Source organism: Undibacterium sp. GrIS 1.2 (assembly GCF_040544435.1).
In the GTDB taxonomy this organism is placed as follows: Bacteria; Pseudomonadota; Gammaproteobacteria; order Burkholderiales; family Burkholderiaceae_D; genus Undibacterium.
Genome location: NZ_JBEONP010000007.1, coordinates 1 through 57671, shown reverse-complemented (window position 1 = coordinate 57671; position 57671 = coordinate 1). Strand labels below are relative to the sequence as shown.

The following is a 57671-nucleotide window of genomic DNA, read 5'->3' as shown; positions in this document are numbered from 1 at the left end:
ACTTCGCTCGCCCATCATCCACAGATCGCGGTATTGAACAGGCAAACAGAGCTGGCCGAAGCCGATGCCAAACTGGCAGAGGCGAATAAAAAATCGGACTGGTCTGTCGAGGTCGCTTTTCAGCAGCGTGGTTCTGCCTATTCAAATATGGTATCGGTCGGCGTATCACTGCCGTTTCAGTGGGATCAAAAGAACCGCCAGGATCGCGAGCTCTCTTCCAAACTAGCAATGGTCGAAAAAGCCAAAGCCGAGCGTGACGAAATGCTGCGCGCCCACGTCGCCGAGACCAAAGCAATGATAGACGAATGGCAAACGGAGCTTGAGCGTATCGCCCGCTACGAGCACGAATTAATCCCGTTGGCAGCAGAGCGGACGCAAGCCACGATGGCGGCATACCGGGGCGGCAAATCCAGCCTATCTGAACTCTTGTCTGCACGCCGCAATGAGCTTGATATGCGCCTGCAAGCGCTGCAACTTCAATCCGACACTGCCCGTTTATGGGCACAACTGAATTTTCTATTTCCGGCCGAAGTGTCAGGCATACATTCGGCTCAGTCCATGAACAAGGATATCCAATGAAAAATAAAAACATCCTCCTCACCGCAGGACTCGTTGCTATCGGAATGTTGACAGGATTTGGTCTCTATCGTCTCGGCATCAGCCAAGGTATGAAAGCCTCCGCAACACCCCAAACAAATACAGCGACGCCAACAGCCGGAGCTAATGATAAAAAGGTACTGTATTGGCACGATCCTATGGTTCCCACCCAAAAGTTTGATCACCCGGGCAAGTCACCGTTTATGGACATGCAACTGGTACCGGTCTATGCCGATGGCGATAGTAATGGCGGCAACGACGGCAACGGTGATAACGAAAACTCAGTCAGCATCAGTTCCCGTGTGCAGCAGAATTTAGGAATACGCACCGCGCAAGTGGTCAAAGGCAATCTGAGCCTAGCATTAGCCGCGGTCGGTAGCGTTGCCTACAACGAGCGTGAAGTAGCGCTAGTGCAGGCACGCAGTAATGGCTTTATCGAAAAACTGTATGTCCGCGCGGCCTTGGATAGGGTCAAAAAAGGGCAAGCTCTAGCCGAATTATATGTGCCGGACTGGGTTGCAGCGCAGGAAGAATTTCTGACAGCAAAACGAATGCAGACGAGCGGCATAGATGGCTTGCTAGAGGCCGCTAAACAACGTATGCGTCTGGTCGGCATGAGCGATGAGCAAATCCATTTGGTAGAAACCAGTGGCAAGCTACATCCACGCATCACGATTACAGCGCCGGTCGGCGGCGTCATTACAGAATTGTCGGCACGTGAAGGGATGACCGTCATGACAGGCGCACCGATGTTCCGCATCAACGGCATGGCGACGATCTGGGTCAATGCCGATGTCCCAGAAAATAGTCTGGCGCAGATACGTCCGGGTAACACGGTGGAAGCCAGCACCCCCTCCTTACCCGGCACAACCTTCAAAGGGAAAGTCAGCGCGATCTTGCCACAAGTCGATATGACGACCCGCACGCTAAAAGCCCGTATTGAACTGAACAATCCTTCCGGTCAATTGGTAGCCGGTATGTTCGCTACTATTAAATTTAATTCTGACGCACACAACGATATTTTACTGATACCGACAGAAGCCATCATCCAGACCGGTACCCGCTCGGTCGTGATGATCGCTCAGGATAACGGCAAGTTTATGCCAGTGGATGTTGAGACCGGCATGGAAGCCAATGGTCAGACCGAAATCCGCAAGGGACTGCAAGTCGGGCAAAAGCTGGTTGTTTCAGGTCAGTTTTTAGTCGATTCAGAAGCAAGCCTGAAAGCGACAACGACCCGTATGAGCGACGCCTCTGCCAACGCTGCAATGACAACGACTGTGCCTGCACTTCCATCAGGAGCCAAAAAATGATGGCGAAAATAATCCGCTGGTCTATCGCAAATCGCTTTCTGGTATTGCTAGCAAGCTTGATGATGACCGCATGGGGTATCTGGTCACTATCACGCACACCGTTGGATGCAATTCCAGACTTGTCCGACGTGCAGGTCATCATCCGCACCAGCTACCCGGGTCAGGCACCGCAGATCGTTGAAAATCAGGTGACGTATCCCTTGACCACCACCATGCTCTCGGTACCGGGCGCCAAGACGGTACGCGGTTATTCTTTTTTTGGAGACTCCTTCGTCTACGTATTATTTGAAGACGGTACAGATATGTACTGGGCACGCTCACGTGTGCTGGAATACTTAAATCAGGTGCAGTCGCGTTTACCACCGCAAGCGAAAGCCTCGCTTGGCCCTGATGCTACCGGTGTAGGATGGGTGTATGAATACGCGCTGGTAGATCGCAGCGGCAAGATGGATTTGTCGCAATTACGCGCCTTCCAGGATTGGTTTTTGAAGTACGAATTAAAATCCGTTCCTAACGTATCCGAAGTCGCCAGTATTGGTGGCATGGTGCGCCAATATCAAGTGCAACTCGATCCTGACAAAATGCGTGCGTATAACATCCCCCACGGCAAAATCGTAGAGGCGATACAGAAAGCGAACCAAGAAACCGGTGGCTCGGTATTAGAGCTGGGTGAGGCCGAATACATGGTGCGCGCTTCCGGCTATCTCAAAAGCTTGGATGACTTTCGTAAGATTCCTCTGACCGCGACCGACGCTGGTGTATCGGTGCGGCTAGGCGATGTAGCGCGTGTCCAGATCGGACCAGAAATGCGGCGTGGCATTGCCGACCTGAATGGCGAAGGCGAAGTCGCAGGCGGCGTGATTGTGATGCGCTCCGGCAAAAACGCCCTAGAAACGATCAACGCCGTCAAAGCAAAATTAGAACAATTAAAAGCCAGCCTGCCGCCTGGGGTTGAGATCGTTACCACCTATGACCGCTCGCACCTGATCAAGCGTGCAGTCGATAATTTGCAAGAGAAATTGATAGAAGAATTTATCGTCGTCGCGCTGGTCTGCGCGATTTTCTTATTCCATTTGCGCTCAGCGCTAGTCGCTATCGTCACTTTGCCGGTGGGTATTTTGATTGCCTTTACGGTCATGTATTACCAGGGAGTGAACGCCAACATTATGTCACTGGGCGGGATCGCGATCGCTGTTGGCGCCATGGTAGATGCGGCAGTGGTGATGATAGAGAACGCACACAAACATATCGAGGCCTGGAACCATACTCACCCAGACAAAAAATTATCCGGCGAAGAACATTGGCGGGTCATCGGCGATGCAGCGACAGAAGTTGGTCCCGCACTTTTTTTCTCGCTCTTAATTATTGTGTTGTCGTTTATTCCGGTATTTACGCTAGAGGCGCAAGAGGGACGTTTATTTGCACCGCTCGCTTTTACTAAAACTTATGCCATGGCTGCTGCTGCCGTGCTGGCGGTGACACTGATTCCGGTATTAATGGGTTATCTGATCCGCGGCAAAATTCCGGATGAACAAAAAAATCCGCTGAATCGTTTCTTCATTGCGCTCTACCGTCCGTTGCTCGATGTGGTGCTGCATTCACCCAAAGCAACGCTGATCGTTGCCGCCTTAGTCGTCGTTGCAACTCTTTGGCCAATATCACGTTTGGGCGGTGAGTTTATGCCGCCGCTGGATGAAGGTGATCTGCTGTATATGCCCTCTGCGCTGCCTGGCATTGGTGCCGGTAAGGTATCCGAATTACTGCAACAAACCGACCGTCTGATCAAGACCGTGCCGGAAGTACAAACCGTCTTTGGCAAAGCGGGACGTGCCGAATCAGCAACTGACCCCGCGCCCTTGGAAATGTTTGAGACCACCATACAATTCAAACCACGTGATCAATGGCGTGCTGGCATGACCACCGACAAGTTGATTGAAGAACTGGACCGCATCGTCAAAGTACCCGGATTATCCAACATCTGGGTACCACCGATCAGAAACCGTATCGATATGCTGGCTACCGGCATCAAGAGTCCGGTCGGTATTAAAGTTGCCGGTGCCAGCTTAAAAGAAATCGACCGCATTACCGCCGACATTGAACATGTCGTCAAAAATGTAGCGGGCGTATCTTCGGCCTTAGCAGAGCGTTTAAACGGCGGTCGCTATATTGACGTGGACATCAACCGGGATGCAGCAGCTCGTTATGGATTAAATATTGCGGATGTGCAAAGCATCGTTTCAGCCGCCATCGGTGGTGACAATATTGGAGAAACCGTCGAGGGCTTACAACGCTTTCCGATCAATCTTCGCTACCCCCGTGAGCTACGTGACTCGGTAGAAAAATTACGTCAATTACCGGTGCTGACCGAACGTGGCGCGCAGATCCAATTAGGTGATGTAGCTCAGATCCGCATCAACGATGGGCCACCGATGTTGAAGAGTGAAAATGCACGCCTGTCGGGCTGGGTTTATGTCGATATCCGTGACCGTGATTTAAATTCGACGGTGCATGAGATGCAGCAAGCAGTTGCCAAGCAAGTGAAACTACCTGCAGGTTATTCTGTCACCTGGTCTGGTCAGTTTGAATATCTGGAACGCGCCACCGCCAAGCTAAAAATAGTGGTGCCAGCGACCTTATTGATTATTTTTGTGCTGCTGTATATGACATTTAAACGTGTCGATGAGGCGGCACTGATCATGGCGACCTTGCCGTTTGCACTAGCTGGCGGGATTTGGCTGCTTTGGTTACTTGATCATCACTTATCCGTTGCCAGCGGGGTAGGATTTATCGCTTTGGCAGGTGTCTCGGCAGAATTTGGCGTGATCATGTTGCTCTATCTAAAACAAGCCTGGGATGCTCGCATCCACATCGGAAAAGAAACCGAGCAAGATTTGTTAGATGCGATTCGTGACGGCGCGGTGTTGCGGGTAAGACCAAAAGCCATGACGGTAGCGGTGATTATTGCCGGGCTAGTACCTATCATGTTGGGGCAAGGCACAGGCTCAGAGGTCATGCAACGCATCGCCGCACCAATGGTAGGCGGCATGATCACTGCGCCTTTATTGTCGATGTTTGTGGTACCTGCGGTGTATCTGTTATTGCGTCGAAAACAAATCAGAAAATTGGCAGAAACATCGGCAAAAACATCAGCAGGAACATTAGCAGATACATTAGCAGATGCACCAGAGCGACAAGACTAAAGAGTCACCTAATTATAAGTTTGTAACACTTAGGTTTAGAAATCGCAGTTTAGCTATGTATGTGAATGTTAATATGATTTTCTAAGGTAACTCTCACCGGACAGGTTCTTATGACTTTATTAGCGAATATTCGAGTGCGCGATATGAGTGTAAAAACTCGTTTAACCTTGGCAGTCGCCTTATTTTTTACTCTGGCATTTGCCCTGCTCACCGTATTCTCTATATCCGTATTTGAAAGGACCTTAGAAAAAGTCATCGACGTTCGTCAGTCAAGTCTCATACAAAATACCGCAGATGAGATAGATCAAAAATTTGAATTGAGAAGAAGCACCTTAATCCGTCTGGCGGTTGACCTTGGCTCAGTACCGCGAGATAACGACAACTTACAAAGCTTTCTTGAACAGCAACATAGCCTCGACGGCTTGTTTGATAATTTTGCGATCTTCGACCTCAAAGGAGACCTAATCGCAAATATGGATAGGCCAGAAACCCGCGGAAAATTAAATATATCGACCAGAGACTATTTTCAGAAATCCATTGCAGAGGGCAAAGTCGTCATTTCATCACCATTAAAAAGTGGTGTCTCAGGACGACCAATTGTCGTGATCTGCGTTCCTATTTTTGATCCAAGGGGACAAATGATCTTGACCTTATTGGGTACCATAGAATTGACTGAAGACAGTTTTTTGGCCAACTTTGCTAATGAGAAAATTGGTGTTACGGGATATTTTTATATCGTGACTGCTAAAGGCTTTTTTGTAACTCACCCAGACCAGTCACGTATCTTAAAGAACACCAGTGATCTTCTTGGCAAAAGTAAATCGCTAGATATGGCTTTGAGTGGATTTGAGGGAACAACAATGTCCACTACGCGGCAGGGACAAGAGGCTATATTTTCTTTCAAACGCTTGAAATCTGTAGACTGGATTGTTACCGCCGTTTACCCGTCTGAGGAAGCTTTTAGTCCCATCATAGAAGTTAAGCGTAGCGCCATTTTTGTCAGCATAACTTTATTGGTGATTCTGTTGCCGCTTGCTTGGTGGTTTATGTATCGGCAACTAGCTCCGCTACAAAAATTACGTAATAAAGTCATTACCGCAGATACTGAGTTTGATATTAATTTACTTCCAAAAAGCTATCCCAAGGATGAGATTGGAGAACTCGCCAAATCTTTTGACGATGCGATGGCTAGACGGCTAGCGGCTGAATCCGCCTTAGTCACAAGCGAAAATAAATTACGATTAATCGCAGACAATATGTCAGCCTTTATCGGCTACATTGATTACAACGAAAAATATACTTTTGTAAATAAGCAGGTTGAAAAGCTGTTTGGACTCTCTGCTAAACAAGCTATTGGCAAGACCATCAAAGAAGTCACGGCGCCCGCTTTTTATCATCAAATCAAACCGTTTATCAACCAAGTCCTTAATGGGGAGTGGACACGGTATGAGCGTCAGGCACAAAGAAACGGCAATGTTGAATGGGACCGTGTGACCTACGTCCCGGACATTAATGCAGACGGAATGGTCGATGGATTTTTTGTACTTGTTGAGGACATTACAGAATTTAAACGCATCCAAACAGAATTAACTGCAAGTGAAAAACGCACCAGAACGATTACCGATAATGTGCCCGCACTGATAGGCTATATTGATGCGGATGAACGATATCAGTTCTGCAATCGGTTCTACAACATGATCCCTGGTTTGAACTCTGAGATGATGATAGGCCAGACGGTCAAAGACGTTTTTGGCGAAGCGCCCTATCTGGAATTGAAGGAAAATATCCGGCAAGCACTGAAAGGAAAAGCGGTCTCTTTTGAGCGCTTTACCACCGAGCGCGGTCTCGCCAGATATCTGCAATATGAATATGTGCCTGACGTTAATCTTGATGGTTCTACGGTCGGTTTTTATACCATGGTCATTGATGTAACCGGTCGTAAAGAAGCAGAACTAAAACAGCAGTCCAGCGAGGGATTGTTGCGTGCAATTGCAGACAATATCCCGGCATTCGTCAGCTTTATCGATAAAGAAGATCGCTTTCAATTTGTGAACCGGCCATACGAAGCTTGGTTTAATCTGCCACTTGCAGAGATACGCGGACGCTCTGTCTTGTCATTGCTAAGCGAACCAATTCAGCAACTACACACAGAACATTTTCAGATTGCGCTTGCAGGTGAAAAAACAGAGTTTGAATTGCAAATCAGTATCTCTGGGATCTTTAATCATTACAGAGCGACTTATGCACCGCAACGCGATGAGGCTGGAAACGTAATTGGCGTTAATTCATTAATTAACGATATTACCGATGCCAAAGCGATAGAAACACAACTACTCGCGCTAGCAAGATTTGATACCTTAACTGGCTTACCCAACCGTAACCAACTCAACGAAAGGCTAGCGGAAGCCACCGCCAGATCAACACGAAATCAGCGGTCTATCGCTGTCATGTTTCTTGATCTTGATCGTTTTAAATCCATCAACGATACCCTTGGACATCATGCAGGCGATCTGGTCCTCAAAGAATTTGCGTTCAGATTAAAGGGCTGTATCCGCCAGACCGACATGGTCGGGCGCTTGGGCGGTGATGAATTTGTGATTGTTCTTGAAGGTTTAAATAGCCAGGAAGAAAGTGAAATTGTAGGATCAAAAATCATCCAGGCAATGACGACTCCCTTCAATATTGATGGCAACTCTAGAATCATCACTACCAGTATCGGGATTGCGATTTCTAACACTAAAAATTCCAGTGGCGAAGACCTCTTGAACAAGGCTGACGAAGCCTTGTATCTGGCTAAAAAAGCGGGACGGAATATTTTTAGAAGTCTTGAACTTTAACGGATGAAAAGGTAGACGTCACCACTCGTTAGCGATGCTTGGCGAGGTTTGCGAGTTAAACCCAGATTTTCCATTAGACCGCTACCACTTCGCAAAAAATGCAGACGGCGTGCGGTCTTCAGAGGGATAGCACCACCGCGATTTGAGTGGAAACGCTACAGCGATAATTGCACCTTTGGCGAACTGCCTGGCGTTGTTCCAATGGAAAATCTGGGTTAAAGCAAAACTATCACTCTATAAGCAAACAAACAGGCAACTGATAGCAACAAACAAGCAAAGCTAGTTTGTATCATCGTCTCACTGAATAATCTGGCAGCACGTCTGCCCAGCAGCATGCCAAGTATCGTACTCAGTACAAAAAATGTTGTGAACTGCAAAGGGATTACCGCGCCATGTAGTACAGCGCTACCTACCCCGGCGCTGCCGACTAAAGCAATCACAAATAAGGAAGTCGCAATCGCGCCATGCATACTGAGGTTGGTGTAGTGCCGCAACATCGGGACGATAACAAAGCCGCCGCCAACACCCAATAAACCCGTGACTAAACCTGCGATACCGCCGATTGAGGCAATGACTAAGCTGGTAACCCACGTCCATTCAAAACGCCCGGTGCTACTGTTGATACAAACCCGGGTTGGTGATTGCTGACCGGAAGCGGGATTAATCCTTCGGCTGAATAATCGGATCGCCACAAAAAATAAAATCACAGCGAATAAACCCATCAACCAGACTTGTGGGAGGCGCTGTGCAGCTAGTACACCGACAGAGGTTAAGGGCATACCAATCAAGGCCATCAGTAATGCAGCACGGTAACGCACTAGATTTTTTCGAAAGCCCTCTACCGCACCCACCGCAGCGCCAACGGTGACGGCTAACAATGCCACGGGCATGGCTTGCTGCATTTGCCAGCCCATTGCCTCAACCAAAGCGGGTACCGCCAAAATGCCGCCACCCGCACCAGTCATGCCCATGACTGCGCCGACGGTTACACCAATAATCAAAGCAATAAGCTGGAGCATGTGAGTATAGTCAGGTGAGTAGAATCAAGTGAACAGCGTCATAGAGGTTGGATCAAATAGCCAAGTTCAAATAAGCAAAGCCGTTTTTATTGATCAGATTGTTTTGCTGTAGAAGCATAGAATTTTTCTAACCAATTAAACACCTGCATGCCGACCAGCATCGCCAGCACAAACAAGGCGCCTTTGCCAAAGCCGCCACCCAGCAAAACCAGCGCCGGGCCCGGACAAATTCCGGCGATTCCCCAACCCATACCAAACAGCAGACTACCGATGATGAGACGACGATCGATCTGCGTGCCAGTCGGCAAATGTATAGGCAAACCAAGCAGCGACTGTTGATGTTGGTGTTGATATTGACGCTGACGTCGACGCGCAAACCAAAATGCACCACTGGCTACCGCAATCGCACCCGCCATCACCAAGGCCAATGATGGATCCCAAGCGCCGCCCAGATCTAAAAAACCAAGCACTTTGACCGGATCAGCCATGCCCGCCAAAATCAATCCCAGACCAAAAATCAGTCCCGCCAATCCAGAGAAAAATAGGGGCATCATAGAACTCCGGTTAAATTGGTCAAACCATGCCGGAGGATAAAAACGGTGACAAAACCGGCTGCCATAAACGCGATGGTTGCCATTAAAGAACGCGGCGATAAACGCGACAAACCACAAACGCCGTGCCCGCTGGTACAGCCTGAACCATAGCGTGTACCGATGCCGACCAGCAAACCGGCAATGATGATGGACGGCCAACCAGTATCAATTTTTATTATAGGCAAAGTGGCAAATACGCCATATACCAAAGGCGCGCTCAGCAAACCCAGCACAAACGCTAGGCGCCACCACCAATCGCCGCTCACCGGTCGCAACAATCCGGCAACGATGCCGCTGATGCCAGCAACCCGACCATTCATCAAGATCAGCAGCGATGCGGCGAGACCGATTAAAGCGCCGCCAAGCAAAGCAGAAACCGGGGTAAAAACGGCCCATGCAATATTCATAAAAATAGTCTCATAAAATATACTCCCCAATATTTTTTTAAAATAATGCCGATTGTCCAAATAATACCCAGACGATTAAAATATACTAACCCTGAGTATATTCAGGACTTAGGACAATACAGATCATACAAAAGCTGCAACAAATGCAGTACTTTGGGGTCGGCGACAGAGTAATAAATGCGCTTTCCGTCACGCCGCGTATCGACTAAACCTTCGGTTCGCAACACGCCCAATTGCTGCGACAAGCTGGGTTGATGCAGATCTAGCAGCTCTTCCAGCTCGCTGACAGACTTCTCGCCTTGGCTAAGCTGGCACAGCAGCAGTAAGCGATCTTCATTGCCCAAAGCACGCAAGGTGCTGCTAGCGGCTTGTGCAGCGATGCGCATTTGTGCAATATCAAACGCATGTCCGGCTGGCTCTGTTGATTCTATTGATTCTGTTGTTTGGGTAGTCATAGCAGCTCGTTATAATTTACTTGATTACATTATATAATTTGATATTATGTAAGTCAAAAGAATATTTATCCCCAATCATTAGGAATGAGGAAATCATGTCCGTGCAATTTCAAAGCTTCTTTGATGCCACCACTTGCACCGCGACTTATGTGGTCTTTGATAAGGTAGCAGGCAAAACTGGCGGTCATGCTGCCGTGATCGACAGCGTCCTCAATTACGATCCCAAATCCGGGCGCACCAGTACCGCAGGTGCAGATCAGATTGTGGAATTTATTCGTAGCCAGCAATTACAACTTGATTGGATATTAGAAACCCACGCGCATGCCGATCACTTATCGGCTGCACATTATTTGCGCCAGCAGTTAGGCGGAAAAATTGCGATTGGCGCACATATCCGTCAGGTACAAACGGTATTTAAAAAGCTATTCCATCTGGAGCCGGACTTCGCGGTTGATGGTTCGCAATTTGATGTGCTGTTTGAGGAGAATGAAGAATTCCAGATCGGCAGTTTGACCGCCAAGGCCTTATATGTGCCTGGCCACACCCCAGCAGATATGGCATACCAGATCGGCGATATGGTTTTTGTCGGCGACACTTTATTTATGCCCGATGTCGGCACGGCGCGTTGCGACTTCCCTGATGGCGATGCGCACTTACTGTATCGCTCTATCCAAAAACTATTATCACTGCCGGAATCGACACGCCTCATGATGTGCCACGACTACCCACCGACCAACCGCGCAATCCGCTTAGAAACCAGTGTGGCCGAGCAAAGGATTAATAACATTCACGTACATGACGGCATCAGTGAGGCCGCGTTTGTAGCAATGCGCAACAAGCGCGATGCGGGTTTAGAGATGCCAATATTAATTTTGCCGTCGGTGCAAATCAATATCCGTGCTGGTGCTTTTCCGACAGCGGAAGAAAACGGGATTAGCTACTTAAAAATCCCGCTGAATGGCATATGAAGTTTTCTACATATATTTTTCTACATGGTTTTCTACATATAGTTTTCTACTGCAGCGTCGCCAGATTTATTCACCAGTTTTATGTGCTCTCTACGAGCTCTTTAGGATAAATCCTGACCAGCACTATCCGTGGGCCATTCATTTTTTTCACTACTGCATCAAATTGTGGGAAACCAATTTTTTGGCCTTCAATCGGTAAGTCGCCCAAGGTATGCATGATTAAACCGCCGATAGATTCAACCTCTTCGCTATCGATGTCGATACCGAGTGCAATGCCCAGAGTAAACAAAGGCAAACTGCCTTTGCCCATCATAGTACCGTCGTCCAACGTGACCCAATCGTTTTCATTCAAGCGGAATTCGTCACGGATTTGTCCAACCAAAGCGCCTAACAAATTATCCAAAGTCAAAAAGCCCAGCGGTTTATTGTCTTTGTAACCGACGATCGCAAAATGCGGCGCACCTTTACGAAAGCGCCGGAATAATTCCAATGCGGGCATGGTTGGCGGGACAAATTCTACATAGCGCAAATGGCTGCTTAATTCGTCTAGCGGTTTACCGCTTTGCTGCGCCAGAAATAAATCCTTCAGATGCAACATACCAAGGACTGTTTTGCCATCCGCCTCCAGATACGGATAACGGCTGAAGCGATTGCGATACGCAGTTTCCATATTCTGCGCCAAGGTTTTGTCCTTATGCATCGCTACTACTTCGCTAAATGGACGCATCAGGTCAGAAACTTCCAGATCACCAAAATCCAGCATCTGCGCCATGATGCTCCACTCATCTGGCGTCAGTTTTTTACTGCCATGGCTACCGCGCAAAATCAGCTTTAGTTCGTCCGGCGAGTAATGTGTATCGCCACCATGTGCGGCATCTAAGCCAACCCAGGTCAAGACTTTATTGGCGCTGGCATTGAGCGCCCAGATAACCGGGTACATCGTCCAATAAAATAAATACAGCGCCGGTGCAGTCCACAACGATACGGTCTCTGGCATACGGATCGCCATCGATTTTGGCGCCAGTTCACCAATCACAATATGTAAAAAGGAGATGACGAAGAAGGCAAAAATGAAGGAAATGCCATGAATCAATTCTACCGAGACGACGCCAACGGCAACCAGCAGAGGCTCCAGCAAGCGGGCAAACGCGGGTTCACCTATCCACCCCAGACCCAAAGACGCCAGCGTAATACCAAGCTGGCAGGCCGATAAATAAGAATCCAGATGTTGATGCACGGTACCAAGTAAGCGTCCACGCACGCCGCCGGTTTTGGCAATACTGCGCACTCTGGTTTGACGCAATTTGACCAACCCAAATTCGGCGGCCACAAAAAAACCATTCAACACCACCAAAAACAAGGCGGCGATTACGAGCAAAAGATTATCCAACACAAACTTTCTGTCAACGAACCAACCGCTAATGTAGACTAGATTGAGGGAACTTGCCTAGTAATTGAGGTGTCAATATGCGATTACTTAGCAAGTATCGCTTGAAAATTACTACGGTCGTCAATATATACTCGGATCAAGTATATTTAAGTTGTCCATAGAATTATTGGACAATAGGCATATTTTTCAATAAAAACTGGGGAGTATATTGAAAATACTAGAAAAAACCGGCTCGGTCAGATTAAATCAGATAGCATAAAAATACTGGCAGCAGCGAACATAGTCAGACGTCGCATTCCGTAGCTGCAAGCTTGGCGTACAGAAAAATTCGGACTATATCCTTAGGACTTTTACTGGTTTCGCGACCGCTCTCTACTCATCCCTGAGCTTAATTCCGCACATAATTAACGGCACTTAGTTACAAGCAATCGTGCCAAGATGACATAGAATCCGACAAAGCTCATCCGCAAGAAAGAAATGGAGAAAACATTGTCTATCGACAGCATCCTTATTCGCATCTCTCAAATCAGACAGCAAGACCCACTCTATCGAAATATAGATTGTTTGCGTGATCTGGTCGCAGCGCTACGCCCTCCTCGCGTCCACAATATTGGGCAAGCTACCGACAATATCCGTGCGCTGTGCTACCTGTTAAAGCAACATCCGGATTGGGCACGCAGCCTACGTGAATACATCGCGCAAGTGATCACGACCCGCAAACTGGTGCATCTGTTTACCGACACGGGCATTACCCAAAACAAGGGATTTTGGGGTGCCGTCTGGCATCAATTGGCAGAGAAGTTTTTGCCGCCGCTGGTCAATGACGACTACCTTAAAGATCTGTTCGGTCAACTATTTAATAACGCCAACGACTATCGCTGGGTATCGGGTGTCAGTGATGAAGTCTGGCTAGAGTTATTCATGAGTCTGGGTTTTAGAGTCTCCAACCCACGTCCGATCTATGCCGCAATGACGCAAGAAGTACTCAGCGCAGTACAAGTTTTGTCATACCGTATCACTACGATTGGCCTGGAGGCAGAACTGGTCAGAAATTATCCAGATATAGAACGTTTTGAATCGCCATTTTTACGCCAGAACGACGCCATCAACGATTACATTGTTGGCCATAGCGATTGGTTAATCGATAAAGAAATAAGCCGCGAAGACAGTTTGCATATCGAAGTGTTACTGACGCAGTGTGAAGAAGTCGTAATCAAAATCAGACGTACCGCAGCGATGCAAGGCGTATCCGTCAGCCTGACGCGTTTGCTATTACGCCTGACACAAAGTATCGAGCGCTTACGGATTTTATTAACACTGCTGGACACCCGCAGCGCCAAATCTGCGGCGATGATCGGGGTCGCGCTGTTAAAAGAACTGGTATTAGCCGATAACAAAAACGGCAGTATCCGGGACCTAATCCAGACCAACACCGAATTATTGTCATTGCAAGTCACCGAGCATGCTGGTAAAAGCGGTGAACATTACGTCACGACCAATCGCAAAGAATGGTACGAAATGATGCGCTCGGCAATGGGCGCGGGATTTATTGTCGGCTTTATGGCGATGATCAAAATCCTGTTTGGCAAATTGATCATGGCACCGTTTGGCTATGCCGTTTTATATAGCCTAAACTATTCATTCGGATTTATGTTTGTGCATGTCTTGCACTTTACGATTGCGACCAAACAGCCGGCGATGACCGCTGCACTGATCGCCAAATCAATTGATAAAGGCAAGCAAAAACTCGATGAACTGGTCGAGCTGATCGTACAAGTATTACGTTCACAATTTATTGCGATTCTCGGTAACGTCGGGATTGCGATCCCGACTGCCTTTGCGATTGCCTGGGCATGGTTTGCGATCTCTGGTCACCACATGGTGACGGTCGATAAAGCCCACCACTTGCTAGAGGATATTGACCCTATCCACAGTCTGGCACTTCCGCATGCGGCGATTGCCGGTGTGTGCTTGTTTTTGTCTGGATTGATTTCGGGCTATTACGATAATAAAGCAGCGTATTCGCGCATACCAGAACGCTTGCGCCAATTACGTTGGTTAAGAGCGATTTTGGGCGAATCACGCTTGCATAAAATGACCAACTATATCGGCAATAATCTGGGAGCATTAGCAGGTAATTTTTTCTTCGGTGTGATGCTGGGTACGATAGGTCAGTTGGGCGTGTTCTTTGGATTACCGATTGATATTCGCCATATCACTTTCTCCAGTGCTAACTTTGCCTTTGCACTAGCGGCGATGGACAACCATATGCCCTGGCAAGTTGTGGTCACTTCGCTGTCGGGTATTTTATTGGTAGGCCTGACCAATTTAGGCGTGAGTTTTTCGCTGGCGATGATGGTTGCCTTACGGTCTAAGCGCGTGAGTTTTGGCCAAGGCAGAGCTCTAAATAAAATGCTGTGGAAGCGGTTTTGGTCGGGTACCAGAGATTTCTTTTTACCACCAAAAGAAATCTCTGGCATAGATCCAGTGACTGCAGCGACACTGGATGAAGAGGCGAAAGAGGCGGAACAATCGGCACAATCCATTAATGCCGCGTCGGTACCAGATCAAAAACCGATTGAGCACAAGTCTCACTGACGATAAACTCATTGGCACTTGCTAAGTGCCAACCGATATATCTAAGCTCTCGCAGGTCTCTGAACAAAGCCTTGTTCAGAGACCTTAAATATTCTCGCTATCAAATCACCACCGGGACAGAAAAATGGAATTTTTGTACCAAATCGATGCCTGGAAAATCGCACTCAGTTTATTGATCTGTCTGTTCCTGATGATTGAGATCAGTTACCGCTTCGGCAAGCGTAATGACCCTGCGGTATATGAGCAATCCAGCTCCGTGTTTTCTACTTTAATGGGTGCTGCTCTGGCCTTGCTGGGATTGTTACTCGCGTTCTCGTTTGCGATGGCCTCCGCCCGTTATGATCTGCGAAAAAATATTATTTTGAAAGAAGCTAATGCGATCGGCACTACGTATTTGCGGGCTGATTTACTCGATCCTAATGTGCGCGACCAAGTCAAAAATAAATTAAAGGACTACACCAAAATTCGTCTGGCGAGCTATCAGACCAGCATTAATCAAAAACAAATTAGCCAAGTCAGTCAGCACACGAATCAATTACAGCAAGAAATCTGGAGCATCGCCAGTAGCGAACTGCGGCGCGAAAGACAAATGAATAATTCACTGTTTGTGCAAGCGCTCAATGACATGATTGATGTCAGCGCAGAGCAAAATGATGCGCGAGAAAATCATGTACCTGAATCCGTGTTCTGGCTGCTGTTTATCTCGGCACTGTTGACAGCCGCGCTCAGCGGCTATGCCTGCGGCGCCATTGGTCATCGCAACATAATGGCGACGAGCATATTTGCGTTGTTGGTCGCGTTAGTCATTTTCTCCATCATTGATCTGGACCGGCCACAACGCGGCTTAATTCAGGTGAACAAGCATCCTATGCAAAGTGTGCTGGAGAGCATGCAATAGATAGGTGAGGAGCTGAGTAAAAAGCGTATTGGTTAAAAAGATGATGGCATTTAGTCGCGCAATTTTTTAAAAATATCCATAATAAAACGTCAACCTAAACGAGCTTGATCGCGTTATCCTTATGTCCTTATCTTTACGTGTACCCAAGCTTCTGAGCATTGCGTGGGTATCGCGCCCATCACAATTCGACATCAAGGATTTTCATGCAAAGATCTTCTGCCGCTATCGTCTCAACTAGTCTTGCAGTCAGCATTACCATCAGCTTGTCTGCACTGGTATCCCAATCCGCATTTGCCAACGACTATTCGCCTTTATTTAAAGCAAAAAAATATGATGAAGTGGCGCGTGTCGCCAACGCCAAACTCAGCGTAGAGCCGAATAATGCAGATGCATTAATTGCCAAAGCTAAATTGATTTTGATTGAGGGTAAAGAAAGTCGTTTAGACGAAGCGGCAAAGCTAGCTGAGCAGTGCATTAATGCAAATCCAAGCAACTCGGATTGTCAAGAAAGTCTGGGGGAAGTATTAGGCACCAAGGCCATGCGCGGCGGGATTATGTCAGCGATTGGTTATGCCAGCAAAATACGTGATGCCTTCCAAAAAGCAGTCGAACTCAATCCCCAAAATATAGAGGCACGCAGCTCCTTGATGGAGTACTACATGCAAGCGCCAAGCATCGCAGGTGGCGGCAAAGGCAAAGCTGAAAAACTCATTACAGAGACAGTAAAAATCAATCCGGCAGCCGGCACTTTAATGCAAGCCAAGCTGGATATCGCAGATGAGAATTTCAGCAAAGCTGAAGCCGCGATCTTGTCAGTCAACGCTACCAATTCAGAACAGCTGAGCGATATGCAAGCCGATCTGTTGCAAAGTTTAGGCAGCAATTATGCAAAGCAGAAAAAATATGCGGATGCATCCCGTGTATTCCAAGAATCGCAACGTCGCTTCCCGGATAAGCAAGGCGGCTTTTATGGCATGGCCAGAAATCTGCAAGAGCAAGGTAAACACAAAGAAGCCATCACTTTTTTTGAGAAAGCTCTCGCTATCGATGCGCAATCCTATACCTACTATCGCATGGGCCAATGTCTGCAAGCTTTAAGCGACAAAGCCAAGGCGATAGTCACTTTTGAAAAAGCATTGAGCTTTAAACCAGAGCTACCGAAAAAAATTAAAGACGATGTTGAGGCGCAGTTGAAAATGCTGAGAGGCTAATTCGGCGCCTGATCATCAGTAAGTTAGAACTTATTTGCTACCCTCATTTTTTTCTGTTCCTCTGTAAATCATCTACCGTTTCAGGCGAGTGTGGTCTGAAACGGTACACATTCTGCAAATAAGGTCATTTTTATATCAAAAAATTTGACCTCTCCCATGAGTCAATTCACAATCCCTGTGTCGGTACAGCATTAAGATTGCTATCGAACAAGAGAAAGTATGGCACTCATTAATTCGGTCATGAATCACCGAGTAGTAAGTATTTCCAAGCATGTTCGAAACTGAGATTGATCTGAATTTAAATCGTCTGCGTGCTTATTTAAAAAATAGTTGCGTGTACGTGAATAGTTGCGTGGTTACGTCATCTTCTTTGCGAGCTCTTTATCTGCAAGTTTTACAAGGCACTCCATGGCTTTAAGCGCCAAAAAACTTGTCTTCTCCCCTGCTGTCGCTGCCTTGTGCCTGAGCGGGTTATTGTCTGCCTGTAGTTTGAGCACACCTAAGCCAGATCAGCATCTGCTTGATAATAATGCCGCAACTTGGCAAACAAATTTACCACCGTCTGAGAAGGTGGATGTTGCACAAAATCTTTCTGCCTGGTGGGATAGCTGGAACGACGCTACGCTGAGCCAGCTTCAACAAGTTGCGCAGCAACAAAATCAAAGTCTGGCGCAAGCCACCGCCCGTATAGGACAGGCGCGCGCCGATGCGGCAGCAGCGGGAGCTGCGCTTTGGCCTAGCCTCAACCTGACGGCCAGCGTGACGGCTGGTCGCAATCCACAATTACTGCAAACCAGCAAACAGACGCTGGCGATCGCGGGGCTAGATGCCAAGTGGGAAGTCGATTTATTTGGCGCAGTATCGGTAGCTCGCCGCGGCGCAGTAGCGCGGCTCAATACGCGTGAAACCGAGTGGCACGATGCCAGGATTAGTCTTGCAGCAGAAGTTGCCAACACCTATGTCAGCTTACGTGTTTGCGAAGCGCAAGCCGATTTACAGCAACGAGCCTTGCAGTCGCAAGAGCTGGCGCAGCAACTGACAACTCGCAAAGCCGAAGCTGGCTTTATCTCACCGCTGGAGCTGGCACAGCAAGCCGCCGTGGTCGCTAATGTGCAAACCCAATTACAGCGTCAGCAAAGTGATTGTGCGATACTCGTCAAATCCTTGGTTGTATTAAGCACCTTGCCCGAGGCAGAATTGCGCCAGATGTTGAGCGCACGGCATGGGCAATTGCCGCAAGTCAGTAGTTTTATTGTCGATGCAGTCCCCGCCAAAGTGTTATTGCAACGCCCCGACTTGCGCGCCAGTTTATATAACCTGACCGCTAGTGCGGCAGAGATCGGCGTTGCAGAAGCGCGGCGTTATCCTTCTATATCTTTACTCGGCTCGATCAATGTATTTGGTGTGCGCATTGGCGACCAAACGATGCGCGATAGCAGCTGGTCGTTCGGCCCCAGCCTGGATTTACCCTTGTTTGATGCGGGCAAGCGCAAAGCTGCGGTGGATGGAGCGCAAGCGCGTTATGCCGAGACTCTAGCGGCGTTCCGCCAGCAAAGTTTGATCGCCATCCGCGAAGTCGAAGAGGCAATAGTCAGATTGAATACCGTCAACCAGCATCTGCAAAGCTATGCTGCCATTGAAACAGCGAATACAAAATCACTAGAAAGCGCCGAAGCAGGCGTCCGCTTTGGCAGTAATAGCGTGCTCGATAAAGAAGATGCCTTGCGTCAGCAACTCAGCAGTCAGCAACAAAAATTATCTTTGCAGCGCGATCAGGCAAGTGCCTGGATTGCGCTGTATAAAGCGGTCGGTGGTGATTGGAAAACCACCTCGATAACAGAATAAATACCTATGCAGACACTTTGATATAAATAAATACTCCCTACAGGTATATTTAAGTTGTCCATATAATCATTGGACAATAGGGTATATTTAAAAAAATAATGGGGGAGTATATTGTATTTCCCGGTATTTATATGCTCATATTCTGTTGAGTGAATGCAGGGAAAAGAATTGCAGAGAAAAGAATTTTACGGAGTCGGCATATGAAGTACGTACTCGATCATAAAAGAACAGCCATCATCGTCAGCGCCTTGCTGATACTGATGTTGCTCATCCTTGTCTTTGCCAAAAGAGGTTTGTCAGCAGATCAGACCGGCAATACTAGTCACAGCGCCAAAGGTGACATCAACACCAATCTTGGCGCCAGCGCCGTTGGCTTAGGTAATGCAGCAGCTGCAGCAGGTTCCGTACGTCCCTCCCTCAGCGTGACGGTAGCGACCATACAAAATACGGCATGGGCCGGTAGCAGCAGCGCCAATGGCAGCATCGCTGCATGGCAAGAGGCCATCATCGGCACCGAACTCAACGGTGTACGGCTTAATGAATTACTGGTGCAGGTTGGTGACAAGGTCAAACGTGGTCAACTGCTCGCCAAATTTTCTGAAGAGACGATCAGCACTGAAGTCGCCCAGCAGGAAGCGATGCTGGCTGAGGCGGAAGCGACCTTGGCGGAAGCCCAAAGCAATGCCAGACGAGCGATGCAGTTAAAAGAAAGCGGCGCCATCAGCATCCAGCAAATCAACCAGTATGCCACTGCCAGAAATACCGCATTTGCCCGTATGTCCGCCGCCAAGGCAAGTGTGCAATCGGCGCGATTACGACTAAAGCAAACCCGCATTGTTGCACCGGACGATGGTGTGATCTCTGCCCGCAGCGCGACCATCGGCGCAGTTGCACAAAGCGGTCAGGAATTATTTCGTCTGATTCGCCAGGGCAAGCTGGAATGGCGCGCAGAAATGACGGCAGAAGACAGTGCCCGTATCAATATCGGTCAGCAAGTAAACGTGTTCGCTACCGATGGCAGCGTTATTCAAGGCAAAGTCAGAATGCTGGCACCGACGGTAGACACACAAACTCGTAAGACCCTGGTGTATGTGGATTTGCTGGAGGGAGCAAATAAAACTGGCGTGATGAATAATCTCAAAGCAGGCATGTTTGCCAAAGGTGCGTTCGTATTGGCTGAGACCAACGCGATCTCCGTACCCAGTACAGCGGTCGTGATGCGTGACGGTTATGCCAGTATCTTTGTGATGGACACTAGCAAGGACGTAACGAAGGACATCGGCAAAGTAAAGCAATTGCGGGTGACCACCGGCAGAACCCAAAACGGCAGAACTGAAATCCTGAGTTCTCTCAATAATGGACTCTCAGCGACATCAAAAGTGATCGACAGCGGGGCTGGTTTTTTGGCCGATGGCGACATCGTCAGAGTGGTGAGTGCAACTCCCGCCTCTTCCAGCCCAAAGTAAGGCCAGCGCATGATGAACTTTTCTTCCTGGTCGATCAAAACACCGATTCCGGCGCTATTGCTGTTTATTCTGCTGACCCTGGCTGGTCTGCTCGCTTTTCATGCGATGAAGATACAGGACTTTCCTGATATCGAATTGCCGATGATTACCGTCGCCACATCCCTCCCCGGCGCGGCTCCGGCACAGATAGAAACTGAGATCACCCGCAAGCTGGAAAACGCGCTGGGCACGATGCAGGGAGTCAAACATTTGTACTCCACCGTACAAGATGGCATGTCGCTTACCACCATCGAGTTTGTGCTGGAAAAACCTATGCTGGAAGCATTAGACGATGTCCGTAATGCCGTCAGCACCGTGCGCGGAGAATTGCCAGGCGACGTGAAAGATCCTGTGATCAGTAAGGTGGAATTTTCCGGCGTCCCGTTTCTGGTGTACACCGTCGCCTCTGGCAAATTAGATGAAGAAGGTTTGTCCTGGCTGGTGGATAACCAGATCACTAAGTCCTTGATGTCGGTACCGGGTCTGGGCAAAGTTGCACGGGTGGGCGGCGTCGACCGTCAGGTCCTGGTTGAACTCAATGCTGCCAGCATGGCGGCACTGAATGTCTCCGCCGCCGAAGTCTCGCGTCAGCTAGTCCAAGTGCAGCGTGATGCCTCTGGTGGTCGCGCCAATATTGGTAACAGTGAACAGGCAGTCCGTACCATCGCCACCGTCGCCAGCGCAGCCGAACTCGCCAACATGGAATTGAGCCTGAGTGATGGTCGCCGGCTGCAACTCAAACAAATCGCCCATGTACAAGACACCGTCGCCGAACGACGTTCAATCGCGCTACTGGATGGCAAACCGGTGGTCGGTTTTGAAGTTACACGTAGTCGAGGTGCGAGCGAAATTACGGTCGCCAAAGGCGTACGTGATGCCTTAAACAAATTACAAGCGAGCCATCCGGATTTAATTCTGGACGAAGCGTATAACATGGTCGAGCCAGTACAAGAATCCTTTGACGGTTCTATGTATTTGCTGTTTGAGGGCGCACTGCTGGCGGTGCTGGTGGTCTGGTGGTTCTTGCGAGATTGGCGCGCGACTCTGGTATCTGCCGCAGCATTACCATTGTCTGTCATACCGACTTTTCTCGGCATGTATTTGTTTGACTTTACGCTCAACACCGTAACGCTATTATCGCTAGCGCTGGTAGTCGGTATTCTGGTCGATGATGCGATTGTAGAAATCGAAAATATCGTACGCCATTTGCGCATGGGTAAGACGCCTTATCAAGCGGCGATGGAGGCCGCAGATGAAATAGGCTTGGCAGTCATCGCCACGACCTTCACTCTGGTTGCAGTATTTTTGCCAACGGCGTTTATGACTGGCATCGCCGGTAAATTCTTTAAGCAATTTGGCTGGACTGCGGCATTGGCAGTACTGGCATCCTTAGTCGTCGCACGTTTGTTAACGCCGATGATGGCGGCCTATTTTCTGAAACCTATTGTGCATCCGAGCAGCGACAGCAAGCTGATGCAAACCTATATGCGGGTGGCGGAATGGTGTCTGGAACATCGATTGATGACGTCGATTTTGGCGGGCATTTTCTTTTTTGGATCGCTTGCGCTAGTACCATTTTTACCGACTGGCTTTGTACCACCGGACGACCGTTCACAAACCGTCGTCAAGTTAGAACTACCGCCTGGCAGTTCGTTTAAAGACACTTTCGCTGTGGCAGAACAAGCGCGAAAAATTCTAGAAAAACGTAAAGATATTACCAAAATTTATACCTCTGTCGGCAGCGGTAGCGCAGGCTCTGATCCATTTGGCGAGGGCGGCATTAGCTCAGTCAACAAAGCCAATTTGACACTCACGCTGAGTCCCCGATCACAACGCAGCGAGACAAAAACAGTGATAGAAGGCAAGTTACGTCAGGTATTACAAGTGCTGCCGGGTGTGCGAATCAATATCGGACTTGGTGGTACGGGAGAAAAACTACAACTCTCGTTAAGCGGAGATAACCCCGATACTTTAAACAGCGCAGCAGAGGCAGTGCAGAGAGATTTACGTACTTTGTCAGGCGTCGGCGCGATTAGCTCAAACGCCAGCCTGCTCCGGCCAGAAATTATTATCCGTCCAGACTCCGCCCGCGCCGCCGATCTCGGCGTGAGCACTGTGGCGATTGCAGAAACGATACGCGTCGCTACCGTCGGCGACTATGACGTTGGTCTGGCAAAATTGGATTTGCCTGAGCGCCAGATACCGATCGTAGTGCGGTTCCCGCTAGGGTCACGCAATGATCTCTCGCAGTTATCCCAACTCGCGGTACCTGGCAAAACTGGACATGTGCTACTGAGCCAAGTCGCTGATCTAAGCATGGGCAGCGGTCCGACACAAATTGGCAGAATGGACCGATCACGCAACGTCACCTTTACCATAGAGTTGAACGATAAAACTTTAGGTGAGGTCAGCGATGCCGTCGATACCCTGCCAAGCTTAAAGAATCTTCCGGCTGGCGTCATCCGCACAGAAATTGGCGATGCCGAAGAGATGAAGACGCTGTTTGCGAGTTTCGGGCTGGCGATGCTGACGGGGGTATTGTGCATCTACATGGTGCTGGTATTGCTGTTCCATGATTTTATGCAACCAGTCACGATTCTGGCAGCTTTACCTTTATCCATAGGCGGGGCTTTTGTCGCACTACTATTAACGCACAGCGCATTCTCTATGCCGTCTTTGATTGGCTTAATCATGTTGATGGGCATCGCCACTAAAAACTCTATCCTTCTGGTCGAGTATGCCATCGTGGCACGTCGCAACGGACTGTCGCGTCGCGCTGCATTGCTAGATGCCGGACATAAACGCGCGCGCCCTATCTTAATGACCACCATTGCTATGGGCGCTGGCATGCTGCCAATTGCTTTGGGCATCGGCATTGATCCTAGTTTTCGCGCACCGATGGCAATCGCCGTCATCGGTGGTTTGATTACCTCCACCCTGCTTTCATTACTGGTGGTACCAGTCGTATTTACCTATGTTGACGACCTTGTACAAAAAGTAATGCGACGTACAGTAAAAACAGCGCACGCCACTACCGCTGCGGACGAATAACGATCACCGCAGCAAATCACCACGCCTATCGCATGCATGCGGTGATCGTCACAAAATATTGATACCTGCCGATCGTATTAATGGTCGGTTTGCGCTCACGCAGCAGCGCACTTTTTGCTGCTTTTTATATATTTAATGCAAGCATTTTAACTCTGCAAAATCATGATCATTTTGCTGTAAAACACGATTAAAAATAAGCTAAAAAATAAGATCAAAAATATCATTAAATAAGTACCATTAATTATTTAAACGATTTTTAATCGAAGTTAACCTCCAATGGCTGTGCAATGCATGTCATTAAAGGGTCATAAAAATATGTATATCGATATGTTGTTATCAATTAACAACAATTTCTGCACTATTTCCCTAAAAAAAACGCAAATCCTTGACTTGATTTCTTACTCATAAGTTAATGAGCAATCGTTTGCGCAAGCGATTGCTTTTTTCTGCTTTTTTATCGTTTTAGGAAATCAGAAAGTCATGAGGCAATTTATTTGTGTCTACGATTGCGTCGAGGTGTCACAGCCAATATCAGGGTCGGCGTATTGATATCAGTCGTCAACAAAAGATGTAGAGCACAACAATAACAAGAACAGGTCTGCAGCGAAGTCTGCTTTTCTTCCCTTCGGCCGTATCAATCTTGTTGCAGTTTTTTATTAGCTAGCTTCAGATTTACTCAATGTACTTGGTTCGGAACATACCGAATTTACTCAACAGCCGTCTTAAGGGAGAAACAACTCGTGCACAACTTTACACATCATCTGAGTCATCGCATCAAACTAAAAACCCTCGCCTATCAACTCAGTCTGGTCTGCGCTTTAGGTGTGGCAGCAAGTAGTAGCGCTATGGCCTCATACGCCGATCATCATGAATTTGAGGCGACGCTGCATGTACCTTTTCGTGCAGATGCTAGTCTGCGGACTGGTGACGAGTCGCGTTATTTCACGATGGAATTTGAATTCCCCCTGCTGGAACAAGAACAATCCGTCACCTGGCGTCTGGAGCTGATCAGCCCGACCGGGAAAGTCGTCAACAAATGGTATGGCGTAGAAAAATTATTTAAAAAAACTATCACAACCAAAGTATTGTGGGCAGGTCGTCCATATGGCTCGACTAGCTTATCTTCCAACGTACCTAATGGTTTATACCAAGTGCGCTTGACTGCAACATCCAATGACACGAGTGGTTTGACTGCTTTGGCTGGCGGTGCAGGTGCACAAGACAAATTAGTAGAAAACGTATTAGCCAAGTCTAAAACTGAAATCATTTCTCAAAGCTGGCCTATGCAAGTGGGTACGCTCACCGCACCGTCTATGCCGAGTTTTAAAGCCTTGCCTACTCGCGCAAAAAGTGGCACAAGCCTCGCTAGCACTAAAACACTCAGCTCAACTGCTGCTGGCGGTACAGTCAGTTCTTTAGCCGTTGCGGCACCAAGCAGTTTGCCGTACACAATCTATTTCGGTAACTTGCATAGCCAGACAAATCACAGCGATGGCGGTGGCGCTCTGAGTTCTTGTACCGGCGCACAAAATCCGCAATCTGCCGCACTTGGCCCGACAGATGCCTACCAATATGCGTTAAACCGTGGTCTGGATTTTTTGATGACGTCGGAACACAATCATATGTACGACGGGTCTGACAGCACCAATGCTTCTGCCGTACCAGCAACCGCAAAAAATCTATATCAATCGGGACTAACGGCGGCGACCAGCTTCAATTCTGCACATTCAAACTTCTTGGCTATTTATGGCATGGAATGGGGCGTCATTAGCAATGGCGGCCATATGAATATTTTCAATTCCAACGAATTACTGGAATGGGAATATAACAGCAGCAATCAGTTGATTGGCGACACCTACACAGCAAAAAGTGACTACGCCGCGCTGTATACTTTGATGCGTCAACGCGGCTGGATCGGCCAATTTAATCATCCAGCAGCTACAGGCCAGTTCAACGCCGGTGGCGTTGATTTGGGCTATACCGCTGATGGCGATCAGGCGATGGTAATGTGCGAAGTGCTGAACACTTCTGCGTTCTCAACCAATACCACCGAGACCGAAACTAGCCGTAGTAATTACGAAGCGGCCTGTAATAAAGCGTTGGAAGCTGGTTATCACGTTGCCTTCAGCACAGATCAAGATAACCACTGTGCTAACTGGGGTGCTTCTTACACCAACCGCACTGGCGTGTTGCTACCAACCGGAACGACCTTAAACACAGCCAACTTCCTGGCTGCATTAAAGGCGCGCCGAGTGTTTGCGACGATGGATAAAAATTCCCAATTGGTCTTGACTGCCAACGGCCATTTGATGGGCGAGCGCTTTACCAATACCGGTGCGTTAACTCTGGTCACTAACTTTGCCAGCAGTACGGGACGTACTGCTGCAACGGTAGCAATTTACGAGGGTGTGCCTGGACGTAACGGCACGGTCACACAATTGTCCAGCACTGCCACAACGACCATCACACCAGCAGTCGGTGAGCATTTTTACTATGCAAAAATCACTCAGGATGACGGCAATATTTTGTGGTCTGCACCGATGTGGGTAACGCAGTCCACAGGCTCAGGCGGCTCCAGCGATACAACGCCGCCAACAGTCAGCGCAACCGAAAGTGGTACCAGCGGTAATATCACTTTATCCGCCAGCGCCAACGACAATGTCGGCGTCAGTAAAGTTGAGTTTTATGTCGATAGCGTTCTGAAAGGTAATGCCACCAGTTCGCCATATAGCTTGTCGTTGAATTCAACAACACTGAGCAATGCCTCCCATTCGTTGGTCGCCAAAGCCTACGATGCGGCGAACAATGTCGGCACTTCCAGCGCAGTCAATTTTACGGTCAGCAATGCGACCAGCGACACCACGCCGCCAACGGTCAGCGCGACTGAAAGCGGCACTAGCGGCACCATCACTTTGTCGGCAACGGCGAGCGATAACGTTGGGGTTACTAAAGTTGAGTTTTATGTCGATAACACTCTCAAAGGCAGCGCCACGACCACACCTTACTCACTGACGCTAAACTCCACTACGCTCACCAATGCAAGCCATAGCTTAACGGCCAAAGCTTACGATGCCGCCAATAATGTTGGCACATCCTCAGCAGTCAATTTCACCGTTAATAACGCGGCGGCATCGACTCAGTTGATTGTAAATGGTGGATTTGAAAGTGGTGCAAGCTCATGGACAGCGACTAGCGGCGTAGTCAGTTCTGACAGCAGCCAGGCAGCACATGGCGGAACGTATAAAGCGTGGATGGATGGTTATGGCGCTGCACATACGGATTCCATTTATCAGCAAGTCACGATTCCCGCTACCAGCACAACCGCAACGCTGAGCTTCTGGCTGAAAGTCATCTCTGACGAAACGACGACCACCAATGCCTATGACACCCTGCAAGTGCAAATCCGTAATAGCAATGGCACGGTACTCGCGACACTGGCGACTTACTCCAACTTAAATAAAGGCAGTACTTACGTTAACAAAACCTTTGATTTGAGCTCGTACAAAGGTCAGACTGTTCGCGTGTACTTCTTAGGTGTGGAAAATAGCACCGTCGCAACTTCGTTCCTGATTGATGATGTCAGCTTAATTGCGCAATAAAAAAATCTGTTGGAACTGGCGCAAGCCAGTTCCAACAGATTCATCCATTAAGCATTACGCCATAGTTAGCTTTAATACGCTACGACGTCACACAAAATAATCGCGCCAGTTTGGAATTTACAAGCTAGCGTTTTTTATTGAAAACCTCTTACTGGTAAATTAGCACCGCGTTGTATCCAGTTCTTCGGAGAGTACACAGTGCGGCCATCGGTAACATGCAATGTATAAGCATGGCGAGATACCGCAGAGCGATTCGGTGCGCTGTAATGTGGCAACAAACCATGGAAGCAAACCAGGCTACCCGCTTTGACTTCTAAAGGCACCGCTGTACTATCATCCGGCCAAGGCATCGCGTCTAATTTCTCTACGATGACGTGATCGCCCTCACGGATAAAACGTTCGCGCAAGGGAGTTCTGTGTCCACCCGGTTCTGCCCACAAACAACCGTTTTCTAAAGACGCATCCTCCAGCGCAAACCAGAACGTAGTCACACTGATTGGCGTCGTATCAAAGTAAGTAGCATCTTGATGCCAGCGTACTTCGCCACCAATGCCTGGCTGTTTAAAGATATACATGGATTGCCAAATTTGCGGCTCCACCAGACCTAAATCCTGCGCCACTTGCGCCAACTTGGCATCACGTGAAAAAGCAATAAAAACCGGATCAATATCATGCAAGGCGTGGCCGATTTTGTTGATCGATAAAGATTTATCCTGCTTCAGTTCGCCGTCCGGACCAAATGCCTCTTCCTCAAAAAAACAGCGCACCTTATCGGCCGAACCTAAAAAATAGTCGTCTGTCGATTTCTCTTGCTCTTGGGTAGTAAAGATAGACTTGCTCTCAGCAGTGTCAAACTGCTCCACAATCAAACCCGCGCGTTCGCGCAATGCAGCGATCTCGGCAGCAGATTTAAAGTCCGGCACGATCAAATAACCATCCTGAATAAATTGCTCTTTTTGGGCGACGCTCAACATGATACTTTTCCCTCTATGTGTGGCAAACGATGAATTCTCTGCAAGTCAAATCAGATGTTACTAGCTGTATGATACAAAATTATACGCTTGGCAGAATGTTAGCTATTTAAAGAACCGGATCTCACCAAGGTTGGAACAAGCGCTCTAGTTTTATCAGTTATCGTGGCTAATTCCTTAAAACCAGGCAATTTTGTGTAAAATTGTGCCGCTTTGTCGTGCATCAGCTTCGACACTATTATAAGAAAGATATCGAGATGAATGAAGTCCCAATGAATAAAGTCGTCATCAGCGGCACTGGTCTGTTTACTCCATCCCAATCTATCAGCAATGAAGAATTAATCGCTAGTTTCAATGCCTATGTTAATCAATTTAATGCACAAAATGCGACGGCAATTGCCAGCGGTGAAGTAACTGCATTAGAAGAATCCAGCGTCGGCTTTATCGAAAAAGCCTCCGGCATTAAAGCACGCTTTGTCATGGAAAAAGAAGGCGTGCTCGACATCAATCGTATGACGCCGCGCATACCAGAACGCAGTGACGAAGAACCCTCCATCATGTGCGAAATGGCCGTGATTGCCGCCACACAAGCATTAGAACGCGCAGGTCGTACCGCCGCCGATGTGGATGCGGTCATAGTCGCTTGCAGCAATTTGCAACGCGCCTACCCAGCTATTGCAGTAGAAGTACAAAGTGCCTTGGGCATCGATGGCTACGGTTTTGATATGAATGTTGCCTGCTCATCTGCCACCTTTGGTATTCAGGCTGCGGTCAGTGCCATACAAAGCGGCCAGGCGCGCTCAGTGCTGATGGTCAACCCAGAAATTACGAGTGGCCATTTAAACTGGCGTGACCGCGATAGTCATTTCATTTTTGGTGATGCATGCACTGCGATTTTGGTAGAGCGCGCAGATCTGGCAACGTCTGCCGATCAGTTTGAAATCATTGGTCTCAAATTAAAAACCCAGTTCTCCAATAATATCCGTAACAACTTCGGCTTCTTAAACCGTGCAGATGAATCCGGCATTGGCAAACCCGATAAGCTTTTCCGTCAGCAAGGTCGCAAAGTATTTAAAGAAGTTTGTCCGATGGCAGCTGCAACCATTACGGCAACAGTACAAGAAGCAGGGATACAAATCCCTGAAGTACAACGCTTCTGGTTACACCAGGCTAATCTAAATATGAATCTGCTGATCGCTCGTATGATACTTGGACGCGACGCAACGGCGGAAGAATCGCCAACAATTTTGGATACCTATGCGAATACGTCATCGGCAGGCTCCATCATCGCTTTCCACAAGTATCAGGATGATTTAGCGAGCGGCGCAGTCGGTGTGATTTGTTCGTTTGGTGCAGGTTATTCGATCGGTTGCGTAGTCGTTAAAAAGCTCTGATCGTAAGCATCCCTAAAACAAAAAAGCTGCGATATAAACGCAGCTTTTTTGTTTTAAGGGTTGTCACCTTTTTAAACTGCCAAGGCTTTTTCTAACAAGGCATGCAGCTCTGTAAAGGACGGTTCTCCGACATAACGCTTAAGAATATTACCTTGCTTGTCGATGACATAGGTCGTTGGGGTTAATTTAACTTCACCAAATGCTTTTGCTAAGGCGCCGTCAATATCTAGAGCTACGTTAAAAGGTAACTGCCGGGTTTCAGTGTAATTGAGTACATAATTCGGCGGATCGTAGCTCATCGCAACAGCAACAAATTCCAAGCCTTGCGTATGATATTTATTATAAGTTTCTATCATATGTGGCATCTCAGCGACACAAGTAGTGCAGGAAGTCGCCCAAAAATTGACCATGACGACTTTGCCGCGCAAACTCTGCGCACTAATTTTTTCACCTTTCAGATTTACAAAAGTGACGTCCGGCACAATTGCCTTATTTGACAGTGATTGATAAAACAAGACGCACAGCGTAATTAAAGCTGCGCCAGCAATAACGGAAAAAATTCTGAACTTGATCGGGGAAGAAGGCGCCAACATAAGAAACCACCAGAGATGTACACAACAGAATCCCATTATACGACCGATGCCGTATTATGGTGGCTGACTATCTCTTGCAAAATTAATATGCTGACTGAAATAACATTGCAACAACGTAGACGAAAACTAATCAGTGGTTTGCTCACATTACTGATACCCAGCTTTGCATGGTCAGAAAAGAGTAGCGTCGTCTTGCTGCTGGCGGAAGCGAGCCCTGATCAAAATCCACAAATTCCCGTCAATGATACTTTTCGCAAAACGATGGATTACGTCGAAAAAGAACTCGATGTTAACTTTGAAATACGACACTATCCATGGAACCGCTTACTCAAAAATCTCAATCAAGGCGAGGGCTTAGCCTTTGGATTATCCAAGACCAAAGAGCGCCTGCGGACATTACACTTTTCTGACCCTGTATATACAAGCTATGTATGGATGATCACTTTAAGCAACAGCGTTTTTCCATACCAATCTATACAAGATTTAAAAGGTAAAAAAATTGGAATAATCCGTGGCTCTAGTTATGGAGATGAATTTGATGCACAAAAAAACAGTGCGTTCACTGTAGACGAAGACACCTACTCAATTACTTCGCGATTACAAAAATTAATCAACAAGCGAACCGATGTTATTTTGGTAGGACATCGTAGCGATAACCCGACCAAAATCGAAAGCATCATCAACAACTTAATCCCAAAACTGTCACTAGAGTCCGCCTTGCCATCGGGTGTGAAGTTTGCTGTATTAGGCAAGCCACTGAGTACCGATCACATCCATTTCGCCATTTTAGCGAGCCAGGATAATGGCATCATCAACCGCATTAATACGGTGATCCAAAAAGCAAAAAAAACTAGCGCACTGGAATAATCTGTACGCTAGTCTTCTAAGACTCTTTTAATAGCGCAGCAAGCGACTACTTCTTAGCACCAAAAACCAAAAGTAAACCACCAACAACAATCGCACCAATGCCAGCCCAGACTGGTACGTTGACGGTTTCTTTTTCTTTTACGGATAATTCAATTGGCCCTACTTTTAAAGCTGTGCTGTCTTTGGTATAGCTAAAGCCGCCATAAATTAAACCCAGCACGCCAGCCAGGATTAAAGCGATAGCGACGAATTTGATTGCATTCATTTTTTCTTTCCTTGATCAGTGAAATCTCAGTTCCACCTCAGTTACACCACAGTTACAAATGAACGCCAGAAGGGATTTTCTGGCGGTATTACAAATCTAATGGCGCAGAAATCGTCTTGCCCGACACATGGGTGGTCAGCACAATCGCGGTCGAGGTCGAGCCAAATGCATTCAGTGCATTGATGATGCGTTGCAGATGTTCGACATCGGTTGCCAGCACCCGCATCACAGCCCCATCCTCACCCGTTACGGTATAGCAATCAATAATCTCCGGGCAGTCGGCAACGTATTGTGCATAGGGGCGACCTTGCTGAGTCGATAAACGTATCATCGCCGTGATCTGGTAGCCAAGTGCTTTAGGATTGATATCAGCGCGGTATCCACGGATCACCTGGGCGCTCTCCAGCCGCTTAATGCGCTCGGACACAGCAGGTTGGCTCAGATGGATTTGACGACCAATTTCTGCATGCGTCATGCGAGCGTCCTGCTGCAAGAGCTGTAGAATTTTTTGGTCAAAGTTGTCAATTTTTTGGGTCATGATTTTGGTTAACTTATGATCGTCAGCGCTTGCCACAGGTTTGATAGGTGTCTGCCATGATATTCAAGCCAATCCATTGCAATCGTCCTATTTTGCTGATGGAATGCTCTTTAAAAGAGTGTGCTTACTTGTTACAGTGTAAATCAAATTTAACTAATCTTTTAAAGAAAATACTATGATTTCTCATCAGCAGATCGCCCGCATTGCGCAACAATTCCAGACTCCTTGCTGGGCTTATGACGCCAACATTATTCGCCAGCAAATTGCCCGTTTGCGCCAGTTTGATGTCATCCGTTTTGCGCAAAAAGCCTCAAGCAATATTCATCTGCTGAGCCTGATGCGAGAAGAAGGCGTCATGGTCGATGCAGTCTCGCTAGGAGAAGTAGAGCGGGCGCTGGCCGCTGGCTATGTTCCAGATGCGCAAGCAAAGCACGCCCCCATCGTTTTCACCGCTGATTTACTGGACAAGCATGCCTTAAAGCGTGTGATAGAGCTGAACATCCCGGTCAATTGCGGCTCACCTCAAATGCTGGAACAGTTAGGCCAAGCCCATCCCGGTCATGCGGTCTGGTTGCGAATTAACCCCGGCTTTGGACATGGACACAGCCGCAAAACCAATACCGGTGGCGAACAAAGCAAACACGGTATCTGGTATGAGCATCTGGCAGAGAGTCTGGCACTGATCGCGCACTACAAACTAACGCTGGTTGGCTTGCATATGCACATTGGCTCAGGCGTGGATTACGATCATCTGCAAAGCGTCTGCGATGCGATGATTTCTCAGGTTAAAACTTGTGCTTGCGATATGTCGGCCATCTCCATTGGCGGTGGTTTATCCATTCCTTACCGTGATGGTGAAGCGGTGGTGGATACCGATCATTATTTCCAAATCTGGGCGAAAGCGCGCGAGCAAATTGAGGCGCATCTGGGTCACGGCATCAGCATGGAAATTGAACCTGGTCGTTTTTTGGTCGCTCAATCAGGCATCCTGATCTCTGAACTGCGTGCGCAAAAACAAGTCGGCAATAACTTCTTCGCCTTAGCTGATGCAGGCTTTAACGATCTGGCACGTCCCGCGATGTATGGCAGCTACCACCGCATCAGCGCCCACGCTGCGGATGGCACGCCACGCACAATGGACTTAAAAGCCACCGTCGTTGCTGGCCCACTATGTGAATCCGGCGATGTATTTACGCAAGAAGATGGCGGCGTCGTCACAACCCAAGACTTGCCTTTATGTGAGATTGGCGATTTGCTGGTGTTCCATGACACCGGCGCTTATGGTGCGAGCATGTCATCCAACTACAATAGCCGCCCGCTGATACCCGAAGTGTTAGTCGATGGCGACCAGATCAAGCAGATTCGTCGTCGCCAGACAGTGCAGGATCTGATTGCGCTAGAACAAATTTGATCGCTTTTCTGAAAACCATTTATTAAATTAAATTGGATTAAATTAAATTCAATTTAGATCGTCCAATCATAATGCGGCTTCTGGACGCTTTTCATGCCAGAAGCCGCATTATCATTGGACCTTTAATTTTGGGGAACTTCTACTTACTAAACACCAGTTTCAATTCATCATTAAGCCAACATCGGCAAGCAAAACCAAAATCTCGTGCCCTCGCCCTCGGCACTGTCAAAACCTATCCTGCCGTCCATTTTTTCTATCAAGGTTTTGCTGATATGCAAACCCAAACCTGTACCGCCCTGGTTGCGGGTGCTGCTGCTATCGGCCTGCGCAAACTGACCAAAAATCTTTGGTTTGAATAATTCTGGAATACCGCAGCCTTGATCAATCACTTGCACCCGGTAAGCACCCTCATGCAGATCAATCATGATCTTGATCGCCATCTGCGCAGAAGAGAATTTGATCGCATTAGAAATTAAATTGGCAAATACTTGCAGCAGGCGTCCGGCGTCGGCATCGACCATTGCGGCCGGTAAGTCGCTATTAAAATCAATACTCACCTGGAACTCATCGGCATAGGCCTGATTGGCTTCTATCGAATGCTGCGCGAGCAATATCAAGTCGTGCCTTTGCAGATTCAGGATCAAAGCGCCCGCCGACAATTTGTTCATATCCAGAATATCGTTGACCAAGGCCAGCAAGCGTTTGCTATTGCGGTGCGCCACTTTGATGAGCTGCTCTGCCTTTTCTGGCAATGCGCCCATGACGCCAGATTCCAGCAAACTTAAAGACCCGCGTATCGACGTCAGCGGTGTGCGTAATTCATGACTCACCATAGAAATGAATTCAGTTTTAATCGTATCCATCATGCGACTCTCCGTCACATCCTGAAAAGTCCCTATCATGCGTACCGCTTGCTGATTTTCATACACTACTTCGCCGACAGAGCGACACCAGATCGCGCGGTTTTTTGCTGTGGTAAGCGGGAATTCAATTTCAAAACCATTCCCGCTATCAATCGCTTTTTGGATTGCCTCTTGGACGATGGGGCGAACATGGGGTAAATAGAAATTAATCGCTTGTTCTAGTGTCGGCTGGAATCCCGGCTCTGTGTCATGAATCAAACACGTCTGATCAGACCAGGTCACTTCTGATGTAAGCAGATTAACGCCCCAGGCACCCACCCCTGCCAGACGCGCCGCAGATTGCAGCAAGGCTTCGCTGCTACGAATTTTTTGTTCATTTTCACGACGCTCGGTGATGTCGGTTTGGATCGCAATAAAGTGACTTAGCTGGTTGGCCTGATCAAACACGGGTTGCATATTCAGACTGATCCAATACGCCTTCCCTTGCTTGTTGTAATGCAAAATCTCCGTCTTGCATTCGACCGCTTGCGCCAGGCAAGTCATGATGTAATCCACGGTGGCGGGGTCTGTGCCAGGCCCATGCAAAATACGGTTAGGCTTTTGGCCCATCATCTCCTGCGAGCTGTAGCCCGACATTTTGGTAAAAGTCGTGTTGACCCACTCAGCCTCGCCTCGCGCATTATTAATAATGACGCCACTGTCGGTGTAACGAGCCACTAAGGATAATTGTTCAAACTGACGGGCGATGGTGTTGAGGCGGGCTGCGCTATCTTCAGCAAGCGCCAGTTTTTTGACTAACACATTGGCTTGTAATTCTACTTCGACCAACTGTGCCAGCGTGCGTAAGCTTTCTTCATCGGCGCTGTCAAATTCCCGTGGCTGGCTATGTACCAGACATAGACTGCCAATCCGAAAACCGTTCGGACTACGCAAAGGCTGGCCTGCATAAAAACGAATATAGGGTTCGCCGGTAACGGCAGGATTGTCGCTAAACCGAGGGTCGGTCAAAGTATCTCGCACAACCAGCGGCTGAGCATTCAGAATAGTATGGCCGCAGAACGAAGTGTTGCGAGGCGCTTCTTGTACCTCTAGCCCAACGGTAGATTTGATCCACACGCGGTCTTGATCTACCAGATTAATCATCGCCATTTCTACCCTAAACAGGCGTTGCGCCAACAAGGTAAGTCGATCAAAACGATACTCTTTTGGCGTATCTAATACACATAAATCCCGCAGCTCTTGCAAGCGATCTGCATCGTTACTCGGGATTGGTGCTTCTAGCATGCAAGCTCCTGGATGAATGCCACAAATCTATTTGTGGCCGGAGCTTAGAGCATACTCTGAGTGCCGTTTGTATGCTTCACATGCAGGCTGTTCTGAACTACATTCAACGCCTAAGAGACAATTTTTTGCAAAAAAATTCAATTAGTTGATAGATAAAAAACAAAATCCTTTGTCCATACATTCTGGGCCTTCCCAAGCATTTTCATGCTGGAGGCCGCATTCTGATTGGACATCTGTTTTTGACGTTTTATTTTAAGCAATCACTACTTCGATAAGCTGTGGCTTAATGACCAGCTAAAACTATTCCCGCCGAGCGCAAGATTACCCTGACATTTTTTAAAAGCCTCGATAAAAGCATCGGTGTGTTCACTAGCATGATCAATGGTCTGGGTAAACGCCAGTGCCCTGATGACGCCGGGCGCGTTGGTAGTTAAAGTGGACGTCATCGTAGCGACAACCTGCTCTTTATCAACCAGCTCAGCAGCACAAGCAAAGACAGCGTCATCGGTAGATTCAAACGTGACGCTTAACTGGTAAGGGCCATCACCTATGGTTTTTGCCAACGCTGTTGGAGTAGAAGTTGATGCCGTAGAAGAACATGCTGACAAGAAAAAAACAGCGCAGGCAACAGCCAAAATCGTGGGGACAAAATACTTAATGACAGAACGAGACATGAATGATTTTTACAAAAACAAATAACACTAGATGATGATGCGGAGCGGCATTTTACCAAGCTATGCGGCGATATCCTGAAATTGCATGTAATTCAGTGTAATTCGATATTGCAGCTTACTGCTTTTAACGGCCTTCCAATATAACAGGAAGGTAAAAGCAAGCGCCTCTACCTTCCTTAACACTTCCTATGCAACAACTGCGTCCCACTCATCATGGGTTTGAGGTTGACCATGCGCTTGATGAGCAATTGCCGCATGTCTGGCATACACAGCGCTGGCAAAAGCACGGCCTTGCGACAGGGATCGCAGATCGGTCGTATGCCCGAACAATTTCTTGAGCGGGACATCAGCCACGACTTCTACCCGGCCTGTATGTTCTTCTATCCCCAGCACCCGGCCATTACGACGTTGCAGATCACCGATCACATCACCGGCATTGGCCGCTGGGGCATCAACGGTGACTGTCATGACGGGTTCTAGCAGGACTGGATTAGCAAGTTTCAGCCCGGATAAAACGGCTTCTTTCGCCGCCACCATAAACGCCATTTCACTACTATCTATCGCATGATAATCACCGTCCAGCAAAGTGACTTTGATGCCCGTGACGCGATGCCCAAGCGGACCTTGCGCCAGTGCCTGCCGTATGCCTTTTTCTACCGCAGAGAAATATACATTAGGAACTACGCCGCCCTTGATAGCATTCTCAAATGCAAACTCACCGTCAAACAACGCCACCCTCATCACAACACGTGCATATTGCCCTTTGCCACCAGTTTGCTTAGACACTTTGCCCTCAACCTCGACCGTCGGGCCTGCAATCGTCTCTTTGTAGGCCACATGTGGCGCACCGACTTTGACTTCTACACCAGCCTCGCGCCGCACTCTTTCAAGCACGACATCCAGATGCAGCTCACCCATACCCCATAAAATAGTCTCGCCGGTTTCTGGATTGCCTTCCAGACGTAAAGACGGATCTTCACGACGGAAGCGATCCAGCGTAGCGATCATTTTTGCTCTATCGCTGCTATTACCCGGTTCTATCGCAAGAGCCACAACAGGTTCACCGGCATCGATGGTTTCTAACACCAGCGGCACTGCTTTCGACGACAAAGTCTGGCCTGTCAGCACATCTTTTAAACCAGCGATAGTAATAATACTGCCCGCCTCCGCCTGGCTAACACCAGTGCGACGATCGGCATGCACAATATACAAACGCCCTACCCTGACCGGCGCCTGCAAACTGGCATTCCAGACCGTATCGCCCTCATGCAAAGTACCGCCATAAAGTCGTACAAAGGACAAAGAACCATGCTCGTCATGCACCACTTTAAAGATCAGCGCAGCGAGTGGATCTGTCGCCCCTGTCGCAACTGGTACAGCGACATCATTTAACATCGCAGTCGGTGCGGCAACATCATCCGGCGACGGCAACCAGTTAATCACCGCATCTAGCAATGGCTCTATCCCTGCATTTTTATAAGCAGAACCAGCCAGCACCGGAACAGCGCGACGTGACAAAGTCATTTGGCGCAAACCTTGTTTAATCTCGGCAAGCGTGAGCGTGTCATTTGTCAAATATGCCTCTGTCAGATCATCGTTGGCTTCTGCCGCAATCGCAGCCACATTTGCATAAGCATCTATTGCTTGCGTAGCCAGCTCAGGCGACAAATCACTTGCAGTCATCATGCCAGCGGTATCCCATGTCAATACGCGTTGGTGCAATACATCAATCGCCGCAGAAAAAGTATCACCGGTACCGACCGGGATCATCAGCGCTACTGGACGCGCATGCAAGCGTGTTCGCACTTGTTCCATCACACGATCAAAGTCAGCGCCAAGCTGATCCATTTTATTGACGAAGATGATCATCGGCACAGCATGTTTTTCTGCCTGACGCCAGACTGTTTCTGTTTGTGGCTGGATACCTGCGACGCCGCTTAACACAGTGATCGCACCATCCAACACCCGCAAAGAGCGCTCAACTTCAATCGCAAAGTCGATATGACCTGGCGTATCGATCAGGGTAAAAGTATGGCCGTCCCAGACACATTGCGTTGCCGCGGCACCGATCGTAATGCCACGTTCTTTTTCCAGATCCAAATGATCCATCGTGGCATTGCCATCATGCACTTCACCCGTGCGATGGATTTCACCCGTCTTGAGAAGAATGCGTTCTGAGAGCGTGGTTTTACCTGCATCAATATGGGCGATGATGCCGAAGTTGCGGGCGAACTGATGTGTAGAAGTTTTTACAGCATTGCTCATTGTTGAGCGAAGTGGAGTGGTAGTCATGATGGTACTTTCAACATAGCGAGCGGTCGTGGAATGTCTTGTGGGACAAGCGCCGCGGGAGCCATGCGACCACCCGTTGTTCAGTGGTCCCGCGCGCGTTCTTCGTCTGCTAACTTCATGATATATAGCTCCCGATTAATCAAACTGAGGTAAAAAATGAGTACAAAATAAGTGATAAAACTAAGCGCCTAAAAACAAAAAAGACCCTGGTGGGCCTTTAATTTTTTCATTAAGAATAATCTTAAGATGTCATTGAGGGCGCACTTTGGCAATCCGAAACCTTATAAAAAAGTTTCGAAACATCAGAGGTAAAAAAGAGAATGTCCATTGAGTTCATCAACACAGGATAGCAGGGATTATTTGAGAGTCAAGGTCGAATTACGCAATATGCTGTTTATTATTTGCGCAACATTAAATTGCGAACAATTTTATTCACCTGACAAAATTAGCGACTCTACTTCTACATAAATGGTGACTTGATAAAAAATATTAATAACTACTTAAAGCGCAATCTCATCCAGATACGTGGAACGAGTACCGGCTACCGGAGGATTATCCGCAGAACGATAGGTCGTCACCAGAGAGAATTTAGTCTGTGTCGTTTGATTACAGCCTGCTGCATGGAACAGATTGCTATGGAACAGCAACACATCCCCCTGCCGCAAAGGCACCGTCTTCGCTTGCGCTAACAAACTTTGGTTCTCGGGTAAATCAGCACGCAAAAATAAGGCCGCATCTAATTGCGAAGCAGCGATCGCCAAGCGATGCGAGCCGGGTATCACTAACAGGCAACCATTCTCTACCGTCTCATCGCGTAAAGCCAGCCAGGCGGACACCAGTTCAGCACGCTGAAAATGCCAGTAGCGGCTGTCTCTATGCCATCCTGTCACACTAGAAAACCGCGGCTGTTTAGTCATGATGCAATTGTGATGCGACTGCACCAGACGCAAGCCCTCGCCCAAAATCTGCCGCAAAGGCTGCACCAGTTGATCAGCTGTTACCCAATCAGCCACCAAAGAACTGCGACCGATCACCTGCAACACCCGCCGCGCAGTCAATCCACCCTCAGCATCACGCGACACTGGCGCGCCTGGGTAACGCGTATCCGCCTCATACTCAATCGGCGCAATATGCGACGCCAATTGTTGCTGAGCAAACGCGATCATCTCTTCACAAACATTGCCATCGACTTGCGCCGGCAACACCAGATAACCGTTTTGTTGAAATTGCTGAAGTTGTTCTTGAGAGAGCATGATCGTACCAAGCCAAATGAAAATCAGATCAGCTATTGTTACATGAAGGATAGGGTTGATAATAGATACAGTAGTGCGGAAACTTTACGAAACAGATTGAAAAAATAACATCTAGATAAAGTTAATTAAATAGTTCACACCGAATCAAATCAACCATCTGTGATCGAGTTCAAAACAAAAGCGACCTCTTATAAAAACCTAATTGAGTTCTTGATGTATTAGATAAGCATATCGATACGGATTAGCAGATCTCTTTATCGATCGAAGTCCATAGTCAGCTTTTATTTCGAGAGTACTCGCGATACCCGCGAAGCCAGCCACTGCCGCCGCAGTTACAAGTCCATACTGCTCTCCAAACTTCCAGCCACCTGCTAATGCCGGAAGAAATTTTTGAGGACTTAGACTAAATGATGCCTTTATGTTTGATAGGTACACAGGATACTGCCACTCCCTACCAACAGCTAATAAATTTGCACATGCTTGATCTAATTCGGAAATGCTTTTATTTAGCTCCGTTGGTTTATCGACTGACTCCTCAATTTTAGATACGAATGATTCCAACTGATATCTCAATAAATTCAACTCGTCTCGTCGCCGTTGCTTGAATTCGAGGATTTCTGCCAATGGCACGTCTTGCCTCGGTATAGGGATTGCACGATGTAGTTCTAGTAATGCACCTTTTCCTTCTTCAGCGATACCATCTTTTAACAAAAGGGAGTTTTCACCTTTTGCTAGCGCCCAGACTCCCGGCTCTGCACGCTCAAGATCTTGATAAGCCAATATCTGTCCTTTAGCGATCGCCTGTGCTTGATCTCCGTTTATGGTGTAGTCCGGTCGACTCAGAATTCCAACAGTTTCAAGAAAAATCTCATCTGCGTTACTCGCAAAATATATGCCCCTAGATGAGGGCCAGACGAGTCGGTCCCAAAATAATAGAGCGAAACGAAGTTCTTGCGGATCTAAATTTGAAGATTTAACAAACATACGACTACCATCGATTTCAATTGGAGGACTCACAACTAAACCACGATGAGTTGCCTTTTTAGGAACCCGTCCGAAATTCGATTCACTCATTTTCCGTTGCTTCGCCTCGCCCATCATCCACTCCTATATTGGGTTCAATGTAATAGTCAGAAAAAAGTCGTCATGTAATCAATGTCTGATAAGTGTCTGCCATACCAATTATTACTTAAACATTAGTCGATAAAAATTTAAGAAAACTTTAAGTTTCTAAGTACTCAGCAGCCTGAATATAACATTATTGCAACTCATAATAGTTTTCAGTTAAACGTTGGACGCTGATTATTTTGTAATGACCGTCTTACAATAAATATTAGATTTATCATAGAAAGAACATTTCCACCAATCACAAAACCCCTTGCCCCCACCCAGCCCCAGTGGCAAGATGAGCCAGCGTATTTGCAATAAAAACAGCAACCTACAAAGAGGTATCTCATGGCATCAAGCAAAATTTTAGTGGCGCAGGGTGGTGGTCCGACTGCGGTGATTAATCAGTCTTTGGTGGGTGTTGTGCAAGAGGCGCGGCGCTTTTCGCAGATTACTCGTATCTATGGTGCGCGGCATGGAGTACGTGGGATTGTCGATGAGGACCTGGTCGATCTGACGCAAGAGACTAGCCAGAATCTGGAACTGGTTGCTGCCACGCCATCGTCGGCCTTGGGTTCTACCCGCGACAAACCGGATGCCGCTTACTGCGCAGCGATTTTTAAAGTCTTGCAGGCACATGAGATTGAGCACTTTTTTTATATCGGTGGTAACGACTCTTCCGACACGGTGCGCATTGTGAGTCTGGAAGCGCAAAAAGCGGGCTACCCTTTGCGCTGTATTCATATCCCTAAAACCATCGATAACGATCTGGTCGGCAATGACCATACGCCGGGTTTCCCTTCTGCGGCGCGCTTTGTGGCACAGGCATTTGCGGGTGCTAATTTAGATAATGCGTCATTACCTGGCGTGTATGTCGGTGTTGTCATGGGGCGGCATGCGGGATTTTTGACGGCGGCTGCGGCGATGGCGAAAAAATTCCCGGACGATGGGCCGCATCTGATTTATTTGCCAGAGCGGGTGTTTTCCTTAGATAAATTTCTGGCGGATGTCAAAGCGGTTTATACCCAATATGGTCGCTGTGTGATCGCAGTATCGGAGGGGATTCATGATGCTAGCGGTGCTGCGATTGCCAGCCTGCTCGCCACCGAGGTGGAACGTGATGCGCACGGCAATGTGCAGTTGTCTGGCACTGGCGCCTTAGCAGATTTGCTATGTGATGAGATCAAATCCAAACTCGGCATCAAACGTGTACGTGGCGATACCTTTGGTTATTTGCAACGCTCATTTATTGGTTGCGTGTCGGATGTTGATCAGCGTGAAGCGCGTGAGGTCGGCGAGAAAGCCGTGCAATTTGCCATGTGGGGGCAGCGTGATGGTTCTGTCGCCATCAAACGTCAAGGCGATTATTCGGTGGATTACGAGTTATTGCCGCTGGATGCGGTGGCTGGTAAAACGCGGGTGATGGAAGACGAGTTGATTGCGGAGAGCGGTACGGATGTGACCGAGGCTTTCCGGCGTTATTTGCGACCATTGTTGGGGTCAGGTATGCCAGATGCGTTCCGCCTGCGTTTTAGTCCGGTGGAGAAGATATTAGGAGTTAAAAAGTAAGCTGCGCGAAAAAGCTGTATAGCAAAGGGATAGCGCTATCGGTCAAACTTGGGTATCTTTTTTTAAGTCAGCGTAGATAAGATTGCATGTCGGTGGGTTTTGACCTATATTAATACTCACTATGAGTATATTTAATTGTCCAGAGAATTACTGGACGATTGGGCAGTTTTTAATAAAATGATGGGGAGTATATTGAAACATACTGCTATCCATGCACTTTAAAACAGTACCTTAAGACCGCACTTTAAAGTCGTACTTTTTGACTGATACAACTCTACGACGCAATGTTCTACGTTAAAGCATGGCGTTTTGCAGTCCCGCTACATCAGTAATTATTTTTAGACACAAATCAAACTTATGCAAGCACGTCGCAATTTACTCAAAAAAACCTTGATGCTCACTGCCGCTGGTTTGGTCGTGGGTACGCGGCCACTCATTAGCCTTGCCAGCGATCAGGACAAACCGCATGAGCTTGCGCCACCGCCAGATTTATTCGACTCGCAAGCGCTGGATATTGATTTTTGGGTGCAACCACGAACACTGGATTTAATCCGGCCTGCCAGCGGTGAGCGGACCAAAATTTTGTACTGGAAAGATGGTGAAGTCAAAGAGTCTGCCTACGAGCAATTGTGTCATCTGCTGCGTGACGTGAATGGTAAAAAAACCGCGCCTATCGATCCTAAATTATTGGAAACCCTGTGGGCAACCCAAGCCTTTATCGCCCGTTTTGGCATGACCAAACCGCTAGAGATTTTATCTGGTTACCGCACACCAGAATCGAATAAGCGTCTGATCGAAGAAGGGATTCCGGCTGCCAGAAAATCGCTGCATCTGGAAGGCAAGGCTGCCGATATCCGCATCGCGCAATTGCATGAAGAAGTATTGGGAGAATTAATACGCAGCTTCCGCCAAGGCGGTGTCGGTTTCTATTATCGTCCCAGCGCACGGGGCGGCTGGATACATACCGATACTGGTTTGCAAAGAACCTGGAAAGGTTGATGGGAAGTAAATATAAAGGTTGATAACTACAGTTTTTGTGAGCGTAAACCTCGCCCCAAAAGCAGCCGTCCACTGCCAGTGATCTTAATAAGGTATGCGCCCGGATTCTTTTAGATAAGCGACCCAGCGGTGCGTAATCCCATACATCAAAGTCATGATGAAAACCCAGGCCAGATAACACCGGACTAGCGACGGGTGATATGTCGAGGGCACACCCAGTCGCCTATCATCAAAATTGATCTGCTGATCAAATAACAGTTGCATCATGATCGCACCCAATACATGAATCAACATCACATGAACGCAATAAAAAAATAAGGGATGGCTGCCAAATAAGCTCAGCAAGGGTACTTCTTGCTTCACATATTTGTCCATCAACGCCAGCAAAGCCAGGCTAATACTGAGGGTTACGCATAAATACAGCAGCGATGGCGGATACTTATGAATATCGACAAACGACATCAGACTCATCAGCCAGCCACCAGCCTGTGGCGACCAAGGATCTGGATCGCCGTACCAGTTACCGCTGCGCAAAGCGATAAAACTCAACATCAACAATGCCGATATCAGCAACAAAGTTTGCTGACGCCGCGCAGGTGGCTGCAACAGCAGCGGCCCCAAACAATATCCTACCGCCATTAAACCTACCCAGGGCATCAGCGGATATAAAACAAAAATACCAAATTGATCACCTAACGGTATCCAACCGCCCTGATGCCATAATTTGAACATGGCAGTCGCGTCCGGTCTATGCAAGCTGTCCAGCAAATTATGCGGCAATAATAAGGCAGCTGCGACCAGTAAGATGACTGGTCGAGGTAAACACTGTAATGCTGCCATCACCATCATCGCCACGCCAAGAGCCCAAATCACTTGCAGGAACAAACTATCGAGTGAAAATTGCCAGCTAAAATTAATCCAGGTCAGCTCCAGAAAAATCAGCAAAGCGCCGCGGCTGAGTAGATAGCGCGCCATATTCCACTTGTCTTGATGCTGACTACGTAGAAACGCTGAGATACCAGCTAACAACACAAACGTCGGTGCGCATAAGTGTGTAATCCAGCGCGTCCAAAACCAGCCTGGGCTGGTGAGCGTTAAATCAAGAGGATTAAAAGGCGTAGGTGCAAAAAAATCGCGTACATGATCCAGCGCCATCAGGACGATGACCAGACCACGCAGAACATCGATAGCAAGTAGGCGATTTGAAGTTTTCATCACGCTGTCCTCAGAGATATTGCAGCCTGTACTTCACAATAAACAGCGTGAATGCATGCCGAAGGAATAGAACTAAACTTGCTTGTAATCAATAGGTTAGAGGACAATATCCTGATGGTCAAGTGCAAGAAAACGTCTTTATAAAAAATATCTTCATCAGAACACAGGTGAGGAAATAATCACAAAAATAAATGCTGTGCAGCTTCGCGGTCATCATCCATCACCAGTTGACCCGCTTTGCGCCATAATGTCACATCGTTTTTAGCCTCTCTTTAGATTCACACATCATGACCAGCCCAAACTTAGAAAATATTAATGTCACCTCCTTCGACAGCATGCCAACGCCAGAAGATTTACATGCACGCTTGCCGTTATCCGAGGCCGCTGCTGCCGTTGTCAACCAAGGCCGTGAAGATTTACGGAATATTTTAGAACGCAAAGACCCGCGTCTGTTTGTAGTGGTCGGCCCCTGCTCTATCCATGATCCGGTAGCAGGTCTGGATTACGCCCGTAGATTAAAAGCGTTGCAAGAAGAAGTGAAGGACACCTTACTATTGGTGATGCGCGTGTATTTTGAAAAGCCACGCACTACGACTGGCTGGAAAGGCTATATCAACGATCCTGATATGGATGATTCTTTCCACGTTGATCAGGGCATGGAAAAAGCCCGCCAGTTTTTGCTGGATGTTTGTGAGTTAGGACTGCCAACCGGGACCGAAGCACTTGATCCGATCTCGCCACAATATCTGGGTGACTTAATCGCCTGGACCGCAATCGGCGCCCGCACAACAGAATCGCAAACTCATCGCGAAATGTCATCCGGCTTATCGACACCAGTTGGTTTTAAAAATGGTACGGATGGCGACATCAGTATTGCGATTAATGCGATTTTGTCGGCATCGCATCCGCATTCTTTTCTTGGTTTAAATGGTCAAGGTCGCGTCGCTATTGTGCGCACCAGTGGCAACCAGCACGGCCATGTTGTATTGCGTGGTGGAGATGGTCGCCCCAATTACGATACGGTGTCAGTAGCGATGGCAGAGCAAGCCTTGATCAAAGCAAAGTTGCCCGCCAACGTGGTTGTCGATTGTTCTCACGCAAACAGCTACAAGAAGCCTGAGCTACAACCTTTAGTCATGGCCGATGTGATTAATCAGGTCGTCAATGGATCTAAGGCATTAGTTGGCTTAATGATTGAATCCAATATCGTCGCTGGCAATCAGTCGATTCCAGATGATTTGTCGCAGCTAAAATATGGTTGCTCGGTGACCGACGGATGCGTAGATTGGGCGACCACCGAGGCTATGCTGCGCGATGCAGCGACTAAGTTGCGGACGATTAAACGCTAATTTTGCTAATTTTTTTTGCGCTTAATCTTCTTGGGCTGACTTAACTTCAACACTTAATCAACCCAAGAAAAAATCAACTCATCTCACACTGGCCGTTCTTGTTGCACCCATAGCTGCACCGACGGACGTTGCCACTGATGCTGTGCATATGCCAGTAATTTTTCAGGAACCGGATCGCCATTCAAGGCCAAGCGATTGATCATTAAAGCGAGATCGGTATCCGCAATACACCAAGCATCAAACAAGTTGATTGCTCCGTCCTTGATCAAATCATTGACGGCGGTAATTAGCTTATTGGCAGAGGCCTGAGCCGCATCTGACAGAGGCGTGGTGATGGGCTTAAAAAATATTCCCTCCGTTGATCGCTCTTCACGTATCGGCATAAAATCACTACGTAGCCAGGCTTGAATTTGTCTGGCTCTGGCTCTCTGTTGCAAGTCCTCCGGATAAACACGCGCATGCGCGGGAGCTGGAAATAAGTCTTCCAGATATTCACAAATCGCTGAAGATTCTGACAAATAAAAACCCTCGTGTCCCAAGGTTGGTACGCGGCTAGAAAGCGACAAACTGGCAAAGTCAGCATGGTGATTTTCTCGTGCGCTTAAATTCACTTTTTTCATTTCAAAAGGAATCGCTTTTTCTGTCAATGTCACAAAACTAGACAGCGCATATGGACTGGTCATTCGAGAATCGACATAGAGAGTGAAGTGTTCTTGCATCAAAACAGGCTCCTTTATTTTGTGGAAGTGATTGAGAAATGATTGAAAAATTATTTAGCTTAGGTGGGTGATTGTACGGGCGCTATTCGTTGCTGATATTTGTCAGATGAGATCAATAAAGAAAAGTTTCCTTTAATTTGCCTTATCTCTGGTTAATACATATGCAACCTCGGTTTTACTCTTCATCTCGCCACGCACCCAGCCTTGCAAAGCATAAAACCGGTCTGCCCGCGTATCGGGTTGCGTGCCTAATTTAATCTGGTTTGCGCCCCGCTGAAATAGCCAGTCGGTAGCGAGCGTGAGTAAGTTTTTACCGATACCGTGGCCTTCAAATTGGGGCAAAACAAACAGCGCCCAGATCGAGTTATCTTCGGACGCTGCATAAGAAAATCCGACTACCTGCTGATCCATTTCGGCGACCCAACCATGCCCCAGTTTATCCAGATAATCTATACACATCGCTGGTGTAACGGCATCGGGATTGGTCAAGACATTTTCTTTTACGGCAAAGCGGATTTCCATGATGACGGGGATATCTTCGATGGTGGCTATTCTGTAGCTCATGGACATAGTATTGAGTCTAATAAGTTAGACTGATAATTAAACAGAATGAAACAATAAGCTGTTCTGTCTAATAAAGCAAAAATCCCTTGATCAGCAAATGCTATTCAAGGGATTTTCTATATCGTACTACCTATGTTGATCGTCTTATTTTTTACCGCTACCATCCAGACTCAATGCGCCGCTGCCGTGGATGATGACAAATAACAGGCCGCCCATCATAGAAATATTTTTCATGAAGTGGATCATCTGATTTTGTGCCTGATCGGCTGGCACACCCCAAAAGTTATGGAAAATCACCGCAGCGGAGGCAGTAAAAATCAGCATCGCGGCGGCAGCCCAACGCGCTTTCCAACCTAGGATGACTGCTAAACCGCCGCCGAGTTCTACAATAATAGCGGCGATAGCGGCCAACTGTGGCAAAGGCAAACCTTTGCTGGCGATGTAGCCGACGGTACCGTCAAAACCGGCAATTTTACCTGCGCCAGAAGCGACAAAAATCAATGCGATTAATATGCGGCCAACTAAAGGGCCAAACTTATTCAGTGCGTTCATATTTTTATACTTTCTAAATAGAGATCAATACATTATTGGATAAGACGCTGGTGCTTTAAAAAACTAAACCTGCAATTACTCAAAATTGACAGCAAATTACGCCGTCAAAGTTCCTGCCCGAAAATCATTAATCGCCTGGAATACTTCTGCCTGACTATTCATCACAAAAGGACCGTATTGCACTATCGTTTCACGCAATGGCTGACCGGCGATGAGCAATGCACGAGTTGGACCCTTAGCGCGAATCCGTACACCGTCGCTGTTGCTGTCGTTACGCAAAATTGCCATACGTTGCTGCGCTACGGTTTTCTCGCCTATCTGTAATTCACCACGATAAACGTAGATAAATGTATTCATGCTGTCCGCCATCGCCTGGGCAAACTCAGCGCCGTCTTCCAGATTGATATCCAGATATAAGGGCTCGGTCACCGCACGTTGCATGGCACCTGTTACGCCATGACTGGCGCCTGCAATCACGCGCACCGTGGCATCATCGATTGTAAATTCTGGAATATCCGCATGTTGGAAATCTTTGTACCAGGGCGTCATCATTTTGTCCTTAGCAGCCAGATTGAGCCAGAGCTGAAAACCCTCCATGCGCCCTTCTTTTTGCTCAGGTAATTCCGAATGAATCACGCCACGGCCAGCAGTCATCCACTGTACGCCGCCGTCTTCCAGCAAACCCTCATTACCAGCGCTGTCATGATGGCGCATACGGCCGGAGAGCATGTAAGTGACGGTCTCAAAACCACGGTGCGGATGATCGGGAAAGCCGCCGATATAGTCTTGCGGATCATCGGTACCAAACGCATCCAGCATCAAAAACGGATCAAGCCGGTACTGCAAGTTTTGCGTTAACACGCGAGTCAGCTTGACGCCATCGCCATCCGACGTCGCCAACCCAACGATGACTTGCTCCACCGTGCGTGGCTGAAGAACAGTGTCGGAAGTAATTGCAGATGTCATGATGGACTCCATGTTGATGAAAACAATATCAAATTAAAAAATATACTCATTATCAGTATCTTTTAATTGTCCATATATTCTCTGGACAATAAGGTATTTTTACTAAAAATAATGGGGAGTATATAAAAATCTACCTTCTCCCCATCTTTTTAGCCGGACTTTTAAAGCTGACTTAAAAGCGGTGATTTAAGCAATGCCCGATATCAGTCAAGCATTATTATGCTGCAAGGGCCAATTCAATTTGCTGGATTTGCTCGTGCGCAGAAGCGAACGCGGCTTTCTCTGCATCTGGCCCCATTGCCAAGCCTTCAGCAAAAATAAACTGTACATCGGTCATACCCAAAAAGCCCAGGAAGGTTTTTAAATACGGTGTTTGCGTATCATTAGGCGTGTTGCGATACAAGCCACCACGGGTTAAGACGACGACGACTTTTTTGCCAGTTAATAATCCTTCTGGGCCATTTGCACCATAGCGGAAAGTGACTTGCGCACGTGAGATGGCGTCGATCCAGTTTTTCAATTGCGCTGAGATACCAAAGTTGTACATCGGCACGGCGAGGACTACGGTATCGGCGGCCTGAATTTCGGCAATTAAAGCGTCATCCAACGCAACACGGGCAGCTTGTTCTGGCGAACGATTTTCAGCGGGTGTGAACAAAGCACCCAAAGCAGCGCCATCCAAAGCCGGATGCGGTGTCGCACCCAGATCACGCACAGTCAACTGTGCATCTGGTGTGGCCGTACGCAAACGTTGTACGACGACATTGGCTAAATTGCTGGAATGGGAGGCATCAGCACGGACGCTAGAGTTGATTTGCAAGATATTCATTTTGGAACCTTTTCATGTGAAGTGGTAGTGCATGCACTGTAGCTGTTCCGAAATCAATGCAGAAGACCTTAATTTGGATATCATTGTGCCGATAATGGAACAATAAAGTACAATCGGATGCAAACAACGCAAAATCAAACCCCGTTAACGCCCTTCAGCCACCACCACCTCCAATGAAAGATCAGCATGAGCCTGGAAGCCAATGATTTACTGCTATTTGCCCGTGTGGTGGATGAAGGTAGCTTTAGTCGCGCCGCCGAGCGTTTGGGCTTGCCCAAATCCACCTTGTCGCGCCGGATCACGGAACTGGAATCGCAATTGGGCGAGCGCCTGTTATTGCGCACCACCCGCAAACTGAGCGTGACGGATTTTGGGCATGCCGTTTTAGCACATGCGCATCAGGTGACGGCAGAGGTGGAATCGACCATGGCCTTAGCACAGCACCGGCAAGTGCAGCCCAGCGGGCGCTTGCGGGTATCGATGCCGAATGATTTTGCGAACGATGTGCTGGCCAACTTGCTGGCGGATTTTATTGCGACTTATCCGGCGATCTCATTAGAGCTCGATTTATCCGCACGACGGGTTGATCTGATCAGTGAGAATTTTGATGTTGCAATCCGCATGGGAGATTTACCCGACGACGCCACTCTTGCTGCACGTCGTTTGCTGGTCGCTACGGTCGGCCTGTATGCGGCGCCCAGCTATCTGGAAAAGTGCGGAATACCGCACGAGCCGGAGGCCTTGATGGAACATGATTGCCTGCGCATATTGACGCGTAATGGCGAGCCTGCCGTCTGGTCATTTATCCGTGGTGAAGAAAGCTGGAAAGGCTCGCCGCCCGCACGGGCGATTGCTAATTCGCCAGATGCGCTGGTACGACTGGCACGATCAGGCGCGGGGATTACGATGCTGTCTGATTATTTTGCAGAAGACATGATCAAGAAAGGCGAGTTAGTCCAGGTGCTGTGTGACTGGCAGATGCCCTCCGTCACTGCATGGGCAGTTTTCCCCGGAAGGCGCTTAATGCCAGCCAGAACACGGGTGTTTTTGGATGCGCTACAAGCCCATTTTTCCGGGTCCGGCTGCCAGGCAATGGAGACACAAATCAGCGCAAGAAAATCTGCTAATAAAGCGCTTGTCTAATGCTGAAATAAGCTGAGATTGTTTTGCTTATTAATGTCGCCACCACCGCAAAAAATGGATTAAGGGTGATGGCTAATTTAAATAATTTTCAGAATACGCTGAGCGAGTATTCAAACAAAAATACTAGCTCAGCGCAGATCATTAAAACTTAAAGTTACCTGCATCCAGCACTAAAGTCGCCGCGCCACAAGCTGGCGTGACAGCTTCACGATTGCCGCTAGTGGTGGATTGATTGCTTTCCCACACATCAGCTACTGCGCCGTGTTTCATAAATTTATATTGAATCGCCGTTGATGGCGGCAACTGGATAGTTTGCGACCAAGGCACGTTAGCACCACTTCCCTCAATTGTCATACTGGTCGCTGGCATCCAATTACTCAGCTCATTTCGGTTGCCCAATACATAGACATTTTGGCCAACAACGGTATTAGCGTTGGCCACGCGAAACTTGACGCTTACCGTTGTGCAGGTTGTTCCGCCACCTGTGCCACCACCGCCAGTGCCTGTGATTTTTTGGTTAATATGCAAAGCCACGGCGGGTACGGTAGAACCACCATTTGCCGCAATGCTGACGGTCGCAATTCCATTGCTGCCGACAACAACGCTGTCACTGGTACATGCCGTTTTAGCGGCGTTCAACTGGCCATGTACGACGTTGCAATAAGTGCCCGCCGCTAAACCGGTTTGGAATGATGCATTCCATGCTGAGGCATCATTATTGATCGCCACAAAACCATTCGCGCCACGGCTAAACGCAATCTGATTAATCGTGCCATTGGTGAAATTACCCACACCCTGACCAGATGTAGCGGCGCGAAAAGCCACCATGTTAGCGATATCAGACCAGCGATGAATAAAATCCCAATCGACATTAATTTTGGGATTACCACTTGCATCAAACGGACTGGCACTTGGCGCATTCTGATCCTTATTACTAAAGCGGAAGCCCGAGTGAATTTGCGCATGCCCATACGGCCAGGCTAGCATGAAAATATTCGCTAGATCGTAGCGTTTTGTCCCCTGCGTATCATTCGTCACACCGGTGAAATTGCTGGCATTCATTGAATCACCGTTGCGCTCTGTGTCCCAATTATTTACAAAGACAGTGGCTTTAGAACTATCCACAAATCCCCATGTGCCGCCCCAATTGCCCGGAGTGCCCATATAAGTACGGATTTGAGAAAGTTGATTGCCATTGGTAGACCGGAAAGTCTCACGCATGGCCGCAGCAAACTTAAATTCATTGATGGTACCCGCCGAAAAATAGTCAGCACGGTTGACGGTACCGTCCGCAATAATCTCCTGCGTTACCCAAACTGGCTCGCCAGCAGAAGTCGTGCTAGAGACGCTAGTAACAAATGCCTGCAAGTCAGCGGGTGCCATATGTTTAGCCGCATCGAAGCGGAAACCATCGACGCCCATGCCCAACAATTTGGTCAGATAATTTTTGACCTGTCCGCGTACATACGTACCTTCCGTTTTTAAATCCGGTAGTCCAACCAGGCGACAAACGATGACGTTGTTGCGATTATTGTTGTAGTCGCTATCTTGAATATCACATGCCGGATGGAAGTCGTTTGTCCCAAAGTTAGGGTATTGCAAGCTAGTCGAATTCCAGGTCGATCCGTCCGAACCCGTACCCGATCCGGCCGCCATATGATTCACCACCACATCTGCATAAATCCGCACTTTTGCTGCATGACAGGTGTTGATCATGGACTGAAATTCTGCCTCCGTACCCATATTACTTTTCAGCGCGGTAAAGTTCACCGGCTGATAAATGTCGTACCAGGTATTCAGATTGGCAGATGCATGTGGCGGCGATATCTGCACGCCACCATAACCTTGCGGACCCAGCCAGTTTGTACATTCTTTAGCAATATCATTCCAACGCCAATGAAACATCTGCACCGAGGTATCAGCCGGATTAAAGTTAGCCGCTTGCGCTGGCAACGATGCACCCAGCATGCCAAAGGCAATGGAACTTGCCAACACACTGCGACCAAACAGGCGGCGCAATGCGGGTGTATGTTGATGACGACTTGTCGATTTAACGCGTGAATCTACTTTCATGTCTACTCCGTTATTTTTTAAGGTTTGGAAAGTCCCAAAATGCGCCGCGCCATGCCAGCCGTCTATGCGGAGTGCAGCTTGCGGTGTAAGGCAAATGGGTAACAAAAATGCGTAGCAAAAGACCATGCCAGCATGTACAGCCTGGAAGACAGCAGAGATAATTATGCTAAGGGATGAGAGCTACTTCCGATTATTAATGTAGCATAACTACATTTGTTTAATAGGTAAAACCTCATTTTTTGAGAAAAATCAACCAAAGTACTTTGGATTTTGTAACTCAGCTACATTTACCGAGTGAGAATTATTACGCTTAACCGCTTTATAGATAAGCCAATTCAAGATGCCGCCGCCGATGGCAATTACTAGAGAGATTTTAACTATTTGAAATATCATTTCCATCTCTAAATCGGTCGCTAAAATTATCCCGAATGGGATAAGACAAAACAAAACGCTAGTGAGAAGGATAGAGATACAAATACTTATTTGAGGCCGCTTAATAAACATGGAAAAAAATATCTCCATTACAGATAGAACGCCAACAGTAAGCGGCAATACTATTGAAGCTACATTATTTGGTAAATGAAAGTCGAATTTATCCAAGAGAAATTTGGCAGCACAAAACAAACCAAAATTTATAAAAATACTCCATTGAAACGGAAGACGCGAAATCGCGAGTTTGAAATTCATCATTTATTCATTTAATTTTTTATGTGAGTTGTGAACATTTTATCCAAGTATTGGCGCGATCGAATTACCGTAGAGAGGTCGGTTGATAAAACGCATAAGAATTAATAAGCTTACTCCCGTCACAATCAGGTATTCCTGCAACAAGCCCAATTTAGTGCTTTTGAACAATAAACCTGCTGCTATACTCGTTTTCGCTCACGTTTTCGCTCTCTCACCCTAGACTCTTACATCAACGCCAATGTCGATATCTGATCCCGCTCAATTACTGCAACGCATACCGGAGTTGCAGTCCTTAGTTGATGACCCAAAAATTAGCCGGGCGATTGAGAGTGGCGATCCGTTCAAAGTATATCGGGCGCTGGTGTTGGCGAAGTTATTCCGCCGTCTGCCAGAACATGTCGATGTCCTGCGTCTGCTGACCAGTGAACGGCGTTTGTTTGCCAAGCCACTCAGAGGGACACCGTCGCTGGGCAATATCAACTCGGTCGGCTTTGGATTTGTTGGCAAGGCAGAAAAGGATCTGGACGATAGCTATATTGCTTTGCATGCGTTTGTCATTTTGTTTGTGATCCCGCTGATACCGCTCGGTGCGTATGTCGTCAAAAGTACAGGGGCACGCAAATGGCAAATTTACGCCCGTGCGCCGCTGGGGATTTTAGGCTGGCTGTACACACGCGGTCTGGCATTGAGCGCGGTGGTGTTGGTGCTGTCTGGCGCGGCGCATAGCTATCACGAATCTAACTCGCAAGACCTGCTGTTGCTAAATGGCTTTGATGTGCCGCTGACAGTCAATTTTGATCATCAGACCATCACGTTGCCGGCTCAGGGCAGAGCCACGATCAATCTGAAAGCAGGAAAAATTCACGGCACCGCAACTGCGACCAATTCCGCCAAAGCGGCTGAAGCGGCTGGCGTGATCGATCAATTTGATGAAACCCTCAATAGCAGCGACAGTTACAGTATCTGGAACATCGCAGGCGCTGCACCGCTGCTGCTAAACACGATCGTGTACAGCAAAGTCGCCCCCGAGAATCCTGAAAATCAAGGCAGCCAGATAGTGTATTGCGGCAAGCGTTTTATTGAACTGAGCAACGTCAAATACGCATTTGAAGAGCCGCCAAAAACCATGAGCATGAGTAAGCATGAATCCAGCATCAGCATTAATCATCTGACCGTCGCCACCAGCGACAAGACGCCAGGCGTGCTTGCTTGCATCAACTACGCGATGGATCATGGTTTAGAAAAAGAGATTGCCAGAGCGACCGAAGCATTGGCACAACTGCATGACTGGGACATACGCTACTCCAGCGCCGCGATTGTGACTGCGCAGAGTGTGTCTAACGCAGAGGCTATGCGAGTTGCTGGCCGTATCATGCAAGCCAAACCAGGCGATATGGTGTACGAGCGCATGGTGCAAAATATTCGTGAAGCAGCTGGTCAGCACGAGGCTTTGTTAAGTGAATATGGAGAACGCGCAAAACAGCAACCCGACTCCGCCAATGCACAATATTTGTTTGCCTCTTTACAGTCTGGCGATGAGGGAATTAATGCGATGCAGAACCTGGCGCAAAAATTCCCTCAAGATCCCAATATCCTGCGTAGTCTGGTCTGGCGCAAAGCGGCGCATGGTGACTATCAGGGCGCAAACAATGACATCACGCGGCTGCATAAGTTATCCCCTAGCGATGCAGCGCGTTTGCTGGATGTTGAAGTCCGCATAAAGGTCGCTTTGCGTCGTGGCTTTGAGGCGATGAATTTACTCAATGCGGCGGTACGTGACAAGGTGGCAGATAACCGTGCCGGACATGCAGCAGACTTCGGCTTAGTCGCCCGTTATTTTGGCGCTGATCCTGAGATCTACCTGAAAGCCTTGCCGGGTGATGAGCAAAATCTTAAAGCCTTGGATTTTTATCGGGTGCGTGCTGGCTTGCCCGTGACATTGCCGCAAAACGCCCTACTTCCAGAAATCAAATTAGCAATGGCTTTGCGCAATGCGCCAGCGACCGCCCTCACCATAGCGCGCGATCTCAGCCGCAACCAGATAAGCAGTTTAGGAACTGACCAGCTCACCCTGCTGTATGGCGAGGCTGTGCGTACCAACGACAAAGTATTGCTCACCAAGTTGCAAGGGATTTTACATTTATCAAAAACGGAAGAAACGGCTCTGCAAGGATATTTACGCGGTGAAGATATCTCGCTGGAGCAGTTTGATATTGAACTGGATATTCAGGCTGCCGCTTATCTGATCCGGTCCCGCAATACTCAACTAGCAGCGGCGGAGCGCAGCGCCCTGCGCGCCCGCGCCGCTAGAACCGATCTTCTGCATGGCGTCATCAGTACCGCACTCAATCAATGGCAAGGCTAAACCCATGGATACAACAACCAATTCCAAAATAAATAAATCCAGAACCAAAGGGACTCAGATTGCTCAGCGCGCTAGCCTGGTGCTGGCCTTGTGGTTGGGTTTCTGGCTGCTCGCCATCGGCCTGGTGATAGGGCTGTTATGGATACCGTTCGCCCAATTGCATTACCGTTCATCGTTGCAGTTCACTGGCATCGTGGCAGGGCTTGCGGCTTTGAGTCTGGCGTATTCACTACGCCCTCGCCGACGTGAAAAAACTACTGCCTCCACTGCCAAGCCACTATCGCGCGAGACCGCAGCGCCGCTGTATGCCATGGTAGAAAAAATCGCTGCCAGGTTGCATATTCAAGCGCCGGTAAATATCCATTTAATCGGCGCTGCCAGCGCATTCATTAGCGGCAAACGCAACTGGCAAGGCAAAATTAAAACCCTAGAGGTCGGCCTTGGTTTGCCCTTACTTGGTACCTTGTCTGAGCAAGAATTAGGTTCTGTCATCGCGCATGAATTTGGTCATTTTGTGGCGGGTGATTTGTCGCTGGGACCTTGGGTATACCGCACCCGCATGTCGATTGCGCATACCGTTACCGATCTGGATGATTCTTTATTTTTTCTGGATCTGTTATTTAGCTATTACGGCAAATGGTTTTTGCGTTTGTCGTCCAGTGTCTCGCGTGCGCAAGAGTTTGCAGCAGATGCGCTGGCATCCAAAACCTTCGGCATCGTCGCTACCCGCACCGCACTGGAAAAAGTCCATCTAATTGATCCTATGTGGTCGACCTATCTGGACTATGAGCTTGGTCCCGCCATCAACCGTGGCGCACGGATGCCGATTTTTGAAGGCTTCCGTCGCTTTAGCAAACTAGGTGTTAAGCGCGCTGCAGTGCAGGTGGCGATCAAACGTGCGGAGACCCGCAAGGCGTCCGAGTTTGATACCCATCCGTCATTGGAAGAGCGGGTAAGTGCCTTGGTGCCGGGCGCCAAACCTAGCTTTCCTCCGCTGTCCCATTGCTGGGAATTATTGGGTGGCGAACAAGCTACCGAAGCGGCCTGGTATGCCTTGTTTGATGCGGACAAATTAACGACGAGCGACTGGGATGCGTTTGGCGAACAGGTGCTGCAAACACAAATCCAGCAACGTTTTGCCGGTAGCTGGATGGACCCCAAGCAACTGGCGTTCACTGAACTGGTCACAATGGCACAGCGTCCCGAGGACTCTTGGGATAAATTAAAACCAGAAGGGGTGAGTTTTTTATCGCCGCAAGGCAAGCGTAATCATGTCTTGGACATTTTAGAAGAATGGATTGCAGCCTGTCTAATCCATCGTTGCTTCAAACTCAAAGCAACGCCAGGTCAGCCCTGGGTAATGCAGCGTGAGGATAAAGCCATACAACCTGCGGAGCTGTTACAACAAGCATTGGGCGGCTCGCTGCGGTCGGTACAGTTGGCGCAGTTTGACTTAAAAATTTGATTTGGAGTTTGATCTAGAAACTTGATTCAAGCTTGGATGCGCAGTGTGATCGGCTAAGATAATTTATCAGAATAATATATTTAGAGATCTTTGCACGATAAAAAGCCAAGCAGAGTGTTTACCTCAAATGAGACAATAGCAACAGGATAAATTTAAAGAGTGGCAATCATGGCGTGGA

Annotated in this window: 43 protein-coding genes (1 of these 43 running past the window's edge); 21 read left to right on the top strand and 22 right to left on the bottom strand. The window is 48.0% G+C overall.

The window, feature by feature from the left end; all coding sequences use genetic code 11:
• From AAKU61_RS04485 to AAKU61_RS04470, 4 genes are all read left to right on the top strand, one after another.
• A protein-coding gene (locus AAKU61_RS04485) for a TolC family protein (RefSeq protein WP_354330001.1) crosses the window boundary here: on the top strand, positions 1-579 show its final stretch. Its footprint begins 840 nt before the window's first position; only the last 579 of its 1419 coding nucleotides appear in the window; its start codon lies beyond the left edge, outside the window; the stop codon is at positions 577-579.
• A complete protein-coding gene (locus AAKU61_RS04480) occupies positions 576-1910 on the top strand; it encodes an efflux RND transporter periplasmic adaptor subunit (RefSeq protein ID WP_354329999.1) in 1335 nt (444 codons plus the stop codon). Before AAKU61_RS04485 ends, AAKU61_RS04480 begins: the two co-directional genes overlap by 4 nt.
• On the top strand, positions 1907-5110 hold the full coding sequence (locus tag AAKU61_RS04475; RefSeq protein WP_354329997.1) for an efflux RND transporter permease subunit: 3204 nt from the start codon (positions 1907-1909) through the stop codon (positions 5108-5110). Before AAKU61_RS04480 ends, AAKU61_RS04475 begins: the two co-directional genes overlap by 4 nt.
• Before the next feature lie 110 nt (positions 5111-5220).
• The gene (locus AAKU61_RS04470; RefSeq protein ID WP_354329995.1) at positions 5221-7947 is read left to right on the top strand and encodes a sensor domain-containing diguanylate cyclase; all 2727 of its coding nucleotides are present in this window, start codon (positions 5221-5223) and stop codon (positions 7945-7947) included.
• A gap of 215 nt (positions 7948-8162) precedes the next feature.
• Here AAKU61_RS04470 and AAKU61_RS04465 read toward each other — a convergent pair whose 3' ends face one another.
• The 4 genes from AAKU61_RS04465 to AAKU61_RS04450 form a co-directional block, all read right to left on the bottom strand.
• The gene (locus AAKU61_RS04465) at positions 8163-8966 is read right to left on the bottom strand and encodes a sulfite exporter TauE/SafE family protein (RefSeq protein ID WP_354329994.1); all 804 of its coding nucleotides are present in this window, start codon (positions 8964-8966) and stop codon (positions 8163-8165) included.
• Positions 8967-9052: 86 nt separating this feature from the next.
• Complete coding sequence (locus tag AAKU61_RS04460; protein ID WP_354329992.1) at positions 9053-9520, bottom strand: DUF6691 family protein; 468 nt, start codon at positions 9518-9520, stop codon at positions 9053-9055.
• Entirely contained in the window at positions 9517-9966 is a 450-nt protein-coding gene (locus AAKU61_RS04455; RefSeq protein ID WP_354329990.1) for a YeeE/YedE family protein, read from the bottom strand. Before AAKU61_RS04455 ends, AAKU61_RS04460 begins: the two co-directional genes overlap by 4 nt.
• A gap of 101 nt (positions 9967-10067) precedes the next feature.
• Positions 10068-10421, bottom strand: coding sequence for an ArsR/SmtB family transcription factor (locus tag AAKU61_RS04450; RefSeq protein ID WP_503012577.1), 354 nt, complete (start codon positions 10419-10421; stop codon positions 10068-10070).
• A 95-nt stretch (positions 10422-10516) separates the two neighbouring features.
• Between AAKU61_RS04450 and AAKU61_RS04445 the strand changes: the two genes are divergently transcribed.
• The gene (locus AAKU61_RS04445) at positions 10517-11389 is read left to right on the top strand and encodes an MBL fold metallo-hydrolase (RefSeq protein ID WP_354329988.1); all 873 of its coding nucleotides are present in this window, start codon (positions 10517-10519) and stop codon (positions 11387-11389) included.
• A 79-nt stretch (positions 11390-11468) separates the two neighbouring features.
• On the opposite strand, the gene AAKU61_RS04440 is transcribed toward AAKU61_RS04445, so the two are convergent.
• On the bottom strand, positions 11469-12779 hold the full coding sequence (locus AAKU61_RS04440) for a hemolysin family protein (RefSeq protein ID WP_354330098.1): 1311 nt from the start codon (positions 12777-12779) through the stop codon (positions 11469-11471).
• A gap of 489 nt (positions 12780-13268) precedes the next feature.
• Between AAKU61_RS04440 and AAKU61_RS04435 the strand changes: the two genes are divergently transcribed.
• The 7 genes from AAKU61_RS04435 to AAKU61_RS04405 all read left to right on the top strand — a co-directional run bounded on the left by AAKU61_RS04435 (position 13269) and on the right by AAKU61_RS04405 (position 27486).
• Complete coding sequence (locus AAKU61_RS04435; protein WP_354329986.1) at positions 13269-15377, top strand: site-specific recombinase; 2109 nt, start codon at positions 13269-13271, stop codon at positions 15375-15377.
• A 124-nt stretch (positions 15378-15501) separates the two neighbouring features.
• Entirely contained in the window at positions 15502-16275 is a 774-nt protein-coding gene (locus AAKU61_RS04430) for a bestrophin-like domain (RefSeq protein WP_354329985.1), read from the top strand.
• Positions 16276-16478: 203 nt separating this feature from the next.
• On the top strand, positions 16479-17486 hold the full coding sequence (locus AAKU61_RS04425) for a tetratricopeptide repeat protein (protein ID WP_354329983.1): 1008 nt from the start codon (positions 16479-16481) through the stop codon (positions 17484-17486).
• A gap of 408 nt (positions 17487-17894) precedes the next feature.
• Positions 17895-19331, top strand: coding sequence for an efflux transporter outer membrane subunit (locus AAKU61_RS04420; protein WP_354329981.1), 1437 nt, complete (start codon positions 17895-17897; stop codon positions 19329-19331).
• A 200-nt stretch (positions 19332-19531) separates the two neighbouring features.
• Positions 19532-20797, top strand: coding sequence for an efflux RND transporter periplasmic adaptor subunit (locus tag AAKU61_RS04415; RefSeq protein WP_354329979.1), 1266 nt, complete (start codon positions 19532-19534; stop codon positions 20795-20797).
• A gap of 12 nt (positions 20798-20809) precedes the next feature.
• Positions 20810-23887: an efflux RND transporter permease subunit gene (locus tag AAKU61_RS04410; RefSeq protein ID WP_354330096.1), complete on the top strand. Its 3078-nt coding sequence runs from the start codon at positions 20810-20812 to the stop codon at positions 23885-23887.
• Between the two features lie 947 nt (positions 23888-24834).
• Complete coding sequence (locus AAKU61_RS04405; RefSeq protein ID WP_503012580.1) at positions 24835-27486, top strand: Ig-like domain-containing protein; 2652 nt, start codon at positions 24835-24837, stop codon at positions 27484-27486.
• Positions 27487-27620: 134 nt separating this feature from the next.
• On the opposite strand, the gene AAKU61_RS04400 is transcribed toward AAKU61_RS04405, so the two are convergent.
• On the bottom strand, positions 27621-28460 hold the full coding sequence (locus AAKU61_RS04400) for a phytanoyl-CoA dioxygenase family protein (protein WP_354329975.1): 840 nt from the start codon (positions 28458-28460) through the stop codon (positions 27621-27623).
• Positions 28461-28729: 269 nt separating this feature from the next.
• On the opposite strand from AAKU61_RS04400, the gene AAKU61_RS04395 reads away from it, so the two are divergent.
• Entirely contained in the window at positions 28730-29851 is a 1122-nt protein-coding gene (locus AAKU61_RS04395) for a beta-ketoacyl-ACP synthase III (protein WP_354330095.1), read from the top strand.
• 71 nt (positions 29852-29922) lie between these two features.
• Here the strand turns inward: AAKU61_RS04395 and AAKU61_RS04390 are convergent, their stop codons facing one another.
• Entirely contained in the window at positions 29923-30444 is a 522-nt protein-coding gene (locus AAKU61_RS04390) for a TlpA family protein disulfide reductase (RefSeq protein WP_354329973.1), read from the bottom strand.
• Positions 30445-30459: 15 nt separating this feature from the next.
• On the opposite strand from AAKU61_RS04390, the gene AAKU61_RS04385 reads away from it, so the two are divergent.
• On the top strand, positions 30460-31311 hold the full coding sequence (locus AAKU61_RS04385) for a substrate-binding periplasmic protein (RefSeq protein WP_354329971.1): 852 nt from the start codon (positions 30460-30462) through the stop codon (positions 31309-31311).
• A 46-nt stretch (positions 31312-31357) separates the two neighbouring features.
• Here AAKU61_RS04385 and AAKU61_RS04380 read toward each other — a convergent pair whose 3' ends face one another.
• Together AAKU61_RS04380 and AAKU61_RS04375 are read right to left on the bottom strand one after the other, a co-directional pair.
• A complete protein-coding gene (locus AAKU61_RS04380) occupies positions 31358-31576 on the bottom strand; it encodes a hypothetical protein (protein WP_322120283.1) in 219 nt (72 codons plus the stop codon).
• 88 nt (positions 31577-31664) lie between these two features.
• A complete protein-coding gene (locus tag AAKU61_RS04375) occupies positions 31665-32114 on the bottom strand; it encodes an Lrp/AsnC family transcriptional regulator (RefSeq protein ID WP_322120284.1) in 450 nt (149 codons plus the stop codon).
• A gap of 175 nt (positions 32115-32289) precedes the next feature.
• Between AAKU61_RS04375 and lysA the strand changes: the two genes are divergently transcribed.
• A complete protein-coding gene (lysA, locus tag AAKU61_RS04370; protein WP_354329969.1) occupies positions 32290-33525 on the top strand; it encodes a diaminopimelate decarboxylase in 1236 nt (411 codons plus the stop codon).
• A 170-nt stretch (positions 33526-33695) separates the two neighbouring features.
• Here lysA and AAKU61_RS04365 read toward each other — a convergent pair whose 3' ends face one another.
• The 5 genes from AAKU61_RS04365 to AAKU61_RS04345 all read right to left on the bottom strand — a co-directional run bounded on the left by AAKU61_RS04365 (position 33696) and on the right by AAKU61_RS04345 (position 40965).
• Entirely contained in the window at positions 33696-35672 is a 1977-nt protein-coding gene (locus tag AAKU61_RS04365; protein ID WP_354329967.1) for an ATP-binding protein, read from the bottom strand.
• Positions 35673-35935: 263 nt separating this feature from the next.
• Positions 35936-36346 (bottom strand): hypothetical protein, encoded by a 411-nt coding sequence (locus AAKU61_RS04360; RefSeq protein WP_354329965.1) that lies wholly within the window; start codon positions 36344-36346, stop codon positions 35936-35938.
• 186 nt (positions 36347-36532) lie between these two features.
• Positions 36533-38638, bottom strand: coding sequence for an elongation factor G (gene fusA, locus AAKU61_RS04355; RefSeq protein ID WP_354329963.1), 2106 nt, complete (start codon positions 38636-38638; stop codon positions 36533-36535).
• Positions 38639-39138: 500 nt separating this feature from the next.
• The gene (locus tag AAKU61_RS04350; RefSeq protein ID WP_354329962.1) at positions 39139-39891 is read right to left on the bottom strand and encodes a phytanoyl-CoA dioxygenase family protein; all 753 of its coding nucleotides are present in this window, start codon (positions 39889-39891) and stop codon (positions 39139-39141) included.
• Positions 39892-40089: 198 nt separating this feature from the next.
• Positions 40090-40965 (bottom strand): DUF6236 family protein, encoded by an 876-nt coding sequence (locus AAKU61_RS04345; RefSeq protein WP_354329960.1) that lies wholly within the window; start codon positions 40963-40965, stop codon positions 40090-40092.
• A gap of 381 nt (positions 40966-41346) precedes the next feature.
• On the opposite strand from AAKU61_RS04345, the gene AAKU61_RS04340 reads away from it, so the two are divergent.
• Both AAKU61_RS04340 and AAKU61_RS04335 read left to right on the top strand, forming a co-directional pair.
• A complete protein-coding gene (locus tag AAKU61_RS04340; RefSeq protein WP_354329958.1) occupies positions 41347-42567 on the top strand; it encodes a 6-phosphofructokinase in 1221 nt (406 codons plus the stop codon).
• Positions 42568-42924: 357 nt separating this feature from the next.
• Positions 42925-43566, top strand: coding sequence for a YcbK family protein (locus AAKU61_RS04335; RefSeq protein ID WP_322120294.1), 642 nt, complete (start codon positions 42925-42927; stop codon positions 43564-43566).
• An 84-nt stretch (positions 43567-43650) separates the two neighbouring features.
• Here the strand turns inward: AAKU61_RS04335 and AAKU61_RS04330 are convergent, their stop codons facing one another.
• Positions 43651-44781, bottom strand: a complete 1131-nt coding sequence (locus AAKU61_RS04330) for an acetyltransferase domain-containing protein (protein ID WP_354329956.1) — start codon at positions 44779-44781, stop codon at positions 43651-43653.
• A 287-nt stretch (positions 44782-45068) separates the two neighbouring features.
• Here AAKU61_RS04330 and AAKU61_RS04325 point away from each other — a divergent pair, with 287 nt between their 5' ends.
• Positions 45069-46130: a 3-deoxy-7-phosphoheptulonate synthase gene (locus AAKU61_RS04325; RefSeq protein WP_354329954.1), complete on the top strand. Its 1062-nt coding sequence runs from the start codon at positions 45069-45071 to the stop codon at positions 46128-46130.
• Positions 46131-46213: 83 nt separating this feature from the next.
• On the opposite strand, the gene yfcF is transcribed toward AAKU61_RS04325, so the two are convergent.
• The 5 genes from yfcF to AAKU61_RS04300 all read right to left on the bottom strand — a co-directional run bounded on the left by yfcF (position 46214) and on the right by AAKU61_RS04300 (position 49760).
• Positions 46214-46849, bottom strand: a complete 636-nt coding sequence (yfcF, locus tag AAKU61_RS04320; protein WP_354329952.1) for a glutathione transferase — start codon at positions 46847-46849, stop codon at positions 46214-46216.
• A gap of 132 nt (positions 46850-46981) precedes the next feature.
• Complete coding sequence (locus AAKU61_RS04315) at positions 46982-47419, bottom strand: GNAT family N-acetyltransferase (protein ID WP_354329950.1); 438 nt, start codon at positions 47417-47419, stop codon at positions 46982-46984.
• A gap of 138 nt (positions 47420-47557) precedes the next feature.
• Entirely contained in the window at positions 47558-47965 is a 408-nt protein-coding gene (locus tag AAKU61_RS04310; protein WP_322120299.1) for a DoxX family protein, read from the bottom strand.
• 96 nt (positions 47966-48061) lie between these two features.
• Positions 48062-48931 carry a pirin family protein gene (locus AAKU61_RS04305; protein ID WP_354329948.1) on the bottom strand — a complete coding sequence of 290 codons (870 nt, stop codon included), beginning with the start codon at positions 48929-48931 and terminating at the stop codon, positions 48062-48064.
• A gap of 217 nt (positions 48932-49148) precedes the next feature.
• Entirely contained in the window at positions 49149-49760 is a 612-nt protein-coding gene (locus AAKU61_RS04300; RefSeq protein WP_354329947.1) for an FMN-dependent NADH-azoreductase, read from the bottom strand.
• Between the two features lie 186 nt (positions 49761-49946).
• On the opposite strand from AAKU61_RS04300, the gene AAKU61_RS04295 reads away from it, so the two are divergent.
• Positions 49947-50903, top strand: coding sequence for a LysR family transcriptional regulator (locus AAKU61_RS04295; protein WP_354329945.1), 957 nt, complete (start codon positions 49947-49949; stop codon positions 50901-50903).
• A gap of 141 nt (positions 50904-51044) precedes the next feature.
• Here the strand turns inward: AAKU61_RS04295 and AAKU61_RS04290 are convergent, their stop codons facing one another.
• Together AAKU61_RS04290 and AAKU61_RS04285 are read right to left on the bottom strand one after the other, a co-directional pair.
• Positions 51045-52976 carry a carbohydrate-binding module family 20 domain-containing protein gene (locus AAKU61_RS04290; protein ID WP_354329943.1) on the bottom strand — a complete coding sequence of 644 codons (1932 nt, stop codon included), beginning with the start codon at positions 52974-52976 and terminating at the stop codon, positions 51045-51047.
• A gap of 249 nt (positions 52977-53225) precedes the next feature.
• Complete coding sequence (locus AAKU61_RS04285; RefSeq protein WP_354329941.1) at positions 53226-53663, bottom strand: hypothetical protein; 438 nt, start codon at positions 53661-53663, stop codon at positions 53226-53228.
• Between the two features lie 238 nt (positions 53664-53901).
• Here AAKU61_RS04285 and AAKU61_RS04280 point away from each other — a divergent pair, with 238 nt between their 5' ends.
• Positions 53902-56028, top strand: a complete 2127-nt coding sequence (locus tag AAKU61_RS04280; protein ID WP_354329939.1) for a tetratricopeptide repeat protein — start codon at positions 53902-53904, stop codon at positions 56026-56028.
• 4 nt (positions 56029-56032) lie between these two features.
• Entirely contained in the window at positions 56033-57493 is a 1461-nt protein-coding gene (locus tag AAKU61_RS04275; RefSeq protein ID WP_354329937.1) for a M48 family metallopeptidase, read from the top strand.
• The last annotated feature ends 178 nt before the right edge of the window (positions 57494-57671 follow it).

Excerpts from the sequence above, each read along its gene's own strand:
- AAKU61_RS04480 (WP_354329999.1), top strand. The coding sequence starts at position 576 with ATGAAAAATAAAAACATCCTCCTCACCGCAGGACTCGTTGCTATCGGA.
- AAKU61_RS04475 (WP_354329997.1), top strand. The coding sequence starts at position 1,907 with ATGATGGCGAAAATAATCCGCTGGTCTATCGCAAATCGCTTTCTGGTA.
- AAKU61_RS04470 (WP_354329995.1), top strand. The coding sequence starts at position 5,221 with ATGACTTTATTAGCGAATATTCGAGTGCGCGATATGAGTGTAAAAACT.
- AAKU61_RS04465 (WP_354329994.1), bottom strand. The coding sequence starts at position 8,966 with ATGCTCCAGCTTATTGCTTTGATTATTGGTGTAACCGTCGGCGCAGTC.
- AAKU61_RS04460 (WP_354329992.1), bottom strand. The coding sequence starts at position 9,520 with ATGATGCCCCTATTTTTCTCTGGATTGGCGGGACTGATTTTTGGTCTG.
- AAKU61_RS04455 (WP_354329990.1), bottom strand. The coding sequence starts at position 9,966 with ATGAATATTGCATGGGCCGTTTTTACCCCGGTTTCTGCTTTGCTTGGC.
- AAKU61_RS04450 (WP_503012577.1), bottom strand. The coding sequence starts at position 10,421 with ATGACTACCCAAACAACAGAATCAATAGAATCAACAGAGCCAGCCGGA.
- AAKU61_RS04445 (WP_354329988.1), top strand. The coding sequence starts at position 10,517 with ATGTCCGTGCAATTTCAAAGCTTCTTTGATGCCACCACTTGCACCGCG.
- AAKU61_RS04430 (WP_354329985.1), top strand. The coding sequence starts at position 15,502 with ATGGAATTTTTGTACCAAATCGATGCCTGGAAAATCGCACTCAGTTTA.
- AAKU61_RS04425 (WP_354329983.1), top strand. The coding sequence starts at position 16,479 with ATGCAAAGATCTTCTGCCGCTATCGTCTCAACTAGTCTTGCAGTCAGC.
- AAKU61_RS04420 (WP_354329981.1), top strand. The coding sequence starts at position 17,895 with ATGGCTTTAAGCGCCAAAAAACTTGTCTTCTCCCCTGCTGTCGCTGCC.
- AAKU61_RS04415 (WP_354329979.1), top strand. The coding sequence starts at position 19,532 with ATGAAGTACGTACTCGATCATAAAAGAACAGCCATCATCGTCAGCGCC.
- AAKU61_RS04410 (WP_354330096.1), top strand. The coding sequence starts at position 20,810 with ATGAACTTTTCTTCCTGGTCGATCAAAACACCGATTCCGGCGCTATTG.
- AAKU61_RS04405 (WP_503012580.1), top strand. The coding sequence starts at position 24,835 with ATGGAATTTGAATTCCCCCTGCTGGAACAAGAACAATCCGTCACCTGG.
- AAKU61_RS04400 (WP_354329975.1), bottom strand. The coding sequence starts at position 28,460 with ATGTTGAGCGTCGCCCAAAAAGAGCAATTTATTCAGGATGGTTATTTG.
- AAKU61_RS04395 (WP_354330095.1), top strand. The coding sequence starts at position 28,730 with ATGAATAAAGTCGTCATCAGCGGCACTGGTCTGTTTACTCCATCCCAA.
- AAKU61_RS04390 (WP_354329973.1), bottom strand. The coding sequence starts at position 30,444 with ATGTTGGCGCCTTCTTCCCCGATCAAGTTCAGAATTTTTTCCGTTATT.
- AAKU61_RS04385 (WP_354329971.1), top strand. The coding sequence starts at position 30,460 with ATGTACACAACAGAATCCCATTATACGACCGATGCCGTATTATGGTGG.
- AAKU61_RS04380 (WP_322120283.1), bottom strand. The coding sequence starts at position 31,576 with ATGAATGCAATCAAATTCGTCGCTATCGCTTTAATCCTGGCTGGCGTG.
- AAKU61_RS04375 (WP_322120284.1), bottom strand. The coding sequence starts at position 32,114 with ATGACCCAAAAAATTGACAACTTTGACCAAAAAATTCTACAGCTCTTG.
- lysA (WP_354329969.1), top strand. The coding sequence starts at position 32,290 with ATGATTTCTCATCAGCAGATCGCCCGCATTGCGCAACAATTCCAGACT.
- AAKU61_RS04365 (WP_354329967.1), bottom strand. The coding sequence starts at position 35,672 with ATGCTAGAAGCACCAATCCCGAGTAACGATGCAGATCGCTTGCAAGAG.
- AAKU61_RS04360 (WP_354329965.1), bottom strand. The coding sequence starts at position 36,346 with ATGTCTCGTTCTGTCATTAAGTATTTTGTCCCCACGATTTTGGCTGTT.
- fusA (WP_354329963.1), bottom strand. The coding sequence starts at position 38,638 with ATGACTACCACTCCACTTCGCTCAACAATGAGCAATGCTGTAAAAACT.
- AAKU61_RS04350 (WP_354329962.1), bottom strand. The coding sequence starts at position 39,891 with ATGCTCTCTCAAGAACAACTTCAGCAATTTCAACAAAACGGTTATCTG.
- AAKU61_RS04345 (WP_354329960.1), bottom strand. The coding sequence starts at position 40,965 with ATGAGTGAATCGAATTTCGGACGGGTTCCTAAAAAGGCAACTCATCGT.
- AAKU61_RS04340 (WP_354329958.1), top strand. The coding sequence starts at position 41,347 with ATGGCATCAAGCAAAATTTTAGTGGCGCAGGGTGGTGGTCCGACTGCG.
- AAKU61_RS04335 (WP_322120294.1), top strand. The coding sequence starts at position 42,925 with ATGCAAGCACGTCGCAATTTACTCAAAAAAACCTTGATGCTCACTGCC.
- AAKU61_RS04330 (WP_354329956.1), bottom strand. The coding sequence starts at position 44,781 with ATGAAAACTTCAAATCGCCTACTTGCTATCGATGTTCTGCGTGGTCTG.
- AAKU61_RS04325 (WP_354329954.1), top strand. The coding sequence starts at position 45,069 with ATGACCAGCCCAAACTTAGAAAATATTAATGTCACCTCCTTCGACAGC.
- yfcF (WP_354329952.1), bottom strand. The coding sequence starts at position 46,849 with ATGCAAGAACACTTCACTCTCTATGTCGATTCTCGAATGACCAGTCCA.
- AAKU61_RS04315 (WP_354329950.1), bottom strand. The coding sequence starts at position 47,419 with ATGTCCATGAGCTACAGAATAGCCACCATCGAAGATATCCCCGTCATC.
- AAKU61_RS04310 (WP_322120299.1), bottom strand. The coding sequence starts at position 47,965 with ATGAACGCACTGAATAAGTTTGGCCCTTTAGTTGGCCGCATATTAATC.
- AAKU61_RS04305 (WP_354329948.1), bottom strand. The coding sequence starts at position 48,931 with ATGACATCTGCAATTACTTCCGACACTGTTCTTCAGCCACGCACGGTG.
- AAKU61_RS04300 (WP_354329947.1), bottom strand. The coding sequence starts at position 49,760 with ATGAATATCTTGCAAATCAACTCTAGCGTCCGTGCTGATGCCTCCCAT.
- AAKU61_RS04295 (WP_354329945.1), top strand. The coding sequence starts at position 49,947 with ATGAGCCTGGAAGCCAATGATTTACTGCTATTTGCCCGTGTGGTGGAT.
- AAKU61_RS04290 (WP_354329943.1), bottom strand. The coding sequence starts at position 52,976 with ATGAAAGTAGATTCACGCGTTAAATCGACAAGTCGTCATCAACATACA.
- AAKU61_RS04285 (WP_354329941.1), bottom strand. The coding sequence starts at position 53,663 with ATGAATTTCAAACTCGCGATTTCGCGTCTTCCGTTTCAATGGAGTATT.
- AAKU61_RS04280 (WP_354329939.1), top strand. The coding sequence starts at position 53,902 with ATGTCGATATCTGATCCCGCTCAATTACTGCAACGCATACCGGAGTTG.
- AAKU61_RS04275 (WP_354329937.1), top strand. The coding sequence starts at position 56,033 with ATGGATACAACAACCAATTCCAAAATAAATAAATCCAGAACCAAAGGG.